Source organism: Jeotgalibaca sp. A127, assembly GCF_052266745.1.
Lineage (GTDB): Bacteria > Bacillota > Bacilli > Lactobacillales > Aerococcaceae > Jeotgalibaca.
In genome coordinates this window covers 1-57,671 of the sequence record NZ_JBQPRC010000009.1, presented here as the reverse complement: position 1 = coordinate 57,671, position 57,671 = coordinate 1, and the positions used below count along the sequence as shown (strand labels likewise).

The window sequence follows — 57,671 nt, the reverse complement described above, 5'->3', positions numbered from 1 at the left end:
CGCATAAGCTTCGTAATCCGCACTGTCATCCTGATAGCCCGTATAAGGATTATGAAAATCCAAATGCTCAGTCGTCACCAGAAATTTATCGTCCGCCAAGGGTAGATAATTTTCAAAATGTTCTTCACTATCATAGGAATAATAAGTATGCATATGCTGATCGTAATATTTCATTTTGCCTCCCCTTCCTTATTCTGCACGGTACCAATACTGCTTCAAGCGGTAACGTCCATCTGTGTCATGCAATTTCTTGAACACCCAATGCCATGCCACGAAACAAGCGCCTACTCCAGTAAACACTACCATACCAGGTGTAACCGCCCAAATAAGCATCAAAACGGCTACACTCAACACCATCAAAACAAGCATTTCCAAAGCAAAAGCTAACGGATAGGCAACAGCGTTTTTTCCAATTTCCTTTATGGATTTTTCGGGATAATAAGAACAAAGGAAACTAAACCACAGGAAAACAAAGAAAACAAGAACAAACATTAATAGCGTCAGGTAAAATGCCAGGTACGTCACATAATTCGTTTGCGTATTCAAAAACAAGTAATTGGCAGTCAATACAATACCTGTAGAACCGAAAAGACCACTCACACGCCAGTATTTTTTCAAATTCATTTGGTAATGATTCCACCAGTTTACAATCAACTTCAGCTGTGCACGCTGGGAATCCAGGCGCATCTTTTGGATAAATTGAAAAACAGTAACGGTTGACGGCACCAACCCAAAAAGACCTGCACCCAGTAAAACACCAGCCATCCAAAACAAGGTTGCCATCACAATACCAAAGACCCATGCCAGTCCTATTTGTAACTTACTTTCTTTGTACTCCATCTATTTTTCATCCTTTAATTTATAATTTTCCAAATTCCTTTTTTCCAGCGTCTGTAGAAAATAAAGGCACGCATCCCTTCATCAAGGATGAAAATGACCCAAATAGCAAACAGGCCACCGTTCAGATACCCCGCAAAGAGGAGACTGGCCGGAACCGTAAATAAATACGTGACCAGTAATCCTATTAATACCGGGTAACGCACATCCCCTTTTACATTCAAATTCGCAATCAATATCTCATTTCCAACGCGAAAGGGATCATATAAAACATTCATCCACAATAACGTCCGAACGATTGTGACAATAGCGGGATCTGTCGTGAAAATCTGGATAAGCCACGGTCCAGCTAAAGCCAATAATATATTCATTAAAACAGCTATTCCCATAAATAAACCTGTATTTTGTAGAGCAAAATGTTGCGCTTTCTCATGATCCTTTTCACGGATATATTTTCCAATCAAAATCTGGCCCGCTTGCCCCGCAGCGACTGAGATGGTGAAGACGACTGCGGTAATGGTCTGGGTATAAATTTTGGAGTTGATCGCTGCCGCTCCAAGCGAGGCAATCACGGCTGTTATAATGGTTTGCGAGAAATTATACGAAACATTTTCCATCCCAGAAGGAACACCCAATTTTAAAATGCTTTTGGCAATTTGTTTATCCTCTTTACCAAAACGCCACAACCCATCCCATACTTTCCGCAACTGCGTGCGAATCGCAATCATACTGATCACCGCTCCAATAAACCGTGTTACTACTGTCGCCACACTAATTCCCAAGACTCCTTCACCAAAAATGGCAAGGGGTGTCAAAATGACCAAAGCATTACCCGAAATCGTAATCAATGTGCTGACAACTGAAATGGCCATGGCAATATTCACTTTGCCATAACTACGCAACAAGGCACTTGTACTTGTTGAAATACCTTGGAACAATAAACTACTACTGACAATTCGCAGATATGTCAAGGATAATGAACGTAGTTCCACTGGCGTCTGCATCCATCCCAACAACACATCGCCAAAAAGAAAAACGGTGAAAAATAACAAAGCAGACAATACAAAATTCAAAACAAATGTCTGACGCGTCACTCCCTGAATATAAGACAACTTCTTATCATCAGCGTTTTGTAAAAACAAAACCACGCTACCGAGACTGATAATTCCCATTGCCATCGTACCAATTGCCAGGATTTGGTCTGCCAATCCCGTAGCCGCAACGGCTTGATCACTATACAACGAGAAAAGATAAACATTTACATTACCGATCAACATCATAAAAAGTTGTTCAATAATCAAGGGAAAAAGCATTTTTCGATAAGTCGCTTGCGTCATGCTATTTCTTAAAGGCATGGTACTTCACTACTTCAGTGGTAATGGTATTTGTCTTGGCATCCAGTTCAATCACCCGTACGCCACGTTCCATCTCACCATACGTATTAAAGCCACTGACATTGCCGTATACTAAATGGATGCCATAGTGCAAACCGTCAAAGTTATTTTCATGATCATGCCCCACGAACATGCCCCACGTTTCGCCATCCAATAACATGTTGGTGAAAAGGCCGGTATTCAGATGCGGTGCACTGATCGCTTCATTCGTTTCGTTATTGAAACCAGCCAAAATGTTAGTCGCTGCTTGCCAATACTCTGGAACAGGAATGTGCTGGAAGACTAGATTCCGTTTTACGCCATTACCTTTACGATATTTTGCGGATGTTTTTCTGAACCATTCCACTTGTTCCGGTTGATTCCAATCATAAATTCCAATTGGCACCGGCGCATCCGCTCCTGAATCGAGCACGTATACTACCTGTACCACTTCATCACTATCATGCGCTAAAATCTGTAAGGTATAACTTTCGCGGTCGTCGTGCACAAACACATCTTTTTTATCGGCCCGATTAGAAACGTTTTTCTCGAATAAGCGTCTTAAGTCACTACGGGTGATTATTTCTTCACTGTCATGATTCCCAAAAGTTAGAGCCATCGGTATATCCGATGTATTGAAATAACCCATCAATTCCTCAAATATTAAATCTGCATCTTTCACGCCTTCGGACCAGATAACATCACCGGTATGCATAATTAAATCAGCATCAAAATACGCTAATGCATCTTTCACCAAAGAAAAAGTTTCTAAATCCTCTGCATTATAGGGTCTGTTTCCGATGTGTGTGTCAGTAAACTGCACAATCCGGAAGGTCCCGTCTTCTCTTAGTCTCAGTTCCATAATGACTCCTTTAAATGTTTATTCTTTAACCGATCCAATGGTAATTCCTTGGACGAAATATTTCTGGATGAAGGGATACAGGATGACAATGGGCAAAATAACCACGATGATCGTCGCCATTTGCAGGGATTGTCCTGTTACTTGAATGGATTCCAGTTGTTGATAAGCAGCATCTCCCCCACCACTGCGCAATAAGATGTCAGCCAGACCGGCTTGTCTGGTCAACATGTCTTGCAAGATGGTTGCCAATGGCTTGATTTCCGGACGACGGACATAGAAGGAACCGGCGAACCAATCATTCCAGTGGCCTACCGCCGTGAACAAGCTGACCGTTGCCAATGTCGGTTTACTCATCGGCAACACCATGCTGGTGAAAATCTTGAATTCACTCATGCCATCAATCCGGGCTGCTTCCACAATTGACATTGGCAATTGCTTAAAGGCGGAACGCAACAACAGGATATTCGTGACACTATACAAACTCGGGATGACATAAACCCAAATGGAATTTGTTAGCCCCAATTCACTCAAGACTAAATAGTATGGAATGGTTCCCCCACCAAAAAGCATCGTGAAGAAAATGAAGAACGTTATTTTTCCGTTGCCAGGTAATTCCCGAATCGCTAATGCCCAGGCACACATGGACATCGAGAAAATACCCAGTGTCGTGCCTAAAACGGTCCGGAAAATCGATATGCCCAATCCCGTCAGCAAGTTGTCTTGCTTGAACACCTCCTGGAAATTCTCCAACGAGAACGCCCGGGGGAAAAACCAGATACCACCCGTGGCAGCATCTTTTCCACTGTTGAAGGCCAACGCCAAGATATGCATGAATGGCAAGATGACGGCCAAACAGAGTAACACAATCAATATGTTGATGATGAGACGTATCATAGGATTCGTCTGCATTGTTTTTGACATTTTTAATTCCTCCAATTAATGGTGACTCCGAAAAATAAAGAGGCTACAACTAGCCTGCAGCCTCCTCATACGTCATGTATTAGTAGAAAATGACATCGCCTTCTGCTTCTTTTTCTTCCAGGAAATCACTGAATTCTTCCACGCCGGCATCCACCAATTCTTGACGCGCCGCATCAAGGATGGCTTGTGCTTCTTTTTCCGTTGAAGCGTAGTAAGCCTTCACGATATCCTCTTCCCAACGGTCAAGGGCAGCGTTCAAGTCACCCGCATCACCTTCGAATTCAAACAAATAAGCACGTGGATACAAGCCGTCGATGACTTCTTTGTTTTCGTAGCGTTCATCCCATTTGTACATTTCGATTATTTGTTGGGCGGCTGTTTGGCTATCACCGTCAGTTTCTCTGACCTTATCCCCCCAGCTCGCTTCACCAAAGTGATCCAGGTTGTTCATATTGGTCCAAGCCAAGTGTTCACCCCACCAAGCGCGTACGCCACGGAAGCCCATTTTGTTGGCTTCATCAGGTTGTTCATCTTTTAGTTTTACAATTTCTTCTTTAGGAACTGGTTTGCCATCTTCACCGATGTCATAGTGTTCACCTTCAAGACCATACATGTAAAGAGTCTTACCTTCTTCACTTGCCAACCAATCCGCAAATTCGACCACTTCATCAGGATTTTCGGTTGTGGAAGGGATAGCCCAGCCGGCATAACCGGATTTATAAGGCATTACCATGTGGTTGTTGCCGTCAACACGATTGATTGGTCCCAAAGGAATGTAATCCATGTCGCCGATTTCTGGACGGTAATTGTACATATCCGCAACGATTGCGAATGATTTGTTAGTCACGCCCTCGGAAGCGCGTGTTTCTTCCATTGTGTAGAACTCAGGATGCATCAAACCTTCAGCCAGTAATTCACGGACATGGGCAACACGTTGCTCGGCAAAATCCGTCATGGATTCATGCTTCACTTCTTTGCCATCTTTCCAGAATTTTTCGCCGCCTTCACCTTGCCATACTAAATCATTGTAGATGAACGGTCTTTCGGAACCGCCCCATACCGTTGGTCCAAGAGGTGTAATCGGTGCCCCATTATCATCGGTAAAACCTGCTGCTTTGATATCTTTCAATAATTGTTCAACTTCTTCACTTGTATCGATTTCCAATGGATCAATGCCGAGTTCGTCGGCGATATCCGCACGGATGTAAGGTCCTCCGACTGTTTTCATGCCTGGATCGGCTGCTTCTTCATCGATGGCCATATGCACCAAGTATGTTGCGCCGTCTTGATCTTCACGCATCATGATGTTTTCTTTGGTATCTCTTGGCAAATAACCTTCCTCGTAATATTTGCCGTACGTTTCTCCTTCTTGTAAATAAGGGGCGATATCATGGAACATGCCTTGGTTGGATGCTTGCAACAAAATTGGGAATTCCGGTCTGCCGGAGTGGTTCAGGTAAAAGGCAACAAAATCGGGTAAATCTCCCGCTGCCAGTCCAGCTGCCAAAGCCTGTGTGGAATCTTCACTCGTTACGGTTTGCAGTTCCAGGGTGATTCCGGTGCGCTCCTTGATGTATGCTGCGATTTCGGGTGACATGGAATCAACCCCGGCATCACCTGCGGATTGGAATACCAAACCAGTAATAGTGCGGTCCGCAATCCATGTTTCAGGAGCGTTTGCCGGTTTTTCTGCCGTTTCGTTTGATGATTCGGCAATTTCACTACCGCCACAAGCGGCCAATGCGAGGGCAGAAGAAAACAAGACACCCGCACCCAGTAATTTTTTAAAATTCATTTTTTGAATCCTCCAATTTTTTTATGTTTTTACCAAACAGCACTATCAAATTTATCTGCGACTTTGTTGACAATGAGCGTTAAAATCAAGCCCGCCACGCCTTGGACTAATCCTACTGCAGTCGCCGGTCCGTATTTCGCCTGCTCCAACCCGGTCTTGACGATATATGTATCGATGGTTTCGGAAACGGCATAGTTACCGGGATTTTGCATCAAGTACACTTGATCGAAGCCCGCCGTCAAGATACTCCCCAATGAAAGAATGAATAAGATCACGATGGTGGAACGGATGCCCGGCAAGGTGATGTGCCAAGTCTGTTTCAAGCGGTTGGCGCCGTCGATGACGGCTGCTTCATATAACGAAGCGGAAATACCCATGATGGCCGCGAAATAGATGATGGAATCCCACCCAATGTTTTTCCATAAGTAACTCCCGAAAATGGCGGGGTAGAAAAATGAATTCTCCATCGCCCAGAAAGTCGAGCCATCGGTGATGCCCAAATTCGCCAACAAAATGTTCATCAACCCGGTGTCAGGTGCGAACAAACGGTTCATGATGCCAATCACCACGACCCAGGAAATGAAGTAAGGGAGGTAGGAAATGCTTTGATAGACACTCCGAAGCTTCGGTTTATTTATTTCATTGAACATCAAGGCCAACAGGATGGGAAAAGGTAAGTAGAGGAACAACTTGATGCTGGAAACGATCAAGGTATTCCGGATGTACATTGGCGTTTCCCGGTGGCTGAAGAAATCGGTAAAATATTCCAATCCTACCCAACCTTCCCCGTACATACCGGACGTAAAAGTGAAATCCCGGAAAGCCAGGATGATTCCGGTCATGGGCCAATAGGAAAACACCAGGAAAAAAATGATGGCGGGCAGTAACATCAAGTAAAACGTGCCATACTTTTTCCAGATTTGCTTAAGTGTCACTTTATGGGGTCGGAAATCAGGATCCGTTTCGGAATCGAATTGCGGCTGTTTCACACCCTTGTCCATAATCCTTTGAATTAAACTCTTTTGTTCTGCTAACACCTTCTAAACTCCTTCCAACACAGGGTGGTGATCCGCGTTTATACCGTAGCCAGGAATCGCAATGCGTGCGCCACTTTCCTTATCGAAGAAGTGGACATAAGCAAAATCGATACAGAAACGTTCTTCTTGACCGACTGCAAAAGCCTCCATAGTAAATGCTTTGGCGACAACCGGTTGTCCGACCATGTCAAAGTGAAGCAAACTTTCGCTTCCCAGCATTTCCGGCAATGTGATGGTGGCTGTATAGCCATGTTGCTGCACTGCTTCCGTTGCGTAACGAGAAAGATGGATGTTTTCGGGACGGATTCCCATCGTCATTTCCCGGTTCTCATAACCAAGATTTTGCAAATGTTCAACGATTGCTGTCGGAATTTGCATGTGTTTGCCGCCCCGTTCAATCCCCGTTCCCGTGATGGTCACATCCACGAAATTCATAGCCGGCGACCCCATGAAACCTGCCACAAAGATGTTTCTTGGGTGCAGGTAAACTTCCCGCGGTGTCCCGACTTGTTGGATGACACCACTTTCCATGATGACAATTCGGTCCGCCATGGTCATGGCCTCTACCTGGTCATGTGTAACATAAACCGTGGTGATTCCTAATTGCTTGGTCAGTTGCACGATCTCAGCACGGGTTTGAACCCGAAGTTTCGCATCCAAGTTAGACAAGGGTTCGTCCATCAAGAACGCTTTTGGCTGGCGGACAATCGCCCGACCAAGTGCCACCCTTTGCCGTTGCCCACCAGAAAGTTCTTTGGGCAAGCGATCCAAGTATTCCGTCAGCCCGATGGTCGCAGCTGCAGTTTTGACCGCTTTATCGATTTCCGCTTTATCATAATTTTTCATTTTGAGACCGAAGCCCATATTGCCTGCGACCGTCATATGAGGGTATAGGGCGTAATTTTGAAAAACCATCGCAATGTCGCGGTCTTTCGGATGCGTGTCATTAACGACTTCACCATTTATCAAAATTTCACCTGCCGTTATATCCTCGAGTCCTGCCAACATCCGCAAGGTGGTCGACTTGCCACAACCAGATGGCCCAACCAAAACGACAAATTCTCCGTCCTTGATATCCAGGCTGACGTTATTTACGGAGTGCTGTCCCGGGACATAGTCTTTGTAAATATTTCTTAATTCAATACCACTCATATTTTTCTCCCCTATTATTTACTGATTTATCGTTTGGCTCTGTGTTTGCTACGCCTCAAATTATAAAGGTCTAATATAGATTTTCTGTTAATAAACCGTAAATGTCCGGTCAACTTTTTGTCAATTTTTGTCCTTTCTCCTCTTTTTTCTTAACTATTCTTTACATAAAGCGGTTACCGTTTTACATTTTGTTGTTTTACATGTAAAAATTGCACAAAAAAAACCGAAGCATTCCGCTTCGGTTTTTAATTTGTTAATGTGGCGTTTGGATTTTTGGTACTTTCATTCAAAACACATTTTAATTTACGTAAGAAAATTTTCCACTTTGAACATGGACCATCAATACGGAAATATCCGCTGGGTTAACCCCACTGATACGGCTCGCTTGGGCGATTGTTTCAGGTTGGATTTTCTTTAGTTTTTCTTTGGCTTCGTTCGCTATTCCGTTAATAGAATCGTAATTGATGTTTTCCGGAATGCGTTTTTCTTCCAAACGTTTCAGTTTTTCTACTTTACTGTAAGCTTTGTTGATGTAGCCATCGTATTTAATTTGAATTTCAACTTGGCGTGTCACATCGCTTGGCAATGCCTCTTCCAGAGGTGCGAATGGATAGAGACTGACATAATCCAATTCTGGTCGTTTCAACAAATCAGCGAACAAGAAACCATCCTTCAACTGGGTAGAATTTTTTTCTGCCAAGAAAGCTTGTAATTCTTGCGTCGGTTTCAAACGTATTTTTTTCAGACGGGCGATTTCTGCTTCAACTGCAATTTGTTTATTAATAAAGGCTTGGTAACGCTCTTCAGACAACAGACCTATTTCGTGTCCGATTTCTGAAAGACGCATATCCGCATTATCATGACGCAAAATCAAACGGTATTCAGCGCGAGACGTTAGCAAACGATAAGGTTCCAATGTCCCTTTCGTAACCAAGTCGTCAATCATCACACCGATGTAACCATCGCTACGTTTTAAAACAAGAGGCTCTTTACCTTGAACTGTTAAGGCCGCATTAATCCCTGCAATAAGTCCTTGACCCGCTGCTTCTTCGTAACCGGACGTCCCGTTCATTTGACCGGCTGTGAACAAGTTTTTAATAACTTTCGTTTCCAAGGATGGACGCAATTGGTGTGGTTTTACGACATCGTATTCAATAGCATAACCCGTCCGCATCATTTTCGCATTTTCCAACCCAGCGATAGAATGAAGCACGGCTTCTTGTACCTCTTCCGGTAAAGATGAAGACAAGCCTTGCACATAAACTTCTTGGGTATTGCGTCCCTCTGGCTCCAAGAACAATTGGTGGCGCGGTTTATCACTGAAGCGTACAATTTTGTCTTCTATGGATGGGCAATAACGTGCTCCGACACCTTCAACGATTCCGGTAAACATTGGCGCACGGTGTAGATTATCACGAATTATCTGATGAGACTCAGCCCCTGTATAAGTCAACCAACAAGATAATTGTTCTTTCAAGTAATCTTCATCTTTGGAAGTAAAGCTAAAGTGATTTGGCGTTTCATCACCCGGTTGTTCTTCCGTTTTCGAATAATCGATGGAAGATGCCAAAATACGTGGCGGTGTCCCCGTTTTGAAACGCGCCAAGTCAAAACCTAGATCCAATAAGTTTTCCGATAACTTGATTGAAGGTTGCGAGTTGTTGGGACCAGAAGAATATTTGAGTTCCCCGATAATAATCTGACCACGAGAGGATGTCCCGGCCGTCAAGATGACAGCTTTACTACGGTAAACAGCCCCCGTATGCGTAATGACACCTTTAACTGTTTTGTCCTCAACAATCAACTCTTCTACAATTCCTTGACGTAGCAATAAATTATCTTGATTCTCGATTGTTTTTTTCATTTCTTGTGCGTATTCGTTTTTATCCGCTTGGGCACGCAACGCTTGAACAGCTGGGCCTTTACCGGTATTCAACATCCGCATTTGAATATAGGTTTTATCAATGTTGCGGCCCATTTCGCCACCCATTGCATCGATTTCACGGACTACAACGCCTTTGGCTGGACCGCCAATGGAAGGGTTACAAGGCATAAATGCCACCATATCTAAATCAATCGTCAAAAGTAATGTGGCTTGTCCCATCCGTGCTGCCGCTAAAGCTGCTTCAGAGCCTGCATGACCTGCACCGACGACAATCACATCAAAATTTCCTGCTTCATAGTGATTCATATTTTAATTCCTTTCTATAAATAGTCGCTCGTTTTATTTACCTAAACAGAATTGGCTGAATAATTGTGTAAGTAGTTCGTCCTGGACTGTATCACCGGTTATTTCTCCCAGTAGTTCCCAAGCACGCGTGAAATCGATTTGAACTAAATCAACCGGCATTTCCGCCTCGATACCTTGCAGCACTTCTTCTAATGAGGACACGGTATCATTCAACAAAGCGATATGACGGACGTTGGAAATATAAGTGGCATCCTGCTCACCCGTTTCCCCCGCAAAGAACATGTCCGAAATTTGTTTTTCCAACAAATCCAGGCCGACTTTTTCCAGCATGGAGGTTGAAATGACTTTTTCTGGTGCGCTCCAAGCCATCAAATCGATCGGTGTCACTTTCGCTTCAAGGTCGCTCTTATTCAATAAAATAATCCGATTCATTTGTTGCGTTATTTCCAGCAATTCGATATCTTCCGGTGTTAAACCTTCACTTTGGTTAAGAAGGAGTAAGATTAAATCAGCATCCTGTAACGCTTTACGGCTCCGTTCCACGCCAATACGTTCCACGACGTCATCTGTTTCACGAATACCCGCTGTGTCGACCAGTTTCAAAGGTACACCATTTACGTTCACATATTCCTCGATAGTATCCCGGGTTGTCCCCGCAATATCCGTTACAATCGCTTTTTCCTCGCGGATCAAACGGTTCAATAAACTTGATTTACCAACATTTGGGCGTCCGATGATCGCTGTTTCCAAACCTTCCCGCAAGATTTTACCTTGTTTAGCCGTACGGAGTAATTGTTCCACATGTCCTTTTACTTCAATCGTTTTTTCTTTTAATAATTGGGTCGTGACTTCTTCGACATCGTCATATTCGGGATAGTCGATGTTTACTTCTACTTCCGCCAACGTGTTCAAAATAATTTGGCGGATATTACGGATCAGGCTGGACAAATCACCGTCCAACTGGCGTAAGGCAACGTCCATCGCCCGATCTGTTTTAGCACGAATCAAGTCCATGACTGCTTCTGCTTGAGACAAATCGATTCGGCCATTCAGGAAAGCACGTTTCGTGAATTCACCAGGTTCAGCCATTCGAGCCCCATGTTGCAAGACAGTTTGTAATAAACGGTTGACGCTGACAACCCCACCGTGACAATTGATTTCCACAATATCTTCGCGGGTAAAGGTTTTAGGTGCGCGCATAACACTCACCATCACTTCATCAATCATTTCGCCCGTTTTGGGATTATAGATATGTCCGTAATTGATAGTATGACTTTCTACGTCGACCAAGCTTTTTGATCCCGCTTGATACAAACGATCCACAATAGCAATGGCATCATCCCCGCTCAAGCGGACAATTCCGATTGCCCCTTCTCCTGGTGGCGTTGAAATGGCAGCAATTGTATCAAATTCAGTAATATTCAATGAAACGCACTCCTTCCTGGATTTATGTATTTTTATGCATGAAAAAAGTGCCCACTCCACCCCTTGGCATTTGGGGTGGTTAAGCACTTTGACTGCGTCACACACATGTATATATTCTCGGTTTTTGATTCTCAGAAATTATACAGGGATTACTAACTAATTGCAAGTATTTATGATTGGCCTATTATTTTTTCGCAATTTTGATATACTATTTTCTGCTTTTGATGGTATAATGGTCCCCGGCGTTTTATCTATGAAAGTGTGGTAGAATAAAGGTGTGAAAGCCCATACATAATTGATGAAATAGTAAAATACATATCATAAAAGGAGCTGGATACCATGAATAAATTTTATGACATTTATCTAGATCTTAGATGTAAAATTGAAAAATTCGAATATGCGACAGGCTCTTTATTACCAAGCGAAACAGCATTGTCTGAAATATATGGTGTATCCCGAGAAACGACCCGGAAAGCTTTAGCTCTATTATTGGAGAATGGCTATATTCAGAAAAAACAAGGTAAAGGTTCAATCGTTCTGGATATCCAACGTTTTAATTTCCCTGTTTCAGGATTGACGAGCTTTAAAGAGATACAGGAAGCGCAAAATATGGAGAGCGAGACTATCGTCATAAAGAATAAACGTGAAAAAATTTCCGAATTTCTTTCGGAGACATTAAATTTACCAGCGAATCAGGAAGTCATTTCTTTGCTTCGTTTACGAAAAATTTCTGGTGAAGTTATTATTTTGGATAAAGATTACTTACTCGCTGAAATAGTTGAAGCTGTACCCTCTGAGGCAGCGGAAAATTCACTTTATGATTATTTAGAAGGCGAATTGGGACTTAACATTGCTTACGCCAAGAAGGTGTTTGTGGTTGAACCCGCAACACTTGAAGATCGTAAGTTGATGAAATTGGATAATGATACCCACGTTGTCGCAGTGAAGAGTGAAGTATACTTGGAAGATACACGCCTCTTCCAATATACGGAATCGCGTCACCGCCTCGACCGTTTTAAATTTGTTGAGTTTGCACGCCGAAAACATAGTTTGAACTGAAAAATGACAAAAGACTGGAATTTCGCCCGAATAGCGAGATTCCAGTCTTTTGTATTTATTTAATGACATCTTCCATATCAACCCGCATCGCTTCGCCTTCTTCAAAAGAGAAGTGACCGGATTCGTATGGTTCATTTTCAACCGTCAACACTACTTCTTCTACCCCGTAGTAGGTACCGATTGTATTGACGATTCCTTGCAGGATAAGGGATTCTCCCGAAGAACCAGTATTCATATCCGTAATCAAGGCGTTATTGAAATCAATATACACGCGCCCATCATCATTCAAATATAAGCTATTGATGGTTGCTGAATCTGGAATGAGACGCCCGTATTCTACTCCTGGGATTTGTCTAAACAAATCAGTCAAGGTATGGCGGGTAACATCATTCGTATTGAAGGCGACATTTACCTCCGATGATTCCAAGCCCATCACGTTTGCGTCCGGGTAGAAAGTAAGGATAACTTTAGCTTCCGGTGCGTCTTCGTTCCGGGTTTCCAAAGTGGAACTCACTTCATATGAGCCGGCATTATCGGTAAATAATTCTTTTACCAATCCCATACCCTCTACATAATACTGTTTCGTGATAGTATCGTCATCGGTTGTTGTCACTTCGATAGCCGGAAACGTACCAAGCATTGTTTCTATCGAGAGACTCATGGCCGTAATTTCGGAAGCGGACCCGGATGGATTGTCCCAAGCAGTTCCAAGCGCTAACGGTTCTTTCAATAGAATTGTACCGGCATCATCGCTGGTTTTATTCAGCATATTTTCACGGAAATATGTTTCCGGACGTTGGAAAACTTGAGTCAAGGTACCGTCTGCATATTCCAAAACTTCAACAGTCTCAGTCCCACCATTGTTGGTTACATACTGAATCCGATTATTTTCTAGATATTGAGGGTATTTCGTATAAGTCGCAAATTCATTTCCCATACCGACAAATGAATAAGCTACGTTTTCTTCAAATGGGAAATAGGCTGCGATAGAGGCAGTTTCATTTGCCGGTTCAGAAGATTCGGATGATTCGGATGATTCAACTTCTGAACTGCTTTGGGAACTTGATTCGACTTGTGATTCAGAACTTATTACGGAGTCGGACGATTCAACATCTGTACCAGTGGGTCTACATCCTGTGACGAATAAACCAACAATTACCAGTGACAATAAATGTTTCTTTTCCATGATAACGCCCTCCAAATAATGTCTTTTCTTACGCTCATTATACCATAACCAATCTTTACCCCTACGAAAAAAGCGGTCTTTAGTGGTTCATCCCACCAAAGACCGCTCTAATTTTTTTATCAAACAAGTAAAAACGCCACTGTTTCGTAGGGACGAAGCGTCAGCGATTTTTCAAGTTTAGCATCGGGGTAATTTCCGATGATTACTTCCGCTGTTTCATCAACATACTCTTGAGGCAACTCAAGCGTATAGTCATTGGCGTAAAAGTGGTTCAAGACAAGTAAACGTTGGCCGTCTTTCTCACGAATATAGGCATAAACTTCTTTGTCGTCCAATAAAATGCCTTGGTAGGAACCATCAGAAATAATCGGCATTTCCTTCCGCAACTGAATCAGTTTTTGATAGTAAGGGAATATTTTCCCCTCGGACACTTCTTTTTCCACGTTAACATGTGGGTAGTTTTCTGCGACTTTCAACCATGGTGTTCCGGTCGTAAAGCCAGCATGTTCACTATTATCCCATTGCATGGGTGAACGTCCATTGTCGCGTGATTTTTGGCGGATAATGGTCATTGCCTCTTCATGCGTTTGGCCTTTCAAACGTAAATTTTCATAGGCATTATGTGATTCAACATCCACATACGCATTGATATCGGCGTAGTCCGGATTGGCCATCCCAATCTCTTCACCTTGATAAACATAAGGTGTTCCCCGTAATAAATGCATCGTTTGCGCAAGCATCGTCGCCGTTTCGTAAGGATAGTTTTCAGGATCACCAAACCGACTGTTGGCACGGGGTTGGTCATGGTTATTCCAGAACAAGGCATTCCAACCATTGCCATTGGACATGCCAGCTTGCCACTCATCCAACAAACTTTTCAATTCAAGGAAATCAAAGGGCTTGTTACTCCATTTTTCGCCATCTACATAATCCACTTTTAAATGATGGAAACTAAAAATCATCGATAGCTCATTGCGGGCTGGATCCGAATACAGCAAACCGTTCTCTACTGTTGTTGAAGACATTTCTCCGACTGTGACTATGCCTTCGTAATTCCCGAAACTTTCGCGGTTCATTTCCCGGACCCAGTCATGGACAATCGGTGTGTCTGTATATAAACTCTTTTCGTTGCCGCCTTCACTATCAACCAACACTTCGTCTTTTCCGATAACGTTCAGAACGTCAAAACGGAAACCAGCAATGCCTTTTTCCAACCAGAAATTGACCACTTTATAAAGTTCTTCGCGAACTTCAGGGTTACGCCAGTTCAAATCCGCCTGTGTTTTGTCATAGAGACATAGGTAGTACTTACCTGTATCCCCAAAAGGAGCCCAAGCATCACCAACGAATTTCGATTGCCAATTTGTAGGCAAGCTGCCGTCTTCTTTAGGCTCTCTGATAATATAATAATCCTCGTATTTTTTATCGCCTGCCAATGCTTTTTGGAACCACTCGTGCGTTGTGGAAGTATGGTTAAACACCATATCAAACATTAACGCAATGCCGTGTTCCTTTGCTTTTGCAATTAAGGCATCAATGTCTTCCATTGTCCCAAACAGCGGGTCAATCGCATAATAATCCGTCACATCGTAACCATTGTCTTTTTGCGGTGATTTGAACACTGGATTCATCCAGATCATTTCAATCCCTAATTTTTCCAAATAAGGTAGTTTTTCAATAATGCCCTTGATGTCTCCAATGCCGTTCCCATCCGAGTCTTTAAAAGATTTTGGATACAGCTGATAAATAACTTTTTCTTTAAAGTGTTCCATGATAAACCCCCTCTTACATTAAAACAGGAGCAAAAGTTAACTTCACCTTTGCTCCTTAGTTTAAAATCGCTTATAAAATACTAATTTGCTGTTTCAATAACTGGCGATTCGTCAACTTCGCCTTTTGGTACCAGAATGCCGTTCTTTTCAAATACGACAGTCAATAGGAATGGTACCACGATGGCGATTGCCATCGATACGAAAAACATTGGCCAGTGTTCAAATTGGATAGACAAGAATCCAGGAATACCACCAACACCAATGGATGCTGCTGTAACACCTGTCAATACAGATACCAAGCCTGCAATACCTGAACCAATCATAGCTGCCACAAATGGATAGATATACTTGATGTTAATACCGAACATCGCTGGTTCCGTTACACCCAAGTAACAAGAAATCATGGCTGGAATTGAAACTTGCTCTTCTTTCTTGTTTCCTCTATGCATCCAGATGACTGATAATACGGCAGAACCTTGCGCAATGTTTGACAAAGCAATCATTGGCCATAGTTGTGTTCCTTCGAAGTCAGCAATCAATTGTAAGTCGATAGCGTTTGACATGTGGTGAAGCCCTGTAATAACCAGAGGCGAGTACAGTGCACCAAACACAAGGCCAAACAACCAACTGAAACTGCTTGTAATACCTGAATAAACAATGTTGGAAATCCAGTTACCAACTTGCCAACCAATAGGACCCAGGATGGTATGGGCAATAATTACAGTTGGTACCAAAGAGAACAGTGGAACAAAAATCATGGAGATAGCTTGCGGGATCCACTTACGTAGCCAGATTTCCAAATAAGCCAAGGTGAAACCAGCCAACATGGCAGGTAATACTTGCGCTTGATAACCAATCATGTCGATTTGGAAGAATCCAAAATCCCAGAATGGAATTTCGCCCGCGGCAGCTGCGTCAGCAACACCGTACGCATTTAATAATTGTGGTGAAACTAGGGTAATCCCTAGAACAATACCCAGAATTTGAGTGGTTCCCATTTTTTTGGTTACACTCCAGGTAATACCGACTGGTAGGAAGTGGAAGATCGCTTCACCGATTAGCCACAAGAAATGGTTAACCCCTGCCCAGAATTGGGAATTCGATACAATTGTACCGTTGGCAAATTCAATACCCTCTAAAACGTTACGGAAACCTAAAATAAGACCCCCAACAACAATCGCCGGAATAAGTGGACTAAAAATTTCTGCTAAAACGGACATGGCGCGTTGAACTGGATTTTGATTTTGTTTTGCGGCTGATTTCGCTTCATCTTTTGAAACGCCTTCTTTACCGGATACCTTCGTGAACTCGTTATAGAATGTTGGCACTTCGTTACCGACGATTACCTGAAATTGACCAGCCTGGGTAAATGTTCCTTTGACAGCCGGAATTTCTTCGATTTTCTTAACATCTGCCGCGGATGGGTCGTTTAATACAAAACGCATCCGAGTTGCACAGTGAGAGACTGCGGAAATGTTTTCAGATCCCCCGATATGCTCGAGCAAATCTGCAGCATCTTTCTTAAAATCTGCCATTTTTTCTCCTCCTTTTAACTTGTCTATACAAGTCATTGATACTTTAATCATAACCCAACTCATTTTATTTTGCAAACGTTTACCATTGCGTTTTTAAAAAAAGTTCCAACGTGTTATTTCGATCCAGAACCTATAAGAAAAGGGGTCTATCATCTATGGTGGTGGCAGGTATTCTTCTCGGAAATCCCGTAGGACGGTGGGGTTGCTTGTGGCCGTGTCAAGGAGGCAATGCGAAAGTAGGGACCGTTGATACTTCAGCGTCTACGATCCCTTTGAGGCTTGCAAGCCCGGAGACTACCGGCTCAGGGCGGTCCCACGGCAGTACACAAGCAAACACGCAGGCCGAAGGGCATTTCCTTCACAACACCTAACAACCAATAACCGAAAAAGACTGTAAACAGAAATCTGTTTACAGCCTTTTAGATTGCAATAGGTGCGGTTTATAATGCCTATCTTTTGTCTCGTCCGATTGTACTTTCTCTTCAAGAGACTCATATTTCCACAGTTTTCGATAAAAATTAAGGGAGGAAATGCCTATATACATTTTACGTAACCAATGCGTTTCATAGGGTGCGGCCAAAGGATTTATTACCGGCATAATGTTTGCATGTGGCATCTCCACATGTTTTTCCAACAGATGATTCGTTAGGGAACTGTAGATGATTTCTTTATTAAACGAAGCCAACTGCAAATTCTTCCCAAGCAGAAAGTCTTCTATATAGTAAGCAGCTACGTTATGCCCTGCTGCGGTAACATAATAGTTACTCAAGCCCAAGCGTCCGTTTAATTCAAAAAAGATGTATTCATTCCGTCGTGCGTCGTATTTCACATCCAACGTTGCAAATCCATAAAAACCCGTTGCTTCTATTAAACGGGAAATGGGTTCCTCGATACGCTTCTCCTCACGGACCCACCCCGCCAAACTATTTCCAATAGCCGAAGGAGTGGGATCATCTACTAATACATTGGCATAGGAAAACAATTTTATCTGCAAATCCTTTTGGGAAACATAAACCGTTACGATGCCCAGATGCGTATCATTCCCCGGAATATATTCTTGAACGATTAATTTCTGCGTATAGCCGGCCTGACGGATACGGGTAACCACAGCCTGTGCTTCCTCACTATTTTGACATAAATAAACTTTTTCTTTCCCATCAAATTGCAGATTATGATAGCTGGATGATTGAGCCGGTTTAATGATAACGGGATAAACCAACTCGAACGTTTCAGAATTTCTCACTATCGCGGTTCTCGGGTAGGGAATATCCAGGCGTTCACACAATTCATAAAAATAGGTTTTATCGGTCACAGTCAGATAGGACTCATAATCCGAATAAGGAACAAGCCAATCTTTTGAAAAACACGATTTATGTTTAATCAATAATTCCACATACCGATCGTCACTACCAAAGATTAGTTTTTTTGTCCCGGGATAATCCTGTTCAATTGCAGCCATTGTTTCACGAAGCGCGGTGACGTCTTGCATATGGGACTGAACATAGAAATCAAGAATTCGGGAATAGCGTACGGGACCGGTTTGAAACGGACTGATGATGATGGTTTTTACGCCATATTTTTCATAAAAAGCGCGTGCCAATCCGTATGAGCCGCGGTTCGCACCCATAATAACAGGTGTAAATTTCACTGGCTGTCTTCCCTTCTAAACAATATAAAAATCTTTTTTCTTATAGTCGTATTGCAAGGATCCTACTGCTTTTTTGGATTCATCCGCAATCAGCATGCCATCCGCCATCGTCAAAGAACGAAATTGAAAGCGTTGGAAAATATGTTGATCATGAGTTGCCAGTAGTACCGTGGTGCCACGGCGATTAATGCGCATCAACAAACGAAAGATTTCCAGCGATGTATGAGGGTCCAAATTTCCGGTCGGCTCGTCTGCCAATAATAAACGCGGTTCATTAATCAAGGCGCGGGCAATCGCCACGCGTTGTTGCTGCCCCCCTGACAATTCATCCGGATAAGAATCCGCCTTATCAGCCAACTCCACTAACGTCAGCGTTTGTCTAATACGGGCATCCATTTCTTCTTCAGGAACATCCAAAATCTCCAGGGCAAAACGCACATTCTCATAAACGGTTTTCTTTGGTAACAAATGGTATTCCTGAAAAATAACACCGATATCGCGACGAAGTTTATGTAAATCACGTGCTTTTATTTTAGATAAATCAAAATCGCCAACCCTTACCGAGCCTGTACTGATTTTTTCATCCCGGTACAAAGCTTTGATCAAGGTTGATTTCCCTGAACCACTCGCACCCAATAGATAGACGAATTCCCCTTCTTCAATCGCGAAACTCAAATCACGAATGGCTCGGACCCGCCTTAATCGCATCCATAACCATCCCTTGTTGCCCCATGGCACTACACATAATGACCTTTGCACCCGCATCCAATGCCTTAATTCGTTTCAAGGCATCAATCCCGTCCATTTCAGGCATTGTGATATCCATCGTAACTAAATCAGGTTTTACTTCTTGGTAAAGAGAAACTGCTTCAAGACCATTAGCTGCTTCTCCAACTACTGTATAACCATTTTTTTCAAGAATGTCTTTTAATTTCATGCGCATGAATGCCGCATCATCTACAACCAATATGTTTTTTACCATTTTATATTTCCCCTTTTTCTCTGATATAATTTAAGAATTTTTCCAAAACCCCTGCTTGAGGTACAAAATAAAGGAAGAATCCCACTTCTCATCCTCAATCCAGTATTCATTTTTGAATATCCAGACATAATCGTCATATTGAAACTCTTCCATATAGGCGCTACTTAACAGCGAGCCAAACATATCCTCGGTTAAATAGGGTACAGAAGCACTCATTGGAACATCAAATAGTTTTACAATCGCCTGTATAAATTGATTCACCAAGATGTTTGCCAGTTCGCATACTGCTGAATTGGCGAGCTCTTCGTTATCCTGAATCAATTTTTCATGTTCACGATTAAATTTAATGAGGCCTTCTTCATCCAATAATAATAAAAATTGTCCTTTGATGGCGCCATCAACTTCCATTTGCACAGCCTTCACGATTTCTTCAGCCGGCATGATAGAGGCAAATATTTCATCATAAGTCATTTGTGTTATAAACGGCAGCTCCATATGAACTTTTTTTCCGAACATGTTAGAAATACTCGTTGCGACATTCCCACCACCAATATTGATGATTTCCTTCATAATGTCTATTTCCATTTCAGTAAAGGTATTAGACATGCGCTATTGTTTTCCTTTCCATACAAATCGCAGTCACGTTTAAGATAAGGACGATACTGCCATCTCCCATGATTGTGGCACCGAGGTAATCCGTTTGTTCCTCGAATTCTTCGCCTAATTCTTTAATGACAATTTCTTGCTGGCCAATGATGGCATTCACGGAAAGCCCATATTCGTTGCCATCAATCGTCACAAGGACCAGGTGCTCATCTTGGCGGTGATCCCGAGAAATATTTAGATGGTTTTCCAAACGAATAACTGGGATAGTCTTATCATTTTCAAGCAATACTTCGCCACCATGAATCGCTTTAATATCATCCGGGTTGGTGTGAATGACTTTGTTAATGACACTCAAGGGAATCGCAAAAGTGTGCGCTTCAACTTGGACCAGTAGAGCAGGAATGATTGATAACGTCAACGGCAAACTCAAGCGGAAGGATGTCCCGACACTTGGTTCACTCTTGATATCAATCATGCCACCTAATTCCTGGATTTTCGTCTTCACAACGTCCATCCCGACACCACGGCCGGAAATTTTCGTTACTTTTTCAGCTGTTGAAAAACCGGGATGGAAAATAAGTTCTTGAATTTCTTTTGGAGATAATCCTGCTGTGGCGATTCCTTTTTTCTCGGCGCTTTGCTTAATTGCTTCGGCATCCAGCCCTTTGCCATCATCTGAAACCGTAATAAAGACACGATTTCCTTCTTGATATGCTGAAATTTTGATGGTTCCTTTTTCTGGTTTACCCAAAGCCCGACGAATTTCCGGCGACTCAATGCCATGATCGGCACTATTGCGAATCAGGTGAATCAAAGGCTCATTTAATTCCGAGACAATTGTTCTATCTAACTCTGTATCATCACCCTCAATCACCAATTCCATCGGTTTTCCGGAGTCGTTACTCAAATCACGAACGACGCGTGGGAAACGATTTGTGACGGTTTGTAACGGTTGCATACGAATGTTTAGAACTAAGTTTTGCAGTTGATTTGTTACACGTGAAACATAACTTAAGGTTTCTTGCATCTTTTTATTGTTAGTTTTTTCACTGATATCTTCCAATTGTGTGCGATAGATAATCAATTCGGAAACAAGGCTCATAAACGAATCCAATTTTTCTAAATCAACGCGCACAGACTGATTATGGTTGTGCCCATTTATCATGGTTGTTTTTTCTTTCTTGTTTACCTCTGCAGTTGATTCGATGACAGCCAGCTCGTCTTGTCGTCTTTCTCCAATTGTCATAACTTCAACTGCTTCAACTTCACTTTGTTCATTGATGATGTCAGATACCGTTTGTTGGTCGCGTTCCGTGATATACAGAAGTTGAAAGGTACGACCAAAGTCTCCTGCTTCCAATATTTCCGAAACGGGATCAGTCTTCATGACTTCCCCAACCTCTTCCAATTTGTTGATGACAAGAAAAGCACGAGCATTCACCATCATGCTATCCTCTTCAATTGTTACTGTAATTTGGAAAGTGTTGTAATTGCTTGCTTGAGCAGCCGCTATTATACTCCAGTCTGATTCATCTAACGCAAAAAAATCAGGTTGGCTTACTTTTATTTGTATTCCTTCTGCTTTACCATCCGCTCGCGCTACAATACGGTCACAGACCGTCAGGATTTGCGAATAATCACCTTCTTCAACTTCATTTCGAATATTTTCAACAATTTCTGCTAATGCATCTAGGCTATTGAATACGACATTGATTATCTCTTCATCCGCTATCAATTTTTCTTCTTTCAGGATTGAAAAGACATTTTCCAGTTTATGTGTGACTTCCGTCATTTTCTCAAAGCCCATGGTTCCTGCCATGCCTTTTAAGGTGTGGGCAGAACGGAATATATCATTCAGGATTTGTGTATCAGTCGCATCTTTCTCGAATTCCAAAACCAATTCATTCAGTTTCAGTAAATGTTCATCTGTTTCTTCGAAAAATAATTCTAAGTACTGGCTGTTATCGTCCAACTTTGTCCCCCCTATTCAACTTTCTCATAAATAAAAGAACCTATTTTTTTGAATCCGTACTTTTTAGGATTATAAATGGTTTCCGTTGCACCTATAAAGAAGATTCCGCCCTGAACTAATGCATCGCTAATATTCTGATAGATCGCTTCTTTTACTTCGTCATTAAAATAAATCGTGACATTGCGGCAAATAATCGCATGATGGCCTTTTTCATAGCGATCCTGGATAAGGTCGTGCTTTTTGAATTGGACTAAATCCTTTATTTCGGAATTCAGATAGTATTTTTTTTCATCAACTGAAAAATTTTTTTTAAGATCACCCATGGGAACATTTTTTACTTCCGCATCGCGGTAAACCCCATCACGAGCCTTTCGAATAATCGTCGCATCGATATCAGACCCAATAATTTTACTGCGGTGGTGCAGGTTATTATTTTTCAAGACCATCGCAACTGAATATGCCTCTGCTCCGGTCGAACAAGCTGCACTCCATATCTTTAAGTCTGGGTATTTAGGAGCCACTCTTTCTAACAAAATTTGCTCGAATTCAGCAAAAATTTGGGCATTGCGATAGAACTCAGTGACGTTAATGGTGATGTAATCAAGAAACTCCTGCCTTATTTCCGCATTTTTTTTAATGGACAGGGCATACTCTTTTAAATCTTTGGCTCCGCTTTTCTTCATCACAGTGCTGATACGTCTTTGCAGTTGTTTTTGTTTATAACCATCCAATTGTAAATTCAGTTCCCGTTTGGACCAGTCGTAAAATGCTTCAAATTGTTGTGTCATAAACTCACCTTTCAATGTCATTCAGTATTTTCGTCATCTCATCTAAATCAGAAATGACATCTACTACGCCCGCTTTTACAGCATTACCTGGCATACCGTAAACGACACAGCTGGCTTCATTTTGAGCGACTGTGCATCCACCTTTAGCTTTCACTACTTCCATTCCTAACGTGCCATCTTTACCCATGCCGGTCATGATAATTGCCAATAATTGCTTGTTGTATTTATAGGCAGCAGAATGGAATAGAATATCAACTGCCGGCCGGACACCATTTACTTTTTTTGATTGGGTCAGTACGATTTCATCGTTAGCAAGCGACATATGATAGTTTCCCGGTGCCAGATAGACCGTTCCGGGAATGATTTTTTCACCTTGCTCTGCTTCCTTTACTGGAACGGGTCCATTCTGATTCAGACGCTGTGCAAAAGAGTTGGTAAAACCTTCGGGCATATGTTGAACAATGAATACAGGAACAGCTAAATCTTTTGGCAGTTTGCTTATCACTTCCAGGAGGGCTCTTGGTCCACCCGTTGAAGCACCTATGACGACTGCTTTAAAGCGTTTATTATCTATACATACTTTTTTAATGGGCCTGATAGGTTCTGTTTGTGATTCTTTTTTTTGAAAAATCGCACGAATATGAGAAGCAAGCTCTTTTTTGAAAGAATCAGGATTTTCTCTGAGATTTTTTGGTTTTTCGATAAAATCTGTTGCGCCTGATTCCAGAGCTTGAATCGTGATATCCTTTCCTTGCAAGGAACTCAACATAAATACAGGAACATCACTCTTCTCGCGGATACGTCTTACGGTCTCCAGTCCATTCATTCCGGGCATTTCGACATCCAGGGTAATGGCATCTGGTTGATAGATAGCCAATTTCTGTAAAGCCGTTTCGCCGTTTACAGCCGTAGCAACAACTTCGAAGCCGTCAATACTATTAATCTGCGCCGATAATATTTTTCGCATAAATGCTGAATCATCAACGACTAAAATACGTACTGCCATCCCATCCACCTCTTTTATAAACCAATGTAATCGCGGTTCGCAGTACGAATAAGAACCGTTTGCTTCTCAAGGTCAAACAGCATCGAACGACCAATATGATCACCCGTGTGCTCTCCTAAAATAGGAATATCCAGTTCCAGTAAAATTCTTTTTACCGCTTCGATATTCCGTTGACCAATTTGCATTTGAGAAGATGTTTTTTTACCTTTAAACATGCTTGCACCACCAGCGATTTTAGCGGTCATATTGCCCCTTGCTCCCAACAATCGCATCTCTTCGATTAATGACGGGATAGCCAAATCAGCAAATTTCCCTGGTTTTTTTTCGCCATGAAAAGCTGTGCTGTCCGGCAGCATAATGTGACTCAAACCGCCTACTTGTGTTTGTGACTCAAATAGTGCAATGCCAACACATGATCCCAAAGCAATAGTTACCAATGATTGCGGGGAGCGAGAAGATTTATATTCACCAATTCCAACCTTGACGCTGTTTTCCATCCCCATTAGCTCCTTTGCTTTTCAATTAGTCCCACTATTTCTTGTTCGCCTTCTGAGGTAAACAACTTCTCCACATCGATATGCAGAGTGATGACAGCATTTTCCTGAAAAGTTCCAACTAAATAGGCTGTTTTAGCATTTTCATTTTCTGAAACGTCCGTATCTATTTGGGGATATTCTCTCACAGTCGTTATTTGTTCAACGATAAGTCCAATTTTATTGCCTTTCCAATTCGTAACAATGACTTTTGATTGTTCATTGGGTTGCAATTTTTCTTTAAATAATCGCTTTTTCATATCAATAAGTATCAGCGGTGCTTCATTATAAGATTGAAAACCGCTAATGTAATCTGATGTATCGGGAATAATTGTTGGATTGTCATAAAGCAATATTTTTTCGACACCATCAATCGAAAGGGCAAAATGTTGTTCGTTACAAATAAAATTTATAAACTTTGTCATGCCATCCCTCTTTCCTAGATTGGAATACTTACAGTTTAAATTGTGCCACCATTCCGTTCAGCATTTCTGCTTGTTCGGCAATTTGGTTAGCATTAGCAGCTACTTCTTCCATGGTACTTGTAATTTCTTGAGATGCAGCAGAAGTTTCTTCTACACCAGCAGCAGACTCTTCGGAAACAGAAGCGATTTCTGAAATAGCATGTCCCATTTCCCCACTTGTTTCGGACAAGTTAAGAATATCTTTGTTGATGGTTTCTATTTCTTCCACCATACGGTCTAGTGATTGGGAAATTTGGTCGAATGTCGTCCGTGTTTCAATAATACTCTCCAGGCCTGCTTTAGCTTCTGACGAGCCTTCTGCTAAAGAACTAGCTACATAAGTGGATTCTTTCTGAATGTTTTCTACAAATCCGGTGATTTCTTTCACCGAATCCCCTACTTGTTCAGACAATTTACGAACTTCATCCGCTACCACCGCAAAGCCACGACCATGTTCACCGGCACGTGCTGCCTCGATTGCCGCGTTAAGCGCCAATAGATTTGTCTGATCTGCTATGCCCCGAATAATGACTACTAGTTTATTGATTTCTTGTGTACTCTTATCTAAAGCAGTCATCATCCCCACTGATTCTTGGACGATTTCATTGATACGCCCCATTTGTTGGCTGGATGAATCCATTAAATCTTTTCCTTGGTGAGATAAAGACACAACTTGTTTAGATGCATGACCAATTTCAGTAGCGGTTTTCGAAGCATTTTCAAAATCGGTTCCGAACTGTTCCATGTTTGTCGCCATTTGGCTGGCTGTATGTGCTTGGTTTTCTGTTCCAATCGCCAATTCCTGCATTGTCATGGCTACTTGTTCAGCACCAGTCTTTACTTCATTGGAAGATTGGGATAATTCCTCACTATGTTGTGCTAATTCAACGGCAGCTCCGGAAATGTTTGTAATCATATTCGTGAATCGTTCTTGAAGTTCATTTGTTGTCTTCGTCAATTCAGATATTTCACCTTTTCCAGGAACTTCCAATGGTTTTTGACCTAAGATTCCTTCTGAAATGGATTTCAATCGATTCATGATATTTATTATGGGTCTAGTAAGACTATTAGCAAAAATGATAATTAAAATCACACTCAAAATAAAAGCAATGACAAGCATGATTATCATCATTATGATACTGGATTTAATTTGTGATAAAACATCTTGTGTTTTTGCTTTTGCCCGATCGGCTTGTGTGCTTGAATAAGTTAGGATATTTTCTGTCAATTGCTCAATTTCAGGATTGTAGTAACTGTTCACTACTCTGAGTGCTTCTCCACGATTTCCGCCTTCCATTACGGATTTAATTTGTTCTTCAAGCATAATATCAAGCAAGAAAAAATCTTCAAAAGTCTTTTCGACTTCTTTAGATACTCCTTTTCCTAATATCTTATTAATTTCGATATTAAGTAAATCGGTATACTTCTCAATTTGATCAACATAACTTTTTTTGCTTGTTAAAAAGTAGCCACGGACCGCTGCTAAACGACGTGCGGAATAATAATTAACATTGTCATAGATTTTCATGGTTGTGATATCACCCGCCACCATTTCATCGACATCGCTGTAAACCTTTTGGAAGGAATAGAGGTTACTTAGACCAATGCTCGTCATAAAGAGCATAATAATGGAGAATATTAACAACAAGCGTTGCTTGATATTTAAATTGTTATATGAAAACTTTCCTGTCCTCAGAGAATGATTTAAATTTACCTTTCCATTTTGTTGAGAAACCCATTTTTTCTTTTCTTTTAATTCACTACTAGTCCCTTGCTTTGATAAATCCAAACGATTCACTCCTATTTTTCCATTTTTTACAATAGCTTTTTTATCGGTAAGTTACACCAAAACTTAAGGCTGTTTAAAACTATTTGTGATTATTAATTCAACGATTCCTATGTTTCTTCAATCCTGTAGTTTCCAATCTTTAACACTTCCTATCCAGATATTTAATTACGTACCTTTATTTATATCGGTTATAATGATAATAAGTTTAATATAATTATTGAATTATATTTCTATTGTTTTTCATGAGATACGAAGGCCACAATTATGTTATAGTGCCGAGTAAAAGGAGGTGTTTCCATGATAAAACGTTGTAGCTGGGCAGGAGAAGATACACGCATGCAAGCTTATCACGATAACGAATGGTGTGTTGAGAACCATGATGATCGGTACTTATTTGAGATGCTGACTTTGGAAGGAGCCCAAGCTGGTCTTTCGTGGCAATTAATCATTAATAAACGTGAGGCGTATCGGGAGGCTTTTCATAACTTCTCAATTGAAGAATGTGCTGAGCTTTCCGATTCTGATTTGGAAGAAATACGGGTAAATTCTGATATCGTAAAAAATAAACTTAAAATACGCTCCGTGCGTTCGAACGCGCTTGCGGTTCAGGCCATACAAGAAGAATTCGGTAGCTTTTCCGCCTACATTTGGTCATTTTCAGGACCAATCAATAATGACTGGGAACATGAATCCGAAGTTCCTGCTCAAACGGAAATATCCCAGATAATCAGCAAAGACTTGAAGAAACGCGGGTTCAAGTTCGTGGGTCCCGTCATCATTTATTCCTATATGCAGGCTATCGGAATGGTAAACGACCATATCGTCAGTTGTGATTTTAAAGGTGATTACTCAGGGCATGTTTAGCGCTCCGAGTAATCATTTTTCCAAAAAAGTGATTACTCAACGAGGTTTTTCTGCTCGAGTAATCACTTTAGGACAAGAAGTGATTACTCAAAGGTGTTTTCGCATATGAGTAATCAAAAAGAACTCAGAAAAAGCTAATTTGGCTTTTTCTGAGTTCTTTTAGTTTTCTGTTAACAAAGCAGTGATCTGCGCTTGCGTATGCGTGTGATCAACATAGTCTGTCACGACGCCCTTTTCCAAGCGGACCAGTTTGGGAACTGTTTTGACTTCATTCGCATCCAAAATATCCTGGAAATCACCGTCATTCTTATGTTTATCCGTATCATATTTATAGACTTTCGTTCCCGTTTCTTGGATAGCTTCATTCATCAACGGCTCGAATTCCCGGCAATAAGAGCAAGTATCGCGCCCGAAGTATAAATAAGCAACATCTTCTGTCATAACCGCTTCATAATCGGCTTTAACCCTAACCTCAGCGACAAATGATTGAGGCTGCATAAAAATATATAATCCACTTAATACAAGGAATAATCCAACAAGAATGAGTAGTAGTTTTTTCATTAAAGTCACTCCAAATCTATTTATAAGGTCTTGGGATTTTCTCATATTATAACATTTTAAATAAAGTTCATTTTTAAAACGGTACCAAGTAATGCTTTATTATCAAGTTTGTGATAATATTTACATATTAAATTTTGGGGTGGCGCACACATGAAAATTTTCAAACAGTTATTCTGGATTCTCTTGTTCTCATTTATCGGGGAGTTCATTTCCGCCTTGTTACCCTTTCCTATACCTGGTAGTGTGATTGGGATGATTTTATTATTCATCGTCCTGCATTACGGATGGTTGAAAATGGAACAAGTAGAAGAAGTAGGGAATTGGCTTACTTCAAATATGGCTCTTTTCTTCGTACCTGCCGGAGTTGCCTTGATGACAAATTTCGATCTATTGGCAGACTACTGGTGGCAATTATTGGTTATCACATTTATTACGACCATCATTATGATGGTTTCAGTTGGAAAAATAGTCCAATTTATCAAATTGAAAACACGAGGTGATAAAGAATGATCGATTTATTAACGACTACACCTCTATTTGGTATTTTGCTGACATTTGCAATGTACTTACTTGGGGACAAACTCTATAGAAAATGGCCAATCGTTATCTTTACTCCTTTGCTTTTTGGTTTTGTTACTATTATCATTCTGTTAATGACACTCGATATTCCATTCGAGAACTTTGATATTGGCGGGAAATTTTTGACCATGTTTATTACGCCAGCTACGGTTGCTTTAGCAATTCGGTTGGAGAGAAACATTATTTATTTGAAAAAATATTATCCTGCGATCATCACCGGTATTTTTTTAGGCGTTCTTATTCATTCGTTCTTGATTATTACCTTGGCTTTGTTATTCCGACTTGATCAAACCATGGTTGCAACCCTGCTGCCAAAATCAATCACAACCGCCATTGCGGTTGGGATTTCAGAGTCACTCGGGGGGATTGCTTCCCTAACGGTTGCCCTTGTTGTCTTAACAGGGATTTTTGGGGCTTTAGTTGGTCCGCGTCTTTTTCAAATATTTAAAATTGATGATCCGGTTGCTCAAGGTATTGGTATGGGTGCGGGTGCTCATGCAATGGGAACTTCAAAAGCGATTGAAATCGGTGAAGTTGAAGGGGCCATGTCCAGTTTGGCAATTGTCATTACCGGTATTGTTACTGTCGTCATCGCACCACTAACCATGAACCTGTTACGCCAATTTTTTTCATAAAAAGGGTGAATTACAATTAAACGTACATTCCTACTTACTATAGGACTCATTTCTTTCGGTTTAGGAAGCATTGGGGCGATTATTCCCGTCTTACCGACAACGCCCTTTTTGTTGTTGGCTGGTTATTGTTTTGCCAATAGCTCCAGTCGGTTTCATGTCTGGTTACAAAAAACGAAAATTTATAACTTTTACGTTGCAGACTATGCCAAAACAAAATCTATTCCCCGTCGCAAGAAATGGCAAATCCTATTTAACATATATTTTTTAATGGGTATTTCCGTTTGGGCTGCCCCGATTTATTGGGTCAAACTAATTTTGGTTGGTTTGATGGTATTCTTGACCATCATGTTAATGAAGGTTATTCCTGATAAAGTAGAGTAAATAGAAAGACGCCATCAGCTTTTTTAGCTGATGGCGTTTTTTTTATTTATTTAGCATCTTGATATAACTTTGATAGTTTTTATTTCCACCGGAAAGGTTATAAACTTCCGTAAAGCCAAGGTTCAAGAGTACATTTTGCGCTGCATTTCCGGTTACCCCTTTGTTGCAATAAGTCACGGTCGGACGTGATTTATCCAACTCATCGGCACGTTGGCGTAACTCTCCCAGAGGAATATGAACCGCGCCTTCGACGTGCGATTTCTCAAAATCTTTCTTGGAGCGCGTATCAATAATTTGAAGGCTCTTTTCTTCATTGCTTTTTTCAATTAATTTTTCAGGCGTGATTAAAGGATTGCCGTGTAACGCATTATCAAGAGCCATGCCCGTATAAAGAACAGGATCTTTTGTTGTCGCAAATGGCGGTGCATAAGCTAAGTCCAGATGGAATAAATCTTCTGCTTTGGCACCAAACGTAATTGCAGTTGCAATCACATCAACGCGTTTATCCACGCCGCCCTTACCAATTACCTGAGCACCCAGGATGCGTCCGTCTTTCTTGTCAGCCAATGCTTTGATGGTCATTTCCTTACCACCTAAATATTCGGCATGAGCCGGTTTAATATTGTATAGAACCTCAAAGTCAAAGCCTTCTTTGACTGCTTCTTTTTCAGTCAGCCCTGTTTGGCCTACATGCCAATCAAAGATACGGAAAATCCCTGTTCCCAGCACACCACGATGCTCCAAGTTGCCACCTGTGATGACATCCCCAGCAATCCTACCCATTTTATTCGCCGTTGAACCAAGCGGACGGTAAATCGGGTTTCCGGTAATAACAGAGAAACTTTCTGCTACATCCCCGACAGCGTAGACATCAGGAACATTCGTCTGCATTTTTTTATTCACTTTCACAGCGCCAGTAGCACCGATTTCCACACCAATCTGTTTAGCCAGTTCTGTGTTCGGGCGAACGCCGACGGAAAGGAAGACAACATCTGCTTCCAAACTTTCGCCTTTTGAAGTAACTACGCGTTTGGCTGTACCTTCGCCTTCAATACTCTTGACGGTGTCGCCAAGTAGAAGATGAACCCCATTAGCTTCTAACTGTTCCTCAACACGAAATGCCATGTCCGCATCCATCGGGGGCATCACTTGATTCTGCATTTCAACAAGCGTTACTTCCAAACCTTTATGTACCAACTGCTCAGTTAGTTCCAAACCGATAAAGCCAGACCCCACTACAAGGGCTCTTTTTGGTTGATTCAAAGAAAGGAAAGCTGAAATATCACGATTATCCTGGATATTACGTACTTGGAAAACATTATCGTATTCATTTTGATCAAATGGAGGTGGTGTAACTGGCGATGCGCCCGTAGCCAACACCAACACATCATAATGATCTTTTTTCGTTTCACCAGCCGCTAAATCGGTAATTTCAAGCGTCTTATTATCATGGTCTACGCGGGTTACGCGGTGTTCTGTGAAGATGTCTACTTCATAACGTTTCTTGAACCAGGCCACATTACGTGGCGTCAATTGTTCAATAGTCTCTACTTCCCCACCAATTTGGTAAGGGATGCCACAAACTGAATAGGAGATATCTTTACCTTGATCGTATACAACAATTTCAGCTTCTTCTGTATTTCTTCGTGCCTTGGCAGCCACTGATGTCCCCGCTGCAACCGAACCAATAATAATAATTTTCATCTATTACCCTCTTTTCATTATTTAATTTACTTCTTCATGGAGTTCGATAGCTAAGAACGCTTCGATTTCTTCGTTGGTCGGATAGCTCCCGAAGTGGACAATTTGCTCTTCCACAACGGTGATTGGGAGACAGTCCGCTCCCTTGTCCTGTAGCATTTGTCTCACTTGTTCATTCCGGATGAAAGCATTCGGATTTTGGGCCAAATTATATCGAACCATCATGACGCCGTCGGTTTTCTTGACTTGCTGCATGACAGCAGTAATCCGGATAAGATTATCATCAACGGAAGGGCCACAAACGCCTGTGCTACAACATAAGGCTGTTTCATAGAGTGCTAACTTTTTCATCACTTGACATCCTTTCTACCGTTCTTTCGGTTGCGCACACACATCTTTCCGTGCTTTGTAACAAGGCCATCGTATTTTGTATTAAGGCATCAGCATTTTCTTGATTGATTGAATAGTTGTGCCACAGGCCTTTTTTTTCTGTAGTAACAAACCCAGCTTCTACCAATACTTTGATATGGTGCGATAAGGTGGGTTGGGTAAAATCAAAATGTTCCAATACATCACACGCGCAAAGCGAACCACAAGAAAGTAAATCCAATATCTTAACACGATTTGGGTCAGATAAGGCCTTCATAGCCTTTGCATATTCTTCATAATTCAATGAGCTTCCTCCTTTTTAATAACATTATAAAATTGTTGTTAATGTTTTTCCTTTTAATTCAACAGGGCTCCACTCCACTACTGCAAAGTGATTGTTGGATGTTTCAGCAACCCGCTCAATCCATTCGCGTTCATTCTGGGAACGAGCCAATAGTAAGTCGTTAGTAGTTCCACTAGAAAGCATGCTATTATTGACGACCCACCAAGTGTGAGCTATTTGCGCACGGTCCAAATCGTCTCGCAAACGAAGAGATTCGTATACCGGTGTGTTTTCCGGTAAAGTCACCATCACTACTTCTGTCTGTTCAGGGTCTTGTAACACAGGAAGCAAGTTCACCACTGATTCTGGAACTTCACCTGATGAGCGTTCTACTTCTTTCGCATAACTTTGAGAAGAATCGAGTAACAATAGCGTATGCCCGGTCGGAGCAGTATCAATGACAACTACATCTGCATCTACCGTTGCAACAATATCAGCAAATCTTCTAAAGACGGCGATTTCTTGCGTACATGGTGAACGTAAATCTTCTTCCACGTAAGCGAGGTCTTCACCTGACATGGTTTGACGCGCCTTACTTAAGACTTCCTCGGTATATTTTTTTAGTTCCAATTTTTCATCGATATGACTCATTTTGATTTGATTGGATTCTTGAATGATAAAGTCCAAGTGGGCAGCAGGATCAGTTGTGGCCAAGTGAACTTTTTTCCCTTTTTCGGCCAATCCCAATGCAATGGTCGCAGCTATAGTTGTTTTTCCAACCCCACCTTTCCCCATCGTAAAAATAACACGCTTATGGGAATCAGCCAAGTCATCAATGATTGTTTGTAAACGTGGGTATTTTTCCGCTTGTGATTCTTTTACAGCGGGAACTTCTTGGTGATCTTTTAATAAATTTCGTAAATTATCGATTCCGGTTAAATTGTAAGCACGAAGCGGAATCTTCAAAGCAGGGCATTGGCGTAAATGTTTTGGCATGCTTTGGAGCACCTTTTCTTGATCATCCGCATACTTTTGAGAAACGAAATCCGTGGCACGTTCCAACAAACCATTTACAATTAATTTTTGGTTTTTAATCCCTAATTCGCCCAACTCTTTGGAAGCGCGGTTTGCTTCCAGAATCGGACCCTCTTGTGCACGGGTGACCAATAGCAGCGTTGTTTTCGTACTATCTGCCAGCGTTTTTACGGCCTGTTCATAACTTTCTTTTTTATCCCCTAGTCCAGAAAGCTGACCCATGCAGGAAGTTCCCGTGGTATTTTCATCCAAAAAATCGTTCCAGGCAGAAGGCAACTGAAGCATCCGTAAAGTATGGCCTGTTGGTGCCGTATCAAAAATAATATAATCAAATTTTTCTTCTACTTGTGGGTTGGTCAGAAAACCAGCAAACTCGTTAAAAGAAGCAATTTCAACCGTACATGAACCCATAAGTTGCTCCTCCATGTTGGCAATTGCTGATTCAGGAAGCAGACCTCGATAGGGTCCGACAACGGACTCCATATATTCTTGAGCAGCTGTAATCGGATCAAAGTTTGCTACAACTAATCCTGGTATTTCTTCAAGAGCTGTTCCTTTGTTATCCAATTCGCGTCCAAACACATCCTGTAGATTACTTGCTGGATCTGTGCTGACCAGCATGACAGTTTTTCCACTATCTGCTAGGCTTATTGCAGTAGCACAAGCCGTAGATGTTTTACCTACGCCCCCTTTACCGGTAAAAAACAAATATTTTGTTAAAATATGGTCTTTAGGTTGATACATTTCCATTTTTTTCATCTCCCAAAAAAGTTCTTCTTAACAACAGGATGAGCCGGCGTCTCCACCGCAACAACTTCCTTCTTGGCCAGTCTTCACAAATACAATCCCCGTATAGGCGGTGATTTCATCTAATGAAGGATACTCGCCCACTTTTTTGATTTCGTTGTCAAGGACCGTAATCGGCAAGGCTGAAGCGCCTCTTTCTTGCAAGAGTGCGCTCACTTTTTCATTCGCAACAAAGGCTTGCGGGTTATTGGATAAATTATATCTTACAGCCTCTAAATCCTTGACAGAATTGAGTGCCTCCATCGCTGAGGTAAACAGTATCAAGTTTTCGTCGATAGAAGGGCCACACACCCCTGTACTACAACACATCGCTGGTTCATAAATAGTGAATTGTTTCATTTCGTTTTCCTTCTTCCTGATTTATAATCTTGTTTCATTCTACATAGATGTTCTTCTATCTAAAATATAGACTTCCATCTATCTAATGTCAATTAAATTTTTGATGGTTAGGTTTTTGAATAAAAACGACAGAGAAGAACGATAATGGGTGAATCTGTTGCTATACATTTAAGCTAACCACACCTAGTCAGGAACCGTACCGTGATATAATAGGTGTGAGGAATAACGCATGGCTTGATTAGATTGGAGGTCAGTGTCATGGAAATGAAACGCGATAATAAACACATCTTGTTTCTGGCACTCATGGGAATACTGGCTTTTACTATTGCTGGAGTGGTCAATGGGCTTATCTTGACACAATTTGAATTACCTCTTGGTTCAATTGTTGAAGGTACGATTTGGGGATTAATTCTTGGTTTCTTCGTCCGCGATCGTTTCAAAATTTGGAAAGTAGTGATCGCTGCGATTATTGCAACTTTTATTTCTTATTTTTTAGGCTCCTTCATTGGGCTTAGTCTCCCAGTTCCTCGTTATATCAGTTATATGATTATGGGAATCGTGATGGGTCTCATCTTCGGTGGTATTATTGGAAAACTGCGAGGGGCCATTTTATTTGCAACTATTGGGGCTGTTGTATTCCTGATAGGTGGTTTTCTTTATGACTATTTGCCGATTTATGGCAGTAGCTTTATGAACTTCTTTGAAGACACCTTTGGACCGAATGGATGGGTCATCTTTGCCCCGGCTTTCATCGGAATATTTAAGGGTTTGGCCATGGGATTAGCGCTGGGGATTTTGGAAAAACGTAAAATTTAACAGCTAGTGCGGCGTTCCTGAAGTATTTTTTTCGGGAACGTCGCACTTTTCGCTAAATTGCGGCTTTTAGAAAATATTTTGGATGGGAACGCCGCATTTTTTCCGAAAATGCGGCGTTCGGGGCTTCATAAATTCCTAAATGCCGCACCACCAAACGTTTTGAAACTAAACTCACACAATAAAAGACGAATCGCAGCTCGATAACTGTGATTCGTCTTTTTTAATTATCCAAATAAGACATCTTCCATGTCATACATACCCGGAGCTTTATCCGCCAACCACTTGGCACCGTTCAAGGCACCATTGGCAAATATTTTTTTAGAGAATGCTTCGTGTTTAATCGAAATCACTTCATCCTGGCCGGCAAAAATCGCCTCATGTTCACCAACGATTGAACCGCCCCGAACAGCATGCACGCCAATTTCCTTATCCTGTCGTTTGCTGCTGCCTTCGCGTCCATAAATGAAGTCATAATTTAACGTCTCATTGATGGTGTCCGCGAACATTTTTGCCGTACCGGAAGGAGCATCCTCTTTCAACCGGTGATGTTTTTCGATGATTTCAATATCAAAGAAATCTTTCAATATGGGTGAATAATCCCGTAACATCCGGTTTACCAAAATCACACCCAAGCTGAAGTTTGCACTTTTAAGTACCGGAACGGTTTCAGAAAGCTCCTGTATTTGCGCCAGCTGCTCCTCACTATGCCCCGTAGCCGCAACGACTAATGGTACGTTATTTTCTTTCACATAGGCTAAAATCGCATCCAATGCACGTGGATTTGAGAAATCGATCAACACATCCACTTTCTCACTTTCACTTGTCAAAGTTGAATCTTTTTCTGGTGCAAAAATAATTAATTCATCTTTTGAATCGACACATTGTTCCACGACCCTACCCATGGCGCCATAACCTACTAGTCCAATTTTCAACGCAATTCCTCCTCAAACCGCTCCAAAACTTTTACCATCCGTTGGTAGGCGGCCTCTTCCATTTCCCCAAGTGGCATGCGCAAGGAACCGACATCCCAGCCCATCCAGTTCATGGCATATTTGACTGGAATCGGATTAACATCATAGAACAGGGAGTGGATGAGTTCCAGATATTTCAATTGAATTGCCAACGCCTCTCCTGTTTTTCCATCCAAATACAGGCGGACCATATCATGGACCGTTTTCGGCATGATGTTTGCCCAGACACTGATGACTCCCGTTCCACCGGCACTCAATAACGGTATAATCATATCGTCGTTGCCGCTGTAAAGCGCAAAATCAGCGCTCACGTATTGGGCAACGTTCATCACATAACTGATATCACCGGACGCTTCCTTGAGCCCCACGATATTCGGGTGCTGGGCCAGTTTGCCCACCACTTCTGGCGCAATGCTGCAGCCCGTACGACCCGGGATGTTGTACATGATAATCGGCACATCCACACTGTCGGCCACCATCTCAAAATGACGGATCATGCCAGCATCGTTTGCTTTATTGTAATACGGGGTGACCACCAACAGATAATCGGCTCCCAATGCCGTAAAAGCCTGGCTGTTGGAAATCGCCGTGGCGGTGCTATTGCTGCCGCTACCCACTATCATCGGCACGCGTTTGGCAATTTTCTCGTTACAGAAGGCGAGCAATTCTTTTTCCTCTTCAAAGGTCATTGTTGAAGCTTCTCCGGTCGTACCCAAAATAACGATACCGTCCGTCCCGCTTTGAATATGCCATTCCAGCAATTCTGCCGTCTTCGTATAATTGATGCTACCATCTTCATTCATTGGGGTAACCAATGCAACCATCGATCCTTCAATCATTTCCACTCGCCTCCGTTTTTTACATCATTCCTGATTAAATCTGCCAAGGTTTGTCGCTTAACAATTTCTCTCGCTTTACCATCTTTTACGAAAACGACGGCTGGCGTCGGATTGCGGTTATAGTTACTGCTCATCGAGTAACCATACGCTCCGGTTGAATAAACCACCAACACATCGCCTTTTTCAACAGGTGGTAAATGGACATCATGAATCAAAACATCACCGGATTCGCAGTATTTTCCTGCTACCGTCACTAATTCTGTTTTTTCTGCATCTAGTTTATTGGCAACATCACAGGCATATTTTGCCTGGTACAAGCTTGGTCGGATGTTATCCCCCATTCCACCGTCCACAAAATAATAATGCTTATTGGGTGTTTGTTTTTGATAACCAATTTCATAAAGGGTAATCCCGGCTTCTGCTACTAAACTGCGACCAGGCTCAATCACTACTTCATTGATCGTAACGCCAGTTTCCTGTAATTTCCCCTCTAAATAAGATAAAATCTGTTCCATATTTTCTTTAATAGGCATGGGTTGATCTTCATCTGTGTAACGCACGCCAAAGCCTCCGCCCAAGTTGAGAGTCATCGGATAATCGAACGTTGCCAAATAGCCAAGCATTTTATCGATGGCGGCATACCAAGCATCCATTTCAAAAATTTGAGAGCCGATATGAACATGGAAACCTTCCAAATGAAGATAATCACTCTTTTCAAAGATAGCCAGACAAGCTTGATAATCTTCACTACCAAAGGCGATCCCGAATTTTGAATCAATATGTGTTGTCACGATATATTCATGCGTATGCGCTTCAATGCCGACATTCAATCGAATTTGAATAGTGACTGCTCGTTGGTATTCTTCCGCCAATTCCGCAATTTCTTCCAGCTCCATCACGTTGTCAGCAACAATATGCACGATGCCACTTTCAAAAGCCATACGGAGTTCTTCGGTTGTTTTATTATTTCCGTGAAAATGAATTTTTTCAACTGGCACATCTGATTGTAGTGCCGTATATAATTCACCGCCACTAACAACGTCCACGCCTAAACCATAGTTAGCAATCAAATCCAACATTCCGATGGTCTGGAAAGCTTTCGATGCATAGAGTATCTTTGTTTGAAATAAATCTGATTTAAAGTTTTGCGTATAAGCTTCCAAGTTGTTTTCAAGTTTCGCTTGGTCGTAAACGTAAAGTGGTGTCCCGTACTGAGCTACCAATTCGCCCGCCGTCATACCTTCGATAACGAGTTCTTTCATTTATTTTCCTCCTGAATACTGGTTTTTTTGTACAAAAAAGACGCCATTTCTGGCGCCTTCTAAATTTTTACAGTGGATGTAACAATTTCTCAGCGCCTCTACTTTTCAAGTAGGAGTGATATAAGTATTTCCTATACCCCCACGATGGAAATTTGCCAATCTGCATCGTTCGGCAATGATTACCTTTCATCAATGATCATTGAATGCCTTCTCCCATTGATTACTTTTTTACATTGCTACCTCTTTTTTCAATTAAAATTAGAATATCATTAAAAAACTTCTTTGTCTACTTTTTTAAAAAACGTACAATATCCTTGTAAACCAAGCCATTATTTTCTTCATTCAGCACTTCGTGATTCATTCCATGATAAACCATCTTTGTTATATATTTATAACCGACCTTTTTCAAAAACGTGAGTGATTCACTCAATCCACGATCTCTTCCCGTCACTGGATCGCCATCCCCGGTCAGACTCAGTATTTTTAAAGCAGGATTTTTACATTCAAACATTGATTCTAGATGCATCATTCTGTCTGCTTGGATGATGGTTAAGAGAGAAATATTAGCATATTCCTTGACTATCATTGGATCGTTCTTGATTGCCATGAGATTATCTTTATTTACACTTACCCATGTCATTGCTTCTTCTCCCTGAATTTTTTTTATAAGACGAATCAGGAGACTGTCGCCATCCTTACCACGCAAGCGCGTCAATAACCGGCCATACATCTCAGCAATTTCTACACCATACACGTAGTTAACCGTTCCTGTCATGACCAGCTTGGAAATGAGATGGTCATGATTTTGAATATAAATACGGGCAAACAGGGACCCTAATGAGTGTCCAAACAAATAAATTTCTTTTTCTGGATAGCGTTTTTTAATAAAATCAGTTACCAATAATTGGTCTTCGATGACCCGATCTGGACCATCCATGAAACCAAATGGATTTGCTTCGTTAATGGATTCACCATGGCCACGAATATCAGCTATAACAACCGCAAAACCTTCTTTTTGCAAGTAGCTACAAAAATCGGCATAGCGGCCCTTATGCTCCTTTGATCCATGAATAATTTGTACCACCCCAATAGGATCATCCACCGCATAGATGGCAATAGAAATGCCCAAACTATCTTTTGCGGTTAACTTCATTTTCTCCATCAGTGAACTCCTCCCTTTTAATACCAGTTTATTGTTTCCCAAATAAAAAAGCTATCTCTTCCAAAACGAAGAGATAGCTTTTTGAAAATTTTATTCTGATATTTCTACTACGAGGTAACGATGTGGTTCTTTACCCTCAGAGTGAGTTGAAATACGTTTGTTTTTGCTTAAATAAGCATGGATTTGTTTCCGTTCGAAAGCTGGTAACGGTTCAAGGAAGACTGGTTGCTTTGTACGCAGTACACGTTCCGCTGTACGATCCGCAATGTTTTCCAGGATGCTCGCCCGGCGTTCCCGGTAATCTCCCACATTAACCACAACAGACACGCGACTGCGTTCATGTTGTTGGAAAATAGTTTGTGCCAATATTTGTAACGCATTAATAATTTTTCCATGTTTACCTATGACTAAACCTGGTTTGTTGGTATCGATCTGGAAAGTGATGATATTATGTTTTACTTCTGCTGTCACTTCGGCAGGTGCACCATAAACTTCAACAGTTTTTGTTAAATAATCGCTAACACTTGAAATAGCTTCTTGGCGTGAGGATTCAGAAGCAGGTTCTTCATCGAAATCTTCCTCTTCTTCATCTTCATCTTCATCAGCATATTCCAACGTATCAGAATAATCATAGTTGTCCTCTTGGGTTACAGGAGCTTCAGTTTCCGGGTTTTCAGCAAGATGATTGGCACGTTCCTCATTTTCAAAAATAGCAATGTCACCTGGTTCATCCATTTCCGGGAGCACTTTAGGTGTTAATTCCACCTCAGCGTCCTTTTGGCCAAAACCGAAAAGTCCCTTTTTCCCTTCAGAAATGATTTTGATGTCTACTTCATGGCTGCCTAAATTTAGTTGAGCTAACCCTTTGCTGATTGCTTGATCAACCGTTGTCTCGCGCACTACAATTTTTTCGTTTTCCATCAATTGTCCATCCTTCCATTTCAAAGAACAAATTATTTTCTTTTCTTTTTCTTCGGATTTCTAGCTTTTTCCAGCGCTTTTGCACGTTCTCTCTTAGCCCGTTCCTCTTCATCGCGTTCTGCAATGATTTTGTAAGGATTATTCATGATCAATGTTTGACCAACAGAGAATGCATTACTTACTACCCAATATAATGATAACGCACTTGGTAAAGAAATACCTACGAATAAAATCATTGCTGGCATTGTATACAGCATAGCTTTAGCTTGGCCACCACCATCTGGTTGAGACATCATCGTCAATTTAGATGTGTAGTAAGTCAATATTGCAGCTAATACCGGTAAAATGAAGTATGGGTCACGTTCTCCCAAGTTCATCCATAAGAATGTTCCTTCACGTAGTACTTCTGTACGACTGATGGCTTGATACAAAGCAATCATCACTGGCATTTGAACAACAGCTGGTAAACAACCAGCGTATGGATTCACACCATTTTCAGAATAAACTCGAGAAATTTCCGATTGCAGTAATTCACGGGTCTGTGTATCCTTGGATGCATATTTTGCTTGCAGCTCTTTGATTTGGGGCTGCACTTTTTGCATCTTCCGTGTACTCTTTGTTTGGAAATAATTTAATGGGATTAAAACGACCCGAATAATAAATGTAAAGATGATAATTCCCATACCATAACTATTATTGAACATTTCTGATAGGAAAATAATGAAACGAGAAAAATTATAAATAACAATTCCATCCCAAAATCCAGTACTCTCAGAAGTGATGGGAGCCGTGTTACCACATGCCGACAAAACCAACATGACCATAACCAGTCCCAAAGATAAAAGTAATCGCTTCCGCTTAGACAACAAAATTTCCTCCTTTGAACTATATTACATGTGCTAATTTTAACACATGTAGCAGATTTTTTTTAATTTCTTCTGTAGTTAAATTCGCAGTTGGTTGGCGTGCAATAATTATAAAATCAATTTCAGACTTAATTTGCGGTTTTAATTCTAAAAGAGCCTGACGGATTTTTCTTTTTACAGCATTACGGGTGACTGCGTTACCAATTTTTTTACCAACGGACAACCCCACTCGAAAATGGTCCTGTCCTTCTTTAGGCATTTTATAGATGACAAACTGGCGATTTGCTTTTGAAGAGCCAGTATGGAATACATTCTGGAACTCTTTTTCTTTTTTTACTCGAAAAGATTTACGCACCCTGTATCCTCTTTCCTATAAGTTTTATGTAAAAAAAAAGACCACTGACGGTCAGTGATCTTATGCAGACAATACTTTTCTGCCTTTGCGGCGTCTACTTGCTAATACATTACGGCCGTTTTTTGTACTCATGCGTTTACGGAAACCATGAACTGTTTGACGTTTACGTTTTTTCGGTTGGAAAGTTCTTTTCATTTTTTTGCACCTCCTGATAATGTTTGCTTCTATAATGACATATGCAAAATTCTTCTAGATAGTCCCAAACATTATAAGGAAACATTAGGCTATCTGTCAAGTAAAACTAAGTATTTTTGACTCACTCGATTATAATAGCACATTTTATTGAATTGATAAACCTTTTTTTAAAACAAATAAAATATTTTTTATCCACATTCTCTCTCTATTTTGCACAGTCCCCGGTATAAACAAAATACCCCCCGCCCCTTATCCCAACCTTTTTCAGCAGTTGTCCACATAGGAACAGTTTGTTAATGAAAAACAGGGGATAACTTCCACAACTTGTGGGTAAGCATCGAAAACCCAACGATATCAACCTTTGTCTTCTGATGGTTATCCACAATTCTTGTTAGCTGTTTTTCTTTTTCATGAAATTATCCCCATCTGTTTTTCAGCTTGTGGAAAACTTTTTAACTGCCTTGGGAAATGTTTATGCACAGATTAAAGAGTTGTGGAAAACCTTTCACAGGAATGCTAAAATAATGTATACTTGATATTTGCGAAAACAATCAAAAATTTAAAAGAAGGAGGAAGCTCCTATTGGAAGATATTTATTCTCTCTGGCGCTATCTACAAGAAAAATTCAAAGAATCGCTTTCCAAAGTCAGCTACGACACATGGATCGATAGTGCTGTCCCTGTTCGTTTAACGGAAACAAATATCATTATCGAAGTTCCGTCTTCCCTTCACAAGGATTATTGGCAAAATAATCTGGCTACAAGGGTTGTCGAAGGCATCTATGAATTTACAAATAAAGAAATATCGCCTATTTTCATGATAAAAAATGAAGAAATGCCTGCTATCGAAAAAGAAAGGCCTCATGTTAACGGAAAAAAACCGTTTAAACAGGCACAACTAAATAGCAAATACACCTTTGACACTTTTGTTATAGGTAAAGGAAATCAAATGGCACATGCTGCTGCACTCGTCGTGGCAGAAGAACCAGGAACAATTTATAATCCCCTTTTCTTCTATGGAGGGGTAGGTTTAGGTAAAACGCATTTGATGCATGCGATTGGCCATCAAATGATGCAATTACGCCCAGATGCCAAAGTAAAATATGTCAGCAGCGAAACTTTTGCTAATGATTTTATCAATTCCATTCAGAATCGAACCCAGGAACAATTTCGGAATGAATATCGAAGTGTCGATTTACTTTTAGTTGATGATATTCAGTTCTTTGCCGATAAAGAAGGAACGCAGGAAGAATTTTTCCATACATTCAACGCTTTATATGATGAACGGAAACAAATTGTTCTAACCAGTGATCGGTTACCCAATGAAATTCCAAAATTGCAGGAAAGATTAGTCTCTCGTTTTGCTTGGGGACTGTCCGTCGACATAACTCCACCTGATTTGGAAACACGGATTGCAATTTTGAGAAATAAAGCAAACAGTGAACGGTTAGAAATCCCGGATGACACATTGAGTTACATTGCGGGTCAAATCGACTCCAATATTCGGGAACTAGAAGGTGCTTTGGTAAGAGTCCAAGCCTTTTCAGCTATTCAAGGTAAAGACATTACTACCAGCCTGGCTGCTGATGCATTAAAAAGCATCTTGCCGACTGATAAACCTAAAGCACTCAGTATTTATGTGATTCAGCAAACTGTTTCCAAGTTTTATCAAATAACCATTGAAGAATTAAAAGGGAAAAAGCGTACAAAAGGTATCGTTCTTCCCCGCCAAATTGCTATGTACCTCTCCAGAGAGTTAACAGATAGCTCCTTGCCTAAAATTGGACAGGAGTTTGGTGGTAAAGATCATACAACAGTTCTTCATGCTTATGATAAAATTCAGACCGCCATCAAAAAAGACAGCAGCCTGGAACATGAAATAAAAACCATCACTGAAAAATTGAAAAATAAATAGATTTTGGTGGGTGTGGATAATTCAACTATTCTTAAACATCTTTATGCACAAGTTGTCCACATGTGGAAATCTTTTGTTTTTATGCATTCCAAACTGTTTTCCACACTATCAACAGCCCCTACTACTACTACTATTTTTTATTAATATAATTTATGACGGAGGGAAGCAATATGAAGTTTACAATTAATCGATCCAAATTCACGAAATACCTAGCAGATGTTCAACGGGCTATTTCATCCCGAACGACTATTCCTGTATTAACCGGGGTTAAAATGACTATCGATCAAAGTGGTTTAATGTTGAGTGGTAGTGACTCTGATATCTCTATCGAAATATTTGTCCCAGTCTCAGATGAAGACAATCAATTAGAAGTTATTGAAGAAGGCGGCATTGTTCTTCCTGCCCGTATCTTCAATGAAATTGTAAGAAAAATGTCGGATGAAAAATTAACGATAGAAGTGGGAGATAATTTCCAAACAGCCATTACGTCTGCCCATGCGGCTTTTAATATCAATAGTATTGATGTCGATAATTATCCCAACTTTCCGGTAATTGATTCAAATGAAGTTATTACATTACCAACAACCTTGTTTAAACAAGTTATTCAGCATACTGTTATAGCAACATCAACCCAAGAAAGCCGCCCTATCCTGACCGGTGTTAACATCACTATTGAAAATGGTCAATTAAAAGCCGTTGCGACTGACAGTCACCGTTTAAGTCAACGTATTATTCCGATTAATGTTCCGGAATCATTAAAAGACAAGAGTTATAAAGTTATTATTCCTGGTAAAAGTTTGACCGAACTTTCAAAAATAATAGAAGATCAAGATACAATCGAAATGATGGTTACTCAGAACCAAGTTCTATTTAAAGCTGAAAACCTGTACTTCTACTCACGTCTTTTAGAAGGATACTATCCAGATACAAATCGATTAATACCAGCAAACTCAGTTACAGAGTTGACTATTAATGCGAATGACTTGTTGCAAGCTACAGATCGCGCTTCCCTTCTATCACATGAAGGCAAAAATAATGTCATTAAGTTGTCTATTTCTGCTGATCATGTTGAATTGTCGGGGAATTCACCTGAAATCGGAACGGTTGAGGAAGAATTAGAGTACACGGAAGCAACTGGAGATCCGTTAGTGATTTCTTTCAACCCTGATTATTTGAAAGATGCGCTTAGAACATTTGGTCATCAAAATGTTGTCATTGGTTTCACTGCACCAATTCGTCCGTTTACGGTTGTACCAGCCGACGACAATACAGAAATACCACAATCTTTCATACAATTAATTACACCTGTGAGAACATATTAATAAATCAAAAAAAAGAAAGAGGCGTTCATGCTTCTTTCTTTTTTGATTTATATATGGCTTTTGAACAAATTGTATATATTTGTCGTTTATAACCTATAATCGTTAGAAAGGCACTTTTTTGCCCTCTATTTGAATTTTCACCCAAAAAAGTGTATAATAATAAGTGGAAAGTGTGGATTCGAGAGGTTCCACGCTTATTTTAATGAAATAGGGTGAAAATCTTGAAAAATATTGTTTATATTGATGAAGATTTCATTACACTGGGACAATTACTTAAACACATAGACGTTATTTCCAGCGGTGGAATGGCAAAATGGTATTTATCTGAATACGTTGTTTTTGTAGATAATGAAAAAGAAAATCGTCGGGGACGGAAACTATATCCGGGCATGATGGTTGAATTACCTAACGAAGGTAAATTTTTTATTCAAAGCAATGAAACCGTTGATGAATCTTCACCATGATTCTTAAAGAAATAACGCTTCGCCAATTCCGTAATTATGAGGCATTGACGCTGGCTTTTTCATCCGGTATCAATGTCTTTTTAGGTGAGAACGCCCAAGGTAAGACGAACTTGATGGAAGCAATTTATGCTTTATCAATGGCAAGAAGTCCTCGTACTGCTAACGAAAAAGAGATGATTCGTTGGCAAGAGGATACTGCCACTTTGTCGGGTAAGATAGAAAGACGCGCCAGCGATTATCCCCTTGAGTTGAAATTTACTAAAAAGGGAAAAATAGCTAAAGTGAATCATTTAGAACAAAAAAGACTGTCTGATTACGTTGGTAAACTTAATGTGGTTTTATTTGCTCCGGAAGATTTGGACTTAGTAAAAGGTCCCCCGAGCAATAGACGGAAATTTTTGGATATGGAATTAGGCCAAATGAGCCACGTTTATTTATTCGACTTGGTGCAATATCAAAGACTATTGAAGCAACGAAACTTATATTTAAAGCAATTGTTGATGCGTCAAGCACGCGATTTGGTCTATCTTGATGTTCTGACGGAGCAGCTGATCCTTCAGGCAACAAGCATCATAAAAACACGTCTGACTTTTGTGGAACAATTGGAAAAATGGGCCGATCCCTTACATAATCAAATTTCTAATGGAAAAGAGCATCTACGGATTCGCTATAAGTCAACAATTGACTATAAAAAAAACGATGACAAAGACCAACTGTTTGAAAAGCTATTGGCTGAACAGAAACGGGTTGGGGAACGCGAACGTGAGCAAGGTACAACTTTGTTTGGTCCGCACCGCGATGATCTTGTTTTTTATGTGAATGATAAAAATGTTCATCAATTCGGCTCTCAAGGGCAACAGAGGACAACCGTTTTGAGTATGAAATTAGCGGAAATAGAATGCATGAATGAGGTTTTGGGCGAATATCCAATTCTTTTATTGGACGATGTCTTGTCGGAATTAGATGACGATCGACAGACACATCTTTTAAAAACAATTGAGAAGAAAGTCCAGACCTTTTTAACGACCACAAGTCTGGATGGTATAAAACGGAACAAAATTGAAGAACCTACGATATTTTATATCGAAAACGGTTCAGTGAATAAGGAAGGTGCATAAAATAATGGCAGAGTTTGAACAAAATAAAAAAGAATTAGCTCAGCAATATGATGCCAGTCAAATTCAGGTTTTAGAAGGACTTGAAGCTGTTCGTAAGCGTCCTGGTATGTATATTGGTTCAACAAGTGCAGCAGGCTTGCATCACCTGGTCTGGGAAATTGTTGATAATTCAATCGACGAGGCTTTAGCAGGTTTTGCATCTGAGATAAATATGTCAATTGAAGAGGACAACAGTGTAATTGTTTCCGATGATGGTCGGGGAATTCCCATAGATATTCAAGCGAATACAGGTCGCCCTGCCGTTGAAACGGTTTATACTGTTTTGCATGCAGGTGGTAAATTTGGCGGTGGCGGATACAAAGTTTCTGGTGGTTTGCATGGTGTTGGTGCTTCAGTAGTTAACGCCCTTTCCAAGAAATTGACTGTACAAGTCCATAAAAATGGTCAGATTCACCAAATTTCTTTTGAACGTGGCGATATTATTGAGGAATTGCATGTTGTGGGTGAAACAGATAGACATGGTACAGTTGTACAATTTTGGCCAGATGATGAGATTTTTACAGAGACGACTGTCTTCGATTTCGAGAAATTGACCGTTCGTGTTCGTGAACTAGCATTCTTGAATAAAGGATTAAATATTTCCATTACAGACAAGCGTCCCGAAAAAGAAATCGTGAATAAATACCACTATGAAGGCGGTATTAAAAGTTATGTAGAGTACTTAAACCAAAATAAGAGACCCTTATTTGATGAAATTGTATATGTTGAAGGCGAGCAAGATGACATTCAGGTTGAGGTTGCCCTTCAATATACAGATGGCTATCACACAAGCTTATTCAGTTTTGCCAATAATATCCATACCTACGAAGGTGGGACACATGAATCGGGTGCAAAAACTGCTTTGACACGGGTCATAAATGATTATGCTAAAAAAGCTAAAATCATGAAAGAAAACGAAGAGAATTTGACTGGGGAAGATGTACGTGAAGGATTGACATTGGTTCTATCCATCAAACATCCCAATCCTCAATTCGAAGGTCAGACCAAAACGAAATTAGGTAACTCAGAGGCTCGTACAATCACAGATCGCCTCTTCTCAAGCATGCTTGAGAAATTCTTGATGGAAAACCCTCAAACAGCTAAAAGAATCGTTGAGAAGGGAATTTTGGCAGCTAGAGCACGCTTGGCAGCTAAACGTGCCCGTGAAGTAACACGAAAGAAGAGTGGACTTGAAATCAGTAACCTTCCTGGTAAACTGGCTGACTGTTCCAGTAAGGATCCATCTATATCAGAACTATTTATCGTGGAGGGGGATTCTGCGGGCGGATCAGCGAAACAAGGTCGTTCGCGTATATTCCAGGCAATTTTACCAATTCGAGGTAAAATCTTGAACGTTGAAAAAGCTTCTTTGGATCGGATTTTGGCTAACGAAGAAATTCGTTCCTTATTCACGGCAATGGGAACAGGATTTGGGGCAGAATTTGATGTATCCAAATCGCGTTACCACAAATTGGTGATTATGACCGATGCGGACGTCGATGGGGCTCATATTCGTACCCTATTATTGACGCTATTTTATCGTTATATGCGTCCACTTGTAGAAGCGGGATATGTTTATATTGCGCAGCCTCCTTTGTTCCAGGTTAAACAAGGTAAAAAAGAAGTATACCTACAAAGCCAAGAAGAGTTGGATGCGTATTTGAAAACTATACCAGCTTCACCAAAACCATCAGTTCAACGTTATAAAGGTTTAGGTGAAATGGACGCGGAACAATTATGGGAAACAACAATGAACCCAGAAAATCGCCGTTTTGCCCAAGTTTCAGTTGATGACGCAATCGATGCTGATAACGTATTGAGTATGTTAATGGGTGAAAAAGTTGAACCTAGACGTAATTTTATTCAAGAAAATGCTGAATACGTAGAAAATCTAGATGTGTAGGAAGGATGGTCATCAAGTAAATGGACGGAGAAAATAAAGAATTAGATGCTGGCATGGAAGTCCGTGATCTCAGCAAAGAAATGCGAAAATCGTTCCTAGAATACGCGATGAGTGTTATCGTTTCGCGTGCCCTTCCGGATGTTCGTGATGGGTTAAAACCGGTACATCGCCGAATTTTGTATGGTATGAATGAATTGGGAATTACTCCTGACAAGTCCCATAAAAAATCAGCCCGTATCGTTGGGGACGTAATGGGTAAATATCACCCTCACGGCGATAGTGCAATTTATGAATCCATGGTGCGAATGGCACAAGATTTTAGTTACCGTTATATGCTTGTAGATGGTCACGGAAACTTTGGATCAATCGATGGCGACGGTGCAGCTGCCATGCGTTATACTGAAGCAAGAATGTCTAAAATCGCATTAGAGTTATTACGTGATATTAACAAAGATACGATTGATTTTCATGACAACTACGATGGTAGTGAACGTGAGCCAGATGTTTTACCAGCACGCTTCCCTAACCTTCTTGTTAACGGAGCTTCTGGTATCGCTGTTGGGATGGCAACGAATATCCCACCTCATAACTTAACAGAAGTTATTTCAGCTCTTCATGTATTAATGAATAATCCCGATGCTACAACGGCAGATTTGATGGACGTTTTACCTGGTCCTGACTTCCCAACGGGTGGGATTGTTATTGGGAAATCCGGTATCCGTAAAGCATATGAAACGGGTCGTGGCTCCATTATTGTACGCGGACGCGTCGAAATTGAGACATTGAAAAATGGTAAAGAACGTATTTTGATTACAGAATTACCCTATGTTGTAAACAAAGCCAAGTTGGTTGAGCGTATTGCTGAATTGGCACGTGATAAAAGAATTGAAGGTATTACTGATTTGGCGGATGAATCAGACCGTGATGGTATGCGTATCGTCATCGATGTCCGTAAAGATGTTAGTGCCTCAGTTATTTTAAATAATTTATATAAACTGACGCCGCTACAATCTTCATTCGGTTTCAATATGCTTGCGATTGTTAATGGTATTCCAGAAACATTAGGCCTAAAGAGCATTTTGTCACATTACCTGGAACATCAAAAAGAAGTATTGCGTCGTCGTACGAGTTATGACAAGAAAAAAGCGGAAGCACGTGCGCATATTCTAGAAGGTTTAAGAATTGCGCTGGATCATATTGACGAAATCGTTAATATTTTGAGAAGCTCTCCAAGTGGAGATGTCGCGAAACAAAAATTTATAGATGACTACGGTCTATCAGATAAACAAGCACAAGCTATTTTAGATATGCGTATGGTTCGTTTGACAGGCTTGGAACGCGACAAAATTGAAGGTGAGTACAATGATCTACAAGCACTTATTGCTGACTTAGCCGATATTTTGGCCAGCGAACAACGTATTTTCCAAATTATCTACGATGAACTATTGGAAATCCAGGAACGTTTCGGGGATGATCGTCGTACTGAGTTGATGGTCGGAGAAGTGTTATCTCTGGACGATGAAGATTTGATTGACGAAGAAGAAGTCATCGTCAGTTTGACATATAACGGCTATATTAAACGCATGGCAAATAGTGAATTCCGTGCGCAAAGACGTGGTGGTCGGGGCGTTCAAGGTATGGGTGTTCATAATGATGATTTCATTGAGACATTATTAACCACTTCTACACATGACACCCTTCTCTACTTCTCAAATCAAGGCAAGGTATACAAAACAAAAGGTTATGAAATTCCGGAATACGGCCGTACCGCTAAAGGACTACCGATTATTAACTTATTGAACCTTGATGCAGGTGAAAAAATTCAAACTATTATCAACCTATCCGGTAATAAACCGGTTGAAGGAGAACATTTATTCTTCGTAACCAAACAAGGTACTGTTAAACGGACAGCAACTCCTGAATTCACTAATATACGCCAAAGTGGTTTGCGTGCTATTAATCTGAATGAAGGCGATGAATTAATCAAGGTCGTTTTAACTGATGGCAATAAAAACATTATTTTAGGTACACACTTCGGTTACTCCGTCAGCTTCAATGAAAATGATGTTCGGACCATGGGTCGTACTGCCACAGGAGTTCGTGGGGCAAGGTTACGAGAAAATGACTTCATTGTAGGAATGGATATTCTTGAAGAAGACACAACAGTTCTTGTCATTACTGAAAAAGGATATGGAAAACGTACCAATATTGATGAGTACGCCATTAAAGGTCGTGGTGGTAAAGGAATCAAGACAGCCAATATTACTGAGAAAAACGGTAACCTGGTAGGTTTAAGAACTGTTAAGGAAGAAGACGATATCATGATTATCACCAATAAAGGTGTAATGATTCGTTTCCATGCTAAAGATGTTTCACAAACAGGTAGAGCGACATTAGGTGTACGTTTAATGCGCTTGGATGATGAATCTAAAGTTTCAACGATGGCTGTAGTAGAGCCTGAAGAGGAAGAATTGATTGATGAATTAGAAGTAGCACACGTAAGAAAATCTGATGAGGAAATCAAATCCGATATGCAACAATTTGCAGAGGAGATTTTTGAGGAATCAGAAGAAGAATAGTCTAAAAGCCCCCGGAAGAAATTTATTTCTGGGGGTTTAATTATTTTCTTGCAACTTTAGATGGCTTGTGGTAAAATATTTAAACGTGAGTATTTCAAAAGAATACTCTCCTTGCTCTTGCACAAAGTGAGAGCCAAAGTCCATAAGGAGGTGACAGTACAATGACTCAATACGAAATTAACTACATTATCCGTCCGAACATCGATGAAGCAGATAAAGCTGAATTGGTTAAACGCTTTGACACAATCCTAACTGATAATGGCGCTACAATTATTGAATCAAAAGACTGGTCAAAACGTCGTTTAGCTTACGAAATTAACGATTTCCGCGAAGGTATCTACCATATCGCTACAATCGAAACTTCTGAAGCTACAGCGATTCAAGAATTTGACCGTCTAGCTAAGATCAATAACGATATTCTTCGTCATATCATCATCAAACAAGAAGCATAAAATGTTCCATGTGAAACATTTTAAGGGGGATGTAAGAAAAGATGATTAATAATGTTGTTCTAACAGGTAGATTAACCAAAGATGTCGATTTACGTTATACATCAAATGGTACAGCTATAGGTTCATTCTCTATTGCAGTGGACCGTCAGTTCAAAAGCCAATCTGGTGAACGTGAAACGGATTTTATTAATTGTGTTATGTGGCGAAAAGCTGCAGAAAACTTTGCTAACTTTACTAGAAAAGGCTCATTAGTAGGAATTCAAGGACGTATTCAAACACGTAACTATGAAAACCAACAAGGCCAACGTGTTTATGTTACGGAAGTTGTTGCAGAAAACTTTACCCTACTTGAATCGAGAAATGTTACAGAGCAAAGGCCAAAAGGAAATGATTCTTCTAGCCCTGCTTCCCATAACAATTCAAATCAATACAATCAAAATAATAATCAATCGTCTTACCAATCGAACCAAAATAATCAACCAAACAACTTTAATGACTATAATTCGAATGAAGATCCATTCCTGTCAAGCGGACAGTCAATCGACATCTCTGATGACGACTTGCCATTCTAATATCTTGAACTAATTGGATCGTAAAAAAGGAGGAAATAACATGGCTCAACAACGTGGTGGTGCCCGTCGCGGACGTAAGCGTAAAAAAGTATGCCACTTCTGCGCAAATCACATTGATCATGTAGATTACAAAGATACTGATCTTATGAAACGTTACGTATCCGAAAAAGGTAAAATTTTACCTCGTCGCGTAACTGGTACATGTGCTAAACATCAAAGAACGTTGACTGTTTCAATCAAACGTGCTCGTATTATTGCTTTGATGCCTTTCACTGTTGCAGAATAATAACTCTAAAATCAAGACCCCAGATTATCACATGATAATCTGGGGTCTTTTATTGTATTTTAGACTATACATATCTGCTGGAATTTTTATACAGGGATAAAATTGCAAAAAAATGTTTTCCACAAGCGTCAAAAGTTATACACATATGCAAAAGATAATTGAATCAATATTTCTTTTTGTTATCCACATGTGAGTAAACTTTAAATAACCTTGGTATGTAAGGGAGATGAACATCCCAAAAAAAGTTATGCACAGCTTGGATAACTTTTTTTGGGGATAACAATTAAAAGTTATCAACAACATGAAGCTTTTTAAATATAAAATTAATAGAGTAATCAACAAGCATATTTATTATAAAAGTATGTAGACTAAAAATTATAGAATAAGTATAAGCAACGGTTTTTTTACTAATATGTTTCATGTGAAACATATTAGTAAAAAAGCATGAAAAGTTTCACGTGAAACAATAGTGAAGTTGCCACTGGTAAAGGCAAGATAATGTTCCACGTGGAACGTTGATGCCATTTTCCAATTGTGGCTATAAAAACGACCTTATGTTAAAATAAATACACTAAACCCAACTATAAATAGAAGAGGAGTAACAATGAAAATAAGGGAAAAGATTGCTAACCTCCCTGCCTTTTTGCGGGAAGAGAGAATAAAAACCCCATCAACAATCATTTTGATTTCATTGGTACTGTTAATCGTTTTAACTTTTTTAGCTGATTGGAAAATAGGTATAGCAATTACGCTATTGGTAATTACAACGGCCTGGTTGTTATACTATTCTACTGATTATCTGATAGAGGAAACGAATAAATATGTGTCTGATTTATCCTATAGAATCAAAAAAGGAGAACAAGAGGCACTGATACAGATGCCTATAGGGATTCTTCTTTATAATGAAAAACATGAAATTCAATGGACCAATCCCTATTTAATTCGTTATTTTCAAAAGAAGGATATTTTGGGTAGGAAAATTGATGAGGTTGATGAAGAACTAGCAAAGTGGATACTGGAGTATAACAGTGACCAGATGAAGAAGATAAAGTGGGGAGATCGTTATTTTGAAATGATTATTCAGGATGACATCGGCGTTCTCTATTTAATGGATATTACTGAATACGCAATCATAGAAGAAAAATATGAAAATGATAAAGTTGTTTTTGGTAACATCATTATTGATAATTACGATGAAGCAGTCCAATCCATGAATGATCGAAAAAAATCCAATGTTAACAATTATGTAACTAACCAATTAACAAATTGGGCTAATGTCAATAATGTCTATCTTAAAAGAGTCGATGATGATCGCTTCATTATGTTAATGACAAAAAAAGCACTCGAGAGACTTGAAGCAAGTAAATTTGAAATTGTTGATCAAATTAGAGAAAGAACTTCCAAACAAAATTTTCCGCTTACACTAAGTATGGGTATATCCCATCAGTCAACATCAAATCAGGTGAAGTGGAAAGATATTGCCCAGCTGGCACAAACTAATGTTGACTTAGCATTAGCTCGTGGTGGAGATCAAGTTGTTGTCCGAGGTGGAGATGAAGAAGCCCGTTTTTATGGCGGGAAAACGAACCCTATGGAAAAACGAACGCGCATTCGTGCAAGGATGATTAGCCAAGCGTTGGAAGAATTAATCATAAATTCCGACAAAGTTTTTGTCATGGGTCATAACTATCCAGACATGGATGTTTTGGGATCTTGTTTAGGTCTTCGACGAATTGTTCAGATGAATAATAAAGAAGCCTGGATAATAATGGAAACAGAACAATTATCAAATGACATGATTCGTATGATGGATGTGATTGATAAAGATACAAATATATCCAAATATTTTATCGATTCTGAAAAAGCGAAAGAAATGGTGACTGAAGATTCATTAATTGTATTGGTAGATGTTCATAAACCAAGCATGGTTCCTGCGCCAGAATTAATGGCTATTTCAAATAAGGTAGTGATTATTGATCATCATCGACGTGGAGAAGAATTCCCCAAAAATCCAGTTCTTGTCTATATTGAACCGTATGCTTCTTCAGCATCAGAATTGATTACAGAGCTATTTGAATACCAAACGAATGATATTGACACAATCAAGAAAATCGAAGCAACGGCAATGCTGGCCGGTATTATAGTAGATACACGGAATTTCAGTTTGAGAACGGGGTCAAGAACCTTTGACGCTGCCAGCTACCTTCAGTCTAATGGTGCAGACACCATTCTAATCCAGAAGGCACTAAAAGAAGATTTAGATACTTACTTATTGAGAAGTCATCTATTGGAAACTATGGAATTTGTTAGCCCTGGAATGGCGGTTGTATATGGAGAAGACGGAAAAGTTTACGATACAGTGGTCGCGGCTCAAACAGCAGACACTATGCTTTCAATGGAAAATGTTGAAGCTTCGTTTGTCATTTCGCAACGTAAGGATGGTAGAATTGGAATCAGTGCCAGAAGCCTGGGGCAAGTAAATGTCCAAAGAATTATGGAAAAATTAGGTGGGGGCGGACACCTATCAAATGCTGCAACTCAAATTAGTGATAGCACCATTTTAGAAGTTAAAGAAAAATTGGTTCATGTCATTACTAATAAAGATGAACCGAAAGGAGAACCAAAATGAAAGTAGTATTTCTGCAAGATGTAAAGGGTAAGGGTAAAAAGGGAGAGGTAAAAAATGTTGCTGATGGCTATGCACAAAACTTCTTGATTAAGAATGGTATGGCAGAAGAGGCAACTAATGCGAACGTATCCGCATTAAAAGGTCAGAAAAAAGCTGAAGATAAAAAAGCACAAGAGCAACTTGATGAGGCTAGAGAGTTAAAGGCTTTCCTGGAAAAAGATGAAACAGTAATAAAAATTAATGCTAAATCTGGTGAAGACGGACGTCTTTTCGGATCCGTTACAAGTAAACAAGTTGCTGAACAACTTAATAAACAATATAAAGTTAAGTTAGATAAAAGAAAAATTGATTTAAAAGAACCAATCCGTACATTAGGGTTTACAAAGTTGAATGTCCGTTTGCATCTTGAAGTAACTGCGACATTAACAGTACACATAGTGGAAGAATAAAAAAGCTGCCTGAGCAGCTTTTTTATTTACTTTAACAGCGAACGTTCGTTCTTGTTTTTGGTTTGTAAACAAAGAGAAATTGAAGTACAATAGTGGAGCCGGAAATAGAAAAAAGTATCAATAGTAATCAAAGAAGGATGAAGATAATATGGAAGAAACATTCCGAGATCGCACACCACCTCATAGTATGGAAGCAGAGCAATCAGTTCTTGGATCTATTTTTCTTGATCCTGAAACAATAGTAAATGTTCTGGAATACCTTGAACCAAAAGATTTTTACAGAAAAAACCATCAAATTATATTTGATGCGGTTATGAATTTGTTTAATCGAAATGAAGCCATAGACGTAGTTACAGTAACAAATGAATTGGAAAGTAAAGATCAATTGGAAAATGTTGGAGGATTGGATTATCTTAGTGAGATTGCCACATTTGTTCCTACTGCAGCGAACGTTGAATACTATGCCAAAATAGTCGAAGAAAAATCAATTTTGAGAAATCTGATTAGATCAGCAACGGAAATCGTACAACAAGGATTTGACGAAAATGATCAGTTAGCAGTCATTTTAGATAGTGCAGAGCAGAGTATTCTGCAGGTATCGGAGCGAAGGAACAGATCGGGATTCATTCGCATCTCTGATGTCGTTAATGAATCATTAAAAAATATCGAACTGCTGTCTCAACAAACCGGAGACGTTACTGGTATACCAACCGGGTATATCGCTTTAGATAAAATGACGGCCGGACTACAACCAGAAGAACTAATCATTCTAGCTGCTCGTCCTGCGGTGGGTAAAACAGCTTTTGCTTTAAATATTGCCCAAAATGTAGCCACGAAAGCAGACCAAGTTGTTGCTATTTTCAGTTTAGAAATGGGTGCAGAATCACTGGTAAACCGGATGCTTTGCGCTGAGGGAAACATAGATGCAGGACATTTGCGTACAGGACAAATGTCGGAAGAAGAATGGTCTAACTTGATTATGGCAATGGCAACGCTAGGGCAATCTAAAGTGTTTATAGATGATACTCCAGGAATACGGATTGCTGAAATACGTGCTAAAGCGCGGCGATTGAAACAAGAACAAGGGCAACTTGGCTTAATAGTAATTGATTATCTTCAATTAATAGAAGGTAATAATAGAGAAAGTAGGCAACAAGAAGTTTCAGACATTTCGCGTCAATTGAAAAAATTAGCCAAAGAATTGAAAGTGCCTGTTATTGCATTATCCCAACTTTCACGTGGTGTTGAACAGCGTCAAGACAAGCGCCCCGTTCTAAGTGATATTCGTGAATCAGGCTCTATTGAACAAGATGCGGATATCGTTGCTTTTTTATATCGTGATGATTACTATGAGCGTGAAGGATCAGAAGAGAAAGATGAATCTGAATTCGAGAATAATATAGTAGAAGTTATCATAGAAAAAAACCGTAGTGGGGCTCGTGGGACAGTTAAGCTACTATTCAAGAAGGAATTTAATAAGTTTTCTTCGATGTCCTATATCCCAGAGCCAGCTTAAAAAAAGAAGAATGAATTTTTTTGAAATTCATTCTTCTTTTTTGTTTCTTTTATTGCATTTTTGTTAATGCAGGAGTAAAATAATCTATGTTCTCAAATAAAGAGAATCGTATGGGATATTAGCTCAGTTGGCAGAGCAACTGACTCTTAATCAGTGGGTCGCAGGTTCGAGCCCTGCATGTCCCATCTTCTAGGGGCTCGGTGTTGCATTCCTTTAGAATGTGGCACCGAGCATTTTAATTATAACGAGAAGATATAACAATAAATAAGTCAATATAAAACTATCAATATTTCTTGACCATTTATAAGGTAGATGCTATTATATAAAAGTTGCCGCGAGCACTTCATGGAAAACACGAAAAAAGAAATTTTAAAAAAGTGTTGACAAAGAGTTGCGCAGGTGATAATATTAAGAAGTTGTCACGAACGGAACATCACGTAACACGTGATAACGGATTGGCCTTTGAAAACTGAACAAAGAATGAACGAACCAAACGTGCAGGGCATCCTGACGGATGCACATTAAGCCGACACGCAAGTGTCGCAACACAAGTA

The 57,671-nt window shown here is 40.3% G+C and carries 54 protein-coding genes, 1 tRNA gene, 1 pseudogene and 1 riboswitch (1 of these 57 running past the window's edge); of the genes and pseudogenes, 19 read left to right on the top strand and 37 right to left on the bottom strand.

Annotated elements, in window-relative coordinates; genetic code table 11:
- The 10 genes from ACTVAI_RS09330 to mnmE all read right to left on the bottom strand — a co-directional run.
- Positions 1-174 carry the beginning of a PHP domain-containing protein gene (locus ACTVAI_RS09330; protein WP_443486498.1) on the bottom strand. Its footprint begins 609 nt before the window's first position, so 174 of the gene's 783 nt are visible here — the first part of the coding sequence; the start codon lies at positions 172-174; the stop codon falls past the left edge of the window.
- A gap of 15 nt (positions 175-189) precedes the next feature.
- Complete coding sequence (locus tag ACTVAI_RS09325; RefSeq protein ID WP_443486497.1) at positions 190-840, bottom strand: DUF624 domain-containing protein; 651 nt, start codon at positions 838-840, stop codon at positions 190-192.
- Between the two features lie 14 nt (positions 841-854).
- Positions 855-2,192 (bottom strand): MATE family efflux transporter, encoded by a 1,338-nt coding sequence (locus ACTVAI_RS09320; RefSeq protein WP_443474186.1) that lies wholly within the window; start codon positions 2,190-2,192, stop codon positions 855-857.
- Complete coding sequence (locus ACTVAI_RS09315) at positions 2,176-3,072, bottom strand: metallophosphoesterase family protein (protein WP_443486496.1); 897 nt, start codon at positions 3,070-3,072, stop codon at positions 2,176-2,178. Before ACTVAI_RS09315 ends, ACTVAI_RS09320 begins: the two co-directional genes overlap by 17 nt.
- 18 nt (positions 3,073-3,090) lie before the next feature.
- Positions 3,091-3,993, bottom strand: coding sequence for a carbohydrate ABC transporter permease (locus tag ACTVAI_RS09310; RefSeq protein WP_443486495.1), 903 nt, complete (start codon positions 3,991-3,993; stop codon positions 3,091-3,093).
- 79 nt (positions 3,994-4,072) lie between these two features.
- Positions 4,073-5,788: an extracellular solute-binding protein gene (locus ACTVAI_RS09305; RefSeq protein ID WP_443486494.1), complete on the bottom strand. Its 1,716-nt coding sequence runs from the start codon at positions 5,786-5,788 to the stop codon at positions 4,073-4,075.
- Positions 5,789-5,817: 29 nt separating this feature from the next.
- Positions 5,818-6,825 carry an ABC transporter permease gene (locus ACTVAI_RS09300; RefSeq protein WP_443486493.1) on the bottom strand — a complete coding sequence of 336 codons (1,008 nt, stop codon included), beginning with the start codon at positions 6,823-6,825 and terminating at the stop codon, positions 5,818-5,820.
- Positions 6,826-6,828: 3 nt separating this feature from the next.
- A complete protein-coding gene (locus ACTVAI_RS09295; RefSeq protein WP_443486492.1) occupies positions 6,829-7,977 on the bottom strand; it encodes an ABC transporter ATP-binding protein in 1,149 nt (382 codons plus the stop codon).
- A 298-nt stretch (positions 7,978-8,275) separates the two neighbouring features.
- Positions 8,276-10,168 (bottom strand): tRNA uridine-5-carboxymethylaminomethyl(34) synthesis enzyme MnmG, encoded by a 1,893-nt coding sequence (gene mnmG, locus ACTVAI_RS09290; RefSeq protein WP_443486491.1) that lies wholly within the window; start codon positions 10,166-10,168, stop codon positions 8,276-8,278.
- A gap of 33 nt (positions 10,169-10,201) precedes the next feature.
- Positions 10,202-11,593 (bottom strand): tRNA uridine-5-carboxymethylaminomethyl(34) synthesis GTPase MnmE, encoded by a 1,392-nt coding sequence (gene mnmE / locus ACTVAI_RS09285; RefSeq protein WP_443486490.1) that lies wholly within the window; start codon positions 11,591-11,593, stop codon positions 10,202-10,204.
- Positions 11,594-11,932: 339 nt separating this feature from the next.
- On the opposite strand from mnmE, the gene treR reads away from it, so the two are divergent.
- Complete coding sequence (treR, locus tag ACTVAI_RS09280) at positions 11,933-12,652, top strand: trehalose operon repressor (protein ID WP_443474178.1); 720 nt, start codon at positions 11,933-11,935, stop codon at positions 12,650-12,652.
- Between the two features lie 55 nt (positions 12,653-12,707).
- Here treR and ACTVAI_RS09275 read toward each other — a convergent pair whose 3' ends face one another.
- The 13 genes and pseudogenes from ACTVAI_RS09275 to ACTVAI_RS09215 all read right to left on the bottom strand — a co-directional run bounded on the left by ACTVAI_RS09275 (position 12,708) and on the right by ACTVAI_RS09215 (position 26,933).
- The gene (locus ACTVAI_RS09275; protein ID WP_443486489.1) at positions 12,708-13,838 is read right to left on the bottom strand and encodes a GerMN domain-containing protein; all 1,131 of its coding nucleotides are present in this window, start codon (positions 13,836-13,838) and stop codon (positions 12,708-12,710) included.
- Between the two features lie 119 nt (positions 13,839-13,957).
- Positions 13,958-15,610, bottom strand: a complete 1,653-nt coding sequence (gene treC, locus ACTVAI_RS09270; protein WP_443486488.1) for an alpha,alpha-phosphotrehalase — start codon at positions 15,608-15,610, stop codon at positions 13,958-13,960.
- An 83-nt stretch (positions 15,611-15,693) separates the two neighbouring features.
- A pseudogene (gene treP / locus ACTVAI_RS09265) lies at positions 15,694-17,145 on the bottom strand (PTS system trehalose-specific EIIBC component); the annotation flags it as partial.
- A 409-nt stretch (positions 17,146-17,554) separates the two neighbouring features.
- Positions 17,555-18,793 carry a carboxylate--amine ligase gene (locus ACTVAI_RS09260; RefSeq protein WP_443474175.1) on the bottom strand — a complete coding sequence of 413 codons (1,239 nt, stop codon included), beginning with the start codon at positions 18,791-18,793 and terminating at the stop codon, positions 17,555-17,557.
- A gap of 15 nt (positions 18,794-18,808) precedes the next feature.
- A complete protein-coding gene (locus ACTVAI_RS09255) occupies positions 18,809-19,501 on the bottom strand; it encodes a cell division ATP-binding protein FtsE (protein WP_443474174.1) in 693 nt (230 codons plus the stop codon).
- Positions 19,470-19,775, bottom strand: a complete 306-nt coding sequence (locus tag ACTVAI_RS09250; RefSeq protein ID WP_443474173.1) for a response regulator — start codon at positions 19,773-19,775, stop codon at positions 19,470-19,472. The genes ACTVAI_RS09255 and ACTVAI_RS09250 overlap by 32 nt, the downstream gene beginning before the upstream one ends.
- Before the next feature lie 30 nt (positions 19,776-19,805).
- Positions 19,806-20,381 carry a chemotaxis protein CheC gene (locus tag ACTVAI_RS09245; protein WP_443474172.1) on the bottom strand — a complete coding sequence of 192 codons (576 nt, stop codon included), beginning with the start codon at positions 20,379-20,381 and terminating at the stop codon, positions 19,806-19,808.
- A complete protein-coding gene (locus tag ACTVAI_RS09240) occupies positions 20,374-22,353 on the bottom strand; it encodes a chemotaxis protein CheW (protein WP_443474171.1) in 1,980 nt (659 codons plus the stop codon). Before ACTVAI_RS09240 ends, ACTVAI_RS09245 begins: the two co-directional genes overlap by 8 nt.
- An 11-nt stretch (positions 22,354-22,364) precedes the next feature.
- Complete coding sequence (locus ACTVAI_RS09235) at positions 22,365-23,141, bottom strand: CheR family methyltransferase (RefSeq protein WP_443474170.1); 777 nt, start codon at positions 23,139-23,141, stop codon at positions 22,365-22,367.
- Positions 23,142-23,145: 4 nt separating this feature from the next.
- The gene (locus ACTVAI_RS09230) at positions 23,146-24,147 is read right to left on the bottom strand and encodes a protein-glutamate methylesterase/protein-glutamine glutaminase (protein WP_443486487.1); all 1,002 of its coding nucleotides are present in this window, start codon (positions 24,145-24,147) and stop codon (positions 23,146-23,148) included.
- A gap of 14 nt (positions 24,148-24,161) precedes the next feature.
- Positions 24,162-24,644, bottom strand: a complete 483-nt coding sequence (locus tag ACTVAI_RS09225) for a chemotaxis protein CheD (protein ID WP_443474168.1) — start codon at positions 24,642-24,644, stop codon at positions 24,162-24,164.
- A gap of 5 nt (positions 24,645-24,649) precedes the next feature.
- Positions 24,650-25,105 carry a chemotaxis protein CheW gene (locus ACTVAI_RS09220; RefSeq protein WP_443486486.1) on the bottom strand — a complete coding sequence of 152 codons (456 nt, stop codon included), beginning with the start codon at positions 25,103-25,105 and terminating at the stop codon, positions 24,650-24,652.
- Between the two features lie 28 nt (positions 25,106-25,133).
- Positions 25,134-26,933 (bottom strand): methyl-accepting chemotaxis protein, encoded by a 1,800-nt coding sequence (locus tag ACTVAI_RS09215; RefSeq protein ID WP_443486485.1) that lies wholly within the window; start codon positions 26,931-26,933, stop codon positions 25,134-25,136.
- 300 nt (positions 26,934-27,233) lie between these two features.
- Between ACTVAI_RS09215 and ACTVAI_RS09210 the strand changes: the two genes are divergently transcribed.
- Positions 27,234-27,797, top strand: a complete 564-nt coding sequence (locus ACTVAI_RS09210) for a DNA-3-methyladenine glycosylase I (RefSeq protein WP_443474217.1) — start codon at positions 27,234-27,236, stop codon at positions 27,795-27,797.
- A 159-nt stretch (positions 27,798-27,956) separates the two neighbouring features.
- On the opposite strand, the gene ACTVAI_RS09205 is transcribed toward ACTVAI_RS09210, so the two are convergent.
- On the bottom strand, positions 27,957-28,358 hold the full coding sequence (locus tag ACTVAI_RS09205; protein ID WP_443474165.1) for a thioredoxin family protein: 402 nt from the start codon (positions 28,356-28,358) through the stop codon (positions 27,957-27,959).
- A 150-nt stretch (positions 28,359-28,508) separates the two neighbouring features.
- Between ACTVAI_RS09205 and ACTVAI_RS09200 the strand changes: the two genes are divergently transcribed.
- The 3 genes from ACTVAI_RS09200 to ACTVAI_RS09190 are packed head-to-tail and all read left to right on the top strand — an operon-like array spanning position 28,509 to position 29,953.
- Positions 28,509-28,868 (top strand): CidA/LrgA family protein, encoded by a 360-nt coding sequence (locus tag ACTVAI_RS09200; RefSeq protein ID WP_443474164.1) that lies wholly within the window; start codon positions 28,509-28,511, stop codon positions 28,866-28,868.
- A complete protein-coding gene (locus ACTVAI_RS09195) occupies positions 28,865-29,572 on the top strand; it encodes an LrgB family protein (RefSeq protein ID WP_443474163.1) in 708 nt (235 codons plus the stop codon). The genes ACTVAI_RS09200 and ACTVAI_RS09195 overlap by 4 nt, the downstream gene beginning before the upstream one ends.
- Positions 29,573-29,587: 15 nt before the next feature.
- Positions 29,588-29,953, top strand: a complete 366-nt coding sequence (locus ACTVAI_RS09190) for a YbaN family protein (protein ID WP_443474216.1) — start codon at positions 29,588-29,590, stop codon at positions 29,951-29,953.
- Between the two features lie 42 nt (positions 29,954-29,995).
- Here ACTVAI_RS09190 and ACTVAI_RS09185 read toward each other — a convergent pair whose 3' ends face one another.
- From ACTVAI_RS09185 to arsD (ACTVAI_RS09165), 5 genes are read right to left on the bottom strand one after another with little or no spacing between them, the layout of a single operon-like run.
- Positions 29,996-31,657, bottom strand: coding sequence for an FAD-dependent oxidoreductase (locus ACTVAI_RS09185; protein ID WP_443486484.1), 1,662 nt, complete (start codon positions 31,655-31,657; stop codon positions 29,996-29,998).
- Positions 31,658-31,678: 21 nt separating this feature from the next.
- Positions 31,679-32,005, bottom strand: a complete 327-nt coding sequence (arsD, locus tag ACTVAI_RS09180; protein ID WP_443474161.1) for an arsenite efflux transporter metallochaperone ArsD — start codon at positions 32,003-32,005, stop codon at positions 31,679-31,681.
- Positions 31,983-32,327 carry an ArsR/SmtB family transcription factor gene (locus tag ACTVAI_RS09175; protein ID WP_443474160.1) on the bottom strand — a complete coding sequence of 115 codons (345 nt, stop codon included), beginning with the start codon at positions 32,325-32,327 and terminating at the stop codon, positions 31,983-31,985. The genes arsD (ACTVAI_RS09180) and ACTVAI_RS09175 overlap by 23 nt, the downstream gene beginning before the upstream one ends.
- 24 nt (positions 32,328-32,351) lie before the next feature.
- Positions 32,352-34,091: an arsenical pump-driving ATPase gene (gene arsA, locus ACTVAI_RS09170; RefSeq protein ID WP_443474159.1), complete on the bottom strand. Its 1,740-nt coding sequence runs from the start codon at positions 34,089-34,091 to the stop codon at positions 32,352-32,354.
- Between the two features lie 27 nt (positions 34,092-34,118).
- Entirely contained in the window at positions 34,119-34,487 is a 369-nt protein-coding gene (gene arsD, locus ACTVAI_RS09165; RefSeq protein ID WP_443474158.1) for an arsenite efflux transporter metallochaperone ArsD, read from the bottom strand.
- Between the two features lie 258 nt (positions 34,488-34,745).
- Here arsD (ACTVAI_RS09165) and ACTVAI_RS09160 point away from each other — a divergent pair, with 258 nt between their 5' ends.
- The gene (locus ACTVAI_RS09160) at positions 34,746-35,303 is read left to right on the top strand and encodes a hypothetical protein (protein ID WP_443486483.1); all 558 of its coding nucleotides are present in this window, start codon (positions 34,746-34,748) and stop codon (positions 35,301-35,303) included.
- A 224-nt stretch (positions 35,304-35,527) separates the two neighbouring features.
- Here ACTVAI_RS09160 and dapB read toward each other — a convergent pair whose 3' ends face one another.
- The 8 genes from dapB to rpmH form a co-directional block, all read right to left on the bottom strand.
- The gene (dapB, locus tag ACTVAI_RS09155; protein WP_443474156.1) at positions 35,528-36,235 is read right to left on the bottom strand and encodes a 4-hydroxy-tetrahydrodipicolinate reductase; all 708 of its coding nucleotides are present in this window, start codon (positions 36,233-36,235) and stop codon (positions 35,528-35,530) included.
- On the bottom strand, positions 36,232-37,113 hold the full coding sequence (gene dapA / locus ACTVAI_RS09150; protein WP_443474155.1) for a 4-hydroxy-tetrahydrodipicolinate synthase: 882 nt from the start codon (positions 37,111-37,113) through the stop codon (positions 36,232-36,234). Before dapA ends, dapB begins: the two co-directional genes overlap by 4 nt.
- The gene (gene lysA, locus ACTVAI_RS09145; RefSeq protein ID WP_443486482.1) at positions 37,110-38,375 is read right to left on the bottom strand and encodes a diaminopimelate decarboxylase; all 1,266 of its coding nucleotides are present in this window, start codon (positions 38,373-38,375) and stop codon (positions 37,110-37,112) included. The genes dapA and lysA overlap by 4 nt, the downstream gene beginning before the upstream one ends.
- An 86-nt stretch (positions 38,376-38,461) precedes the next feature.
- Positions 38,462-38,628: riboswitch (Lysine riboswitch) on the bottom strand.
- A gap of 33 nt (positions 38,629-38,661) precedes the next feature.
- Entirely contained in the window at positions 38,662-39,537 is an 876-nt protein-coding gene (locus ACTVAI_RS09140; RefSeq protein ID WP_443474153.1) for an alpha/beta fold hydrolase, read from the bottom strand.
- A gap of 90 nt (positions 39,538-39,627) precedes the next feature.
- The gene (gene jag / locus ACTVAI_RS09135; RefSeq protein ID WP_443486481.1) at positions 39,628-40,458 is read right to left on the bottom strand and encodes an RNA-binding cell elongation regulator Jag/EloR; all 831 of its coding nucleotides are present in this window, start codon (positions 40,456-40,458) and stop codon (positions 39,628-39,630) included.
- A 32-nt stretch (positions 40,459-40,490) separates the two neighbouring features.
- The gene (gene yidC, locus ACTVAI_RS09130; protein WP_443474151.1) at positions 40,491-41,324 is read right to left on the bottom strand and encodes a membrane protein insertase YidC; all 834 of its coding nucleotides are present in this window, start codon (positions 41,322-41,324) and stop codon (positions 40,491-40,493) included.
- 19 nt (positions 41,325-41,343) lie between these two features.
- Positions 41,344-41,679: a ribonuclease P protein component gene (rnpA, locus tag ACTVAI_RS09125; RefSeq protein WP_443474150.1), complete on the bottom strand. Its 336-nt coding sequence runs from the start codon at positions 41,677-41,679 to the stop codon at positions 41,344-41,346.
- A gap of 60 nt (positions 41,680-41,739) precedes the next feature.
- Positions 41,740-41,874 carry a 50S ribosomal protein L34 gene (gene rpmH / locus ACTVAI_RS09120; protein WP_076767859.1) on the bottom strand — a complete coding sequence of 45 codons (135 nt, stop codon included), beginning with the start codon at positions 41,872-41,874 and terminating at the stop codon, positions 41,740-41,742.
- 582 nt (positions 41,875-42,456) lie between these two features.
- On the opposite strand from rpmH, the gene dnaA reads away from it, so the two are divergent.
- From dnaA to ACTVAI_RS09055, 13 genes are all read left to right on the top strand, one after another.
- The gene (gene dnaA, locus ACTVAI_RS09115) at positions 42,457-43,788 is read left to right on the top strand and encodes a chromosomal replication initiator protein DnaA (protein WP_443474149.1); all 1,332 of its coding nucleotides are present in this window, start codon (positions 42,457-42,459) and stop codon (positions 43,786-43,788) included.
- Between the two features lie 170 nt (positions 43,789-43,958).
- Positions 43,959-45,110, top strand: a complete 1,152-nt coding sequence (dnaN, locus tag ACTVAI_RS09110; protein ID WP_443474148.1) for a DNA polymerase III subunit beta — start codon at positions 43,959-43,961, stop codon at positions 45,108-45,110.
- Between the two features lie 221 nt (positions 45,111-45,331).
- A complete protein-coding gene (yaaA, locus tag ACTVAI_RS09105; RefSeq protein ID WP_443474147.1) occupies positions 45,332-45,574 on the top strand; it encodes a S4 domain-containing protein YaaA in 243 nt (80 codons plus the stop codon).
- Positions 45,571-46,692, top strand: coding sequence for a DNA replication/repair protein RecF (recF, locus tag ACTVAI_RS09100; RefSeq protein WP_443474146.1), 1,122 nt, complete (start codon positions 45,571-45,573; stop codon positions 46,690-46,692). The genes yaaA and recF overlap by 4 nt, the downstream gene beginning before the upstream one ends.
- 4 nt (positions 46,693-46,696) lie before the next feature.
- Complete coding sequence (gene gyrB, locus ACTVAI_RS09095; RefSeq protein ID WP_443474145.1) at positions 46,697-48,634, top strand: DNA topoisomerase (ATP-hydrolyzing) subunit B; 1,938 nt, start codon at positions 46,697-46,699, stop codon at positions 48,632-48,634.
- A 20-nt stretch (positions 48,635-48,654) separates the two neighbouring features.
- Entirely contained in the window at positions 48,655-51,213 is a 2,559-nt protein-coding gene (gene gyrA, locus ACTVAI_RS09090; RefSeq protein WP_443474144.1) for a DNA gyrase subunit A, read from the top strand.
- A 161-nt stretch (positions 51,214-51,374) separates the two neighbouring features.
- The gene (gene rpsF, locus ACTVAI_RS09085) at positions 51,375-51,665 is read left to right on the top strand and encodes a 30S ribosomal protein S6 (protein WP_443474143.1); all 291 of its coding nucleotides are present in this window, start codon (positions 51,375-51,377) and stop codon (positions 51,663-51,665) included.
- 41 nt (positions 51,666-51,706) lie between these two features.
- The gene (ssb, locus tag ACTVAI_RS09080) at positions 51,707-52,237 is read left to right on the top strand and encodes a single-stranded DNA-binding protein (RefSeq protein WP_443474142.1); all 531 of its coding nucleotides are present in this window, start codon (positions 51,707-51,709) and stop codon (positions 52,235-52,237) included.
- A gap of 40 nt (positions 52,238-52,277) precedes the next feature.
- The gene (gene rpsR, locus ACTVAI_RS09075) at positions 52,278-52,523 is read left to right on the top strand and encodes a 30S ribosomal protein S18 (protein ID WP_443474141.1); all 246 of its coding nucleotides are present in this window, start codon (positions 52,278-52,280) and stop codon (positions 52,521-52,523) included.
- Between the two features lie 604 nt (positions 52,524-53,127).
- Positions 53,128-55,152, top strand: a complete 2,025-nt coding sequence (locus ACTVAI_RS09070; RefSeq protein ID WP_443486480.1) for a DHH family phosphoesterase — start codon at positions 53,128-53,130, stop codon at positions 55,150-55,152.
- Entirely contained in the window at positions 55,149-55,601 is a 453-nt protein-coding gene (gene rplI, locus ACTVAI_RS09065; RefSeq protein WP_443474139.1) for a 50S ribosomal protein L9, read from the top strand. Before ACTVAI_RS09070 ends, rplI begins: the two co-directional genes overlap by 4 nt.
- Before the next feature lie 148 nt (positions 55,602-55,749).
- Positions 55,750-57,117 carry a replicative DNA helicase gene (dnaB, locus tag ACTVAI_RS09060; RefSeq protein WP_443474138.1) on the top strand — a complete coding sequence of 456 codons (1,368 nt, stop codon included), beginning with the start codon at positions 55,750-55,752 and terminating at the stop codon, positions 57,115-57,117.
- Between the two features lie 112 nt (positions 57,118-57,229).
- Positions 57,230-57,302, top strand: a tRNA-Lys gene (locus ACTVAI_RS09055).
- The last annotated feature ends 369 nt before the right edge of the window (positions 57,303-57,671 follow it).

Bases quoted from the DNA above. Each gene is read 5' to 3' on its own strand.
- ACTVAI_RS09325 (WP_443486497.1), bottom strand. From the start codon at position 840: ATGGAGTACAAAGAAAGTAAGTTACAAATAGGACTGGCATGGGTCTTT.
- ACTVAI_RS09320 (WP_443474186.1), bottom strand. From the start codon at position 2,192: ATGCCTTTAAGAAATAGCATGACGCAAGCGACTTATCGAAAAATGCTT.
- ACTVAI_RS09315 (WP_443486496.1), bottom strand. From the start codon at position 3,072: ATGGAACTGAGACTAAGAGAAGACGGGACCTTCCGGATTGTGCAGTTT.
- ACTVAI_RS09310 (WP_443486495.1), bottom strand. From the start codon at position 3,993: ATGTCAAAAACAATGCAGACGAATCCTATGATACGTCTCATCATCAAC.
- ACTVAI_RS09305 (WP_443486494.1), bottom strand. From the start codon at position 5,788: ATGAATTTTAAAAAATTACTGGGTGCGGGTGTCTTGTTTTCTTCTGCC.
- ACTVAI_RS09295 (WP_443486492.1), bottom strand. From the start codon at position 7,977: ATGAGTGGTATTGAATTAAGAAATATTTACAAAGACTATGTCCCGGGA.
- mnmG (WP_443486491.1), bottom strand. From the start codon at position 10,168: ATGAATCACTATGAAGCAGGAAATTTTGATGTGATTGTCGTCGGTGCA.
- treR (WP_443474178.1), top strand. From the start codon at position 11,933: ATGAATAAATTTTATGACATTTATCTAGATCTTAGATGTAAAATTGAA.
- ACTVAI_RS09275 (WP_443486489.1), bottom strand. From the start codon at position 13,838: ATGGAAAAGAAACATTTATTGTCACTGGTAATTGTTGGTTTATTCGTC.
- treC (WP_443486488.1), bottom strand. From the start codon at position 15,610: ATGGAACACTTTAAAGAAAAAGTTATTTATCAGCTGTATCCAAAATCT.
- ACTVAI_RS09255 (WP_443474174.1), bottom strand. From the start codon at position 19,501: ATGCGATTAAGGCGGGTCCGAGCCATTCGTGATTTGAGTTTCGCGATT.
- ACTVAI_RS09250 (WP_443474173.1), bottom strand. From the start codon at position 19,775: ATGGTAAAAAACATATTGGTTGTAGATGATGCGGCATTCATGCGCATG.
- ACTVAI_RS09245 (WP_443474172.1), bottom strand. From the start codon at position 20,381: ATGTCTAATACCTTTACTGAAATGGAAATAGACATTATGAAGGAAATC.
- ACTVAI_RS09235 (WP_443474170.1), bottom strand. From the start codon at position 23,141: ATGACACAACAATTTGAAGCATTTTACGACTGGTCCAAACGGGAACTG.
- ACTVAI_RS09230 (WP_443486487.1), bottom strand. From the start codon at position 24,147: ATGGCAGTACGTATTTTAGTCGTTGATGATTCAGCATTTATGCGAAAA.
- ACTVAI_RS09225 (WP_443474168.1), bottom strand. From the start codon at position 24,644: ATGGAAAACAGCGTCAAGGTTGGAATTGGTGAATATAAATCTTCTCGC.
- ACTVAI_RS09220 (WP_443486486.1), bottom strand. From the start codon at position 25,105: ATGACAAAGTTTATAAATTTTATTTGTAACGAACAACATTTTGCCCTT.
- ACTVAI_RS09205 (WP_443474165.1), bottom strand. From the start codon at position 28,358: ATGAAAAAACTACTACTCATTCTTGTTGGATTATTCCTTGTATTAAGT.
- ACTVAI_RS09200 (WP_443474164.1), top strand. From the start codon at position 28,509: ATGAAAATTTTCAAACAGTTATTCTGGATTCTCTTGTTCTCATTTATC.
- ACTVAI_RS09195 (WP_443474163.1), top strand. From the start codon at position 28,865: ATGATCGATTTATTAACGACTACACCTCTATTTGGTATTTTGCTGACA.
- ACTVAI_RS09185 (WP_443486484.1), bottom strand. From the start codon at position 31,657: ATGAAAATTATTATTATTGGTTCGGTTGCAGCGGGGACATCAGTGGCT.
- arsD (WP_443474161.1), bottom strand. From the start codon at position 32,005: ATGAAAAAGTTAGCACTCTATGAAACAGCCTTATGTTGTAGCACAGGC.
- arsA (WP_443474159.1), bottom strand. From the start codon at position 34,091: ATGGAAATGTATCAACCTAAAGACCATATTTTAACAAAATATTTGTTT.
- arsD (WP_443474158.1), bottom strand. From the start codon at position 34,487: ATGAAACAATTCACTATTTATGAACCAGCGATGTGTTGTAGTACAGGG.
- ACTVAI_RS09160 (WP_443486483.1), top strand. From the start codon at position 34,746: ATGGAAATGAAACGCGATAATAAACACATCTTGTTTCTGGCACTCATG.
- dapA (WP_443474155.1), bottom strand. From the start codon at position 37,113: ATGATTGAAGGATCGATGGTTGCATTGGTTACCCCAATGAATGAAGAT.
- lysA (WP_443486482.1), bottom strand. From the start codon at position 38,375: ATGAAAGAACTCGTTATCGAAGGTATGACGGCGGGCGAATTGGTAGCT.
- ACTVAI_RS09140 (WP_443474153.1), bottom strand. From the start codon at position 39,537: ATGGAGAAAATGAAGTTAACCGCAAAAGATAGTTTGGGCATTTCTATT.
- jag (WP_443486481.1), bottom strand. From the start codon at position 40,458: ATGGAAAACGAAAAAATTGTAGTGCGCGAGACAACGGTTGATCAAGCA.
- rpmH (WP_076767859.1), bottom strand. From the start codon at position 41,874: ATGAAAAGAACTTTCCAACCGAAAAAACGTAAACGTCAAACAGTTCAT.
- dnaN (WP_443474148.1), top strand. From the start codon at position 43,959: ATGAAGTTTACAATTAATCGATCCAAATTCACGAAATACCTAGCAGAT.
- recF (WP_443474146.1), top strand. From the start codon at position 45,571: ATGATTCTTAAAGAAATAACGCTTCGCCAATTCCGTAATTATGAGGCA.
- gyrB (WP_443474145.1), top strand. From the start codon at position 46,697: ATGGCAGAGTTTGAACAAAATAAAAAAGAATTAGCTCAGCAATATGAT.
- gyrA (WP_443474144.1), top strand. From the start codon at position 48,655: ATGGACGGAGAAAATAAAGAATTAGATGCTGGCATGGAAGTCCGTGAT.
- rpsF (WP_443474143.1), top strand. From the start codon at position 51,375: ATGACTCAATACGAAATTAACTACATTATCCGTCCGAACATCGATGAA.
- ssb (WP_443474142.1), top strand. From the start codon at position 51,707: ATGATTAATAATGTTGTTCTAACAGGTAGATTAACCAAAGATGTCGAT.
- rpsR (WP_443474141.1), top strand. From the start codon at position 52,278: ATGGCTCAACAACGTGGTGGTGCCCGTCGCGGACGTAAGCGTAAAAAA.
- ACTVAI_RS09070 (WP_443486480.1), top strand. From the start codon at position 53,128: ATGAAAATAAGGGAAAAGATTGCTAACCTCCCTGCCTTTTTGCGGGAA.
- rplI (WP_443474139.1), top strand. From the start codon at position 55,149: ATGAAAGTAGTATTTCTGCAAGATGTAAAGGGTAAGGGTAAAAAGGGA.
- dnaB (WP_443474138.1), top strand. From the start codon at position 55,750: ATGGAAGAAACATTCCGAGATCGCACACCACCTCATAGTATGGAAGCA.